We start from the raw sequence: 57,671 nt of genomic DNA, 5'->3' as shown, positions 1-57,671 counted from the left end.
TCGCCGGTAAGGCGGCGGAAGGCGAAAACGCCGGCACGCTGATCGCGGTCGACGCGCCGCCGCCCGAAAAATGCCGCGAGTTCGTGCAGGTCGCGCAGTTGCTCGAAGCGGCCAACGTGCATGTGCCGCGCATCCTCGAAGTGGATTTCGACGCGGGCTTGATGCTCGTCACCGATCTCGGCACCGCGTCGTACCTCGGCGCGCTCACGGCCGCGCAAAACGATAACGATCCGCGCCGCGCACGCACGCTGATGCGCGACGCGCTCGACGCGCTGATCCGCTGGCAACTGACATCGCGCGAAGACGTGCTGCCGCCGTTCGACGAAGCGTTCCTGCGCCGCGAGATGGAGCTGATGCCGGAGTGGTTCATCGGCAGGCACCTGGGGCGCGAGGTCGACGACAATACGCGCGGCCTGCTCGACCGCACGTTCGCGCTGCTGATCGCGAGCGCGCGGGCGCAGCCGCAAGTGTTCATGCTGCGCGATTTCATGCCGCGCAATCTGATGGTGTGCGCAGCGCCAGGCGCGGCCGGCGAAGCAAGCCGCGCGGCCAACCCCGGCGTGCTCGACTTCCAGGACGCGGTACACGGCCCAATCACTTACGACGTCGCGTCGTTGCTGCGCGACGCCTTCCTCAGTTGGGACGAGGAGTTCGAGCTCGATTGCTTCGTCTACTACTGGGAACGCGCGAAGAAAGCCGGCCTGCCCGTCGATCCCGATTTCGGCGAGTTCTATCGGCAGATCGAATGGATGGGTCTGCAACGGCATATCAAGGTGCTGGGTCTCTTCTGCCGCATCAATTACCGCGACAGCAAGGCGCATTACATGAACGACTTGCCGCGCTTCATCGGCTATGCGCGCAAGGTGGCCGAACGTTATGCACCGCTGCGTCAGTTCGGCAAGCTGCTCGACGATCTCGAAGGCCGCGCGAATGAAATCGGCTACACGTTCTGAACAATCACAATGCCTCTGAAGAAAGCGATGATTTTCGCCGCGGGCCGCGGCGAGCGCATGCGTCCGTTGACCGACGCGTGTCCGAAGCCTTTACTCGAAGCGGGCGGCAAGCCGCTGATTGTCTGGCAGATCGAACGGCTCGCGCGGGCGGGCTTTGAAACCATCGTGATCAATCACGCGTGGCTCGGCGAGCAGATCGAAGCCGCGCTCGGCGACGGTTCACGCTGGCACGTCGAACTGCGCTATTCGCCCGAGCGTGAAGCACTCGAGACCGCGGGCGGCATCGTGCAGGCGCTTACGCTGATCGAAGATAACGGGGCAAGCGAAGTGTTCGTCGCGGTGAGCGGCGACGTGTACGCGGACTTCGATTACAGCAGGTTGAGCGCGCGCGCCGACGCATTGAAGGCTTTGCCCGAGCCGGGCATGCATCTCGTCATGGTGCCGAATCCGCCGTTTCATCCGAACGGAGACTTTGCGCTCAAGGACGATGTGTTGTCGCTCGACGGCGCGCCGCGCTTCACGTTCGGCAATATCGGACTCTACGACACGCGCATGTTCCGCGATCTTCCGCGTGGCACGCGACGCGCGCTCACGCCGTATTACCGCGAAACGATCGCACGCGGTCTTGCGACCGGCGAGTTATACGAAGGCTTGTGGGAAAACGTCGGCACGCCGGCGCAGCTTCAGCAACTCGATGAGCGGTTGCGGTCGCGCTGAGATCGCGGTGCGGTCGCGCTGAGTTTGCGTTCAACGCGCCGGCAGTTCCGCGCTGTCAGGCATCGCAGCCGCGCCGGCACTCTCCACCGCTTCCGACGTCTCAGCCGCGCGTTGCTGCTGCAACGCCCACATCTGCGCGAACAGGCCGTTTGCGCGCAACAGTTCGGCATGCGTGCCGCGCTCGACGATGCGCCCCTTGTCCATCACGATGATCTGCTGAGCGTGCACGACCGTCGACAGCCGGTGCGCGATGATCAGCGTCGTGCGTTCGCGCGCGATCTGATCAAGCTCGTGCTGGATCGCGCGTTCCGAACGTGAATCGAGTGCGGAGGTCGCCTCGTCGAACAGTAGAATCGGCGGATTCTTCAGGATGGTCCGCGCAATCGCGACGCGCTGCTTCTCGCCGCCCGAGAGCTTCAGGCCGCGCTCGCCGACCGGCGTGTCATAGCCTTTCGGCAGTCCTTCGATGAACTCGTGGATATGCGCCGCGCGCGCCGCCGCGATCACTTCGTCGCGCGTCGCCGAAGGCCGTCCATAAGCGATGTTGTAGTAGATCGAATCGTTGAACAGCACCGTGTCCTGCGGCACCGTGCCGATCGACGCGCGCAGCGATGCCTGCGCGACGTCGCGAATATCCTGACCGTCGATGGTGATCGCGCCGCCCGTCGCGCGGTCCAGATCGTAGAAGCGGAACATCAGCCGCGCGAGCGTCGACTTGCCCGAGCCGCTATGCCCGACCACGGCCGTCGTGGTGCCCGCCGCAATCGTGAAGCTCACGTCGTGCAGAATCTGCCGCGCCGGCTCGTACGAAAAGTTGACGTGCTCGAAACGCACTTGCCCGCCGCTCACTCGCAGCGCGGGCGCGCCGGGCACATCGGGCACTTCCTGCGCGGCGCCGAGCAGCGTGAACATGCGGTCCATGTCGGTGAGACTTTGCTTCAGCTCGCGATACACGACGCCGAGAAAATTCAGCGGAATATAAAGCTGCAGCATGAACGTGTTGATCAGCACGAGATCGCCGAGCGTGAGGCGCCCGGCCATCACGCCTTCGGTCGCGCGCCACAGAATGAACACGAGCCCCGTGCCGATGATCGCCTGCTGCCCGAAGTTCAGCGCCGACAGCGAGCGCTGCGACTTGATCGCCGCGGTGCGATAGCGCTTCAGGTTCTCGTCGTAACGGCTCGCTTCCCACTCTTCATTGCCGAAGTATTTGACGGTTTCATAGTTGAGCAAGGAGTCGATGGCACGCGAGTTCGCCTTCGAATCGAGCTCGTTCATCGTGCGGCGAAAATGCGTGCGCCACTCGGTCACCTTCACCGTGAAGACGATGTACACGGCCAGCGCCACGAACGTGACCGCGGCGTAATACGCCTCGTATTTGACGACGAAAAAGCCAAGCACGAGGCCGACTTCGACGAGCGTCGGCAGAATGCTGTACAGCGAATACGAAATGAGTTGCGTGATGCCGCGCGTGCCGCGTTCGATGTCGCGCGACATGCCGCCCGTTTGCCGCTCGAGATGAAAGCGCAACGACAGGCCATGCAGATGCCGGAACACCTTGAGCGCGAGTTGCCGCACGGCGCTTTCGGTGACTTTCGAAAAGAGGATTTCGCGCAACTCGGTGAAGAGCGACGTGGAGAGCCGCACCACCGCATAGGCGACCACCAGCAAGCCGACGCCGCCGAGCAGCACGATGCCCGGCGAATCGTGCGCGCGGCCAAGCGCCGTGAGATGCTGCACGGACGCGAGACTGTCGACGATCCGCTTCATCACGATCGGCACGCCGAGGTTGGCGATCTTCGCGCCGATCAGGCAGCTCAGCGCGAACGCGACGCGCCATTTGTAGGTGGCGAGATACGGCAGCAGAGACAGGATCGTCTGCCAGTCGTTGCGCGGCTGGGTGGAAATCGGCGAGGGTTCGGACGGAAGCGAGCGGCGCATGGATTGGGCTGGGGAGATATGGAAATGCCGGAGTTCGCAGCGGCCGCGACCGCCACGCGCGCGCCGCCAACTGCCGGCGCACGGGGCCTCGTCGCGACCTGACTGGGCGCTTTCCCGTACAATTCCTGATCGTTCTATTGTCGCAGAAGCCGGCTGGCGCCGCTTTTCATCGGCGAGGCGGCTCGTTATGGCTGGACGTTGGGCGCGGCTCTGCTGTTTGGCAATGTCCGCGGCTTGCGTCGTGAGCCGCGCCGGCCAGGCGAATCAAACCAACACGCGTTTCCAGGGTACTTGATGACCGATATTCTCCAACTCCCGCAAAAGCCTTGCGCGCTGCGCGTCATGCCGCAGCCGGCCGACGCCAATATCCACGGCGACGTGTTCGGCGGCTGGATCATGGCGCAGGTGGACATTGCCGGCTCGATCCCGGCAAGCCGCCGCGCGAACGGGCGAGTCGCGACCATCGCGGTCAATTCGTTCCTCTTCAAGCAGCCGGTGTTCGTCGGCGATCTGCTGAGCTTTTATGCGGACATCGTGAAGACGGGCAATACGTCCATCACCGTTTCCGTCGAGGTCTACGCGCAACGTATGAGCCTCGCGGAAGACATCGTCAAAGTGACGGAGGCCACGCTGACCTACGTCGCCACCGACAGCGACCGCCGCCCGCGCGCACTGCCCGCGCTCGACTGAAACGCGCCGGACCCGCCCCAACGCGCCGAACCCGCCTGACCGCAGCGCGGCGCTATTTATCCCCAAGCGCCGCATTCGCGCGCAGATACGCGTCGACCTGTCCTTCGATCCACTGCGCGAAATGCGCCTGCTGCGCAGTGAGCGTTTCGCGCTGCTGCCACACAAGCCAGTACGGATAGCGATAAGGCACGCGAACCCGCGTGATCTGCACCAGCTCGCCGCGCGCAAGCGCGTGCGCGACCAGGCTGCGCCGCTCGAGCGCAACGCCCTGGCCGAGCAATACCGCGCCGATCACCACGTTCGAATCGTTCGCGGACAACACCACGCGCGCGGCATCCGGTTGCGCGACCTTCGCGGCTTCGCACCAGTCGGCCCACGGCGCGTCGGGACTCGAAATCAGCGGACACGCGATCACCTCTTCGGCCGTCACCGGCAAGCGGCCACCTGGCGCGAGCGCGAAATGCGGCGCGGCGACCACGATCATTTCATCGTCGAATAGCTTTTGATGCGCGACGTCGGGCCAATGGCCCTGGCCCATGCGAATGCCGACATCGCTCGCACCGTGGCGCAAATCTTCAAGCTGCAAACTCGTCACGAGACGAACGCGGTAATACGGATGCGCGTCGCGAAAGTCGGGCAGACGCGGCACGAGCCAATGTTGCGCGAACGACGGCAACGTTGCTATCACCAGTTCGCTGTCGTGCGGACGCGCGAGCACGCGGCGCGTGGCCTGCGTGATGTCGCGCAGCGCCGCGCGGATCTCGAGCGCGTAGAGACGGCCTTCGTCGGTCGGACGCAGACCGCGCGCCTCGCGTACGAAAAGCGCGACGCCCATCGCCTCTTCGAGTACCTTGATCTGCTGGCTCACCGCCGAATGCGTGACGTGCAACTCGCGGGCCGCCTGCGTGACGCCGCCGAGGCGCGCGACGGCCTCGAAGCAGCGCAGAGCGGTCAAGGGCGGAATGCGTTTCATGTAAGAGATTCTGACGTAAACCGTCGAATAATTTCGCTTTTTCTGCCGCGCCGCGATGCTTAATCTATTGCGGTGAAGCGCGCCGCATGGACGCGGCGGGACGCGGCGACAGGCAACGAGCGCCGCGACCCCACGGCGCATGATGATAGAACGTCTAACGGGACAGACATGAAACTGATCGGAATGCTCGACTCGCCTTACGTGCGCCGGGTCGCTATCTGTATGAAGATGCTCGGGCTCCAGTTCGAGCACGCGCCCATCTCGGTGTTCAGCACCTACGACCAGTTCGCGGCCATCAACCCGGTCGTCAAGGCGCCGACGCTCGTCGCCGACAACGGCAAGACGGTGATGGACTCGACGGTGATCCTGCAATATCTCGCGTCGCTGGCCGGTCCGAAGCAGCGGCTATTTCCGTCGCATCCGGACGACTGCCTGCGCGCCGCGCGCCTGACCGGCCTCTCGCTCGCCGCATGCGACAAGAGCGTGCAGATCGTCTACGAACGCAACCTGCGGCCGGCCGACAAGCAGCATGAGCCGTGGATGGACCGTGTGCGTGCGCAAGTGCTCGCCGCCTACGCCGAGCTCGAACAGGAAGCTGCGGCGGCGCCCTTGCCGACCGAGGCCGAGCGCTTCGGCGCGGCCGAAGTCACGGTCGCCGTCGCGTGGAATTTCACGCAGATGATGCTGCCGCAGATCGTCAGCGCAAGCGCGCACCCGCATTTGCAGGCGTTTTCGGCGGCAGCGGAACAGTTGCCGGTTTTCGTGAGTACGCCAGCGGTGTGAGCGCGGCGCAGGCGTTAGCCAGGCTTCAGGCCATCGCCGGTTCGTGCGCGGTGCCGCCTTTCATCAGCTCGGAGATCGCATCAGTCGACAAAGGCTTCGCGAAGTAGAAGCCTTGCATCTCGTCGCACGCGCGCTCCTTCAGAAAGTCGAGTTGCGCCGAGGTCTCGACGCCTTCGGCGATCACTTGCAGCTTCAACGAATGCGCGAGTGCGATGATCGCCGAAGTAATGGTCTCGTCGTCGCCCGAGATGCCGATGTCGGACACGAACGAGCGGTCGATCTTCAGCCGGTCCACGGGAAAGCGCTTCAGATAGCTGAGGCTCGAATAGCCGGTGCCGAAGTCGTCGATTGCGAGGCCGATGCCCAGCGCGCTCAGTTCGTTGAGCATCGACACGGCTTCTTCGGCATTGCGCATGATCGCGCTTTCGGTCAGTTCCAGTTCCAGATATCGCGGCTCGAGCCCGGTTTCGTCGAGCACCTGCATCACGAGCTTGGCAATGTCGCGCTGCTGGAACACGCGCGCCGACAGGTTCACGGAAACGCGCGCCGGCGGCAAGCCGAGGTCTTGCCACGCCTTGTTTTGACGGCACGCTTCGCGCAGCACCCATTCCGACAGCGGGCCGATCAGCCCGCTTTCTTCGGCAACGGGAATGAACGACGACGGCGGCACGAGCCCGACTTCGGGATCGCGCCAGCGCACCAGCGCCTCGGTGCCGACAATCCGCCCGGTGTGAAATATCGACTTGCGGCTGATAGTGCAGCAAGAACTGGTTGTCGCGCAGCGCGCGCCGCAGACGCCGCTCCAGGTTAAGGCGCGCGCCCGCGCTCGCGTTCATCTCGGGCTGATAGAACTGGAACGTGTTGCGGCCCATGTCCTTCGCGCGATACATCGCGAGATCGGCCTTTTTCATCAGCGTTTCGGCGTCGTCGCCGTCTTGCGGGAACAGGCTCGCGCCCAGGCTGCAGCCCACGTACAGTTCCGTTCCGTCGAGCCACACCGGCTCCGAGATCGACGCGCGCACGCGCTCCATCCACGCAATCAGCGATTGTTCGTCGACGGTATCGGTCATCACGACCACGAACTCGTCGCCGCCGTGACGCGCGACCGTATCGCTCGTGCGTGTGCAGCGCGCGAGCCGCTCCGCGACGACACCGAGCAGCCGGTCGCCGACGCTGTGGCCCAGGCTGTCGTTGACGTTCTTGAAGCCGTCGAGATCCATGAACACGACCGCGACGGCCCTTGTGCTGCCGCTGCGCGACGATCAACGCATGCTGCAAGCGGTCGCGCAGCAGGTTGCGGTTTGGCAGGCGCGTGAGGCTGTCATAGTTGGCCTGATATTCGAGCTGTTCCTGATAGCGCATCAGGTCGGTCACGTCGTTAATCACGCCGATGTGATGCGTAATCACGCCTTCCGCATCCGGCACCGGCGCGATGAAAAGCTGATTCCAGAACAGCGCGCCGTCCTTGCGATAGTTGCGCACCACCGCGCTCACTTCGCGATTCGCGGCGAGCGCCTCGCGGATCAGCGCGACACCTTCCTGCTCGCGATCGTCGCGTTGCAGCACGCGGCAATCGTGGCCGATCACCTCGGCGGGATCGTAGCCCGTGATGCGCATAAAGGCGGGATTCACGTATTCGATGAGATTGCCCGCCGGCGAAGGCGCCGTGATCAGAATCGCGTTGACGCTCGCATCGAGCGCGCGGCTTTGCAGACGCAGCGCGAGGTCGGCGCGCTTGCGCTCGGTGATGTCCGTGTACGAACCCAGCACGCCGATCACGCGGCCGTCGCCGTCGGTGAACGGCAGCTTGCTCGTGACGGTCGTGCGGTGCACGCCGTCTATCACCACGTCGACTTCGAAGTTCATCTTCGGCACGCCCGTGCCGACCACTTCCCTGTCGTGCGCGTTGAGCAATTCGGCGAACGCGCGCCACGGCATGTCGGCGTCGCTCTTGCCGACCACCTGCTCGGGATACGACAGACCCGCGTCGCGCGCGAACGCCATGTTGCAGCCGAGATAGCGCGACTCCAGGTCCTTCCAGAAAATGCGCTGCGGGATGTTGTCGATCACCGCTTCGAGCATCTGGTTCGAGCGCTGCGCCTCGGCTTCGGCGTTGATCTGCTCGGTGACGTCGTCGGCGAGAACGAAGAACGCGGCGCGGCCCATGAAGTTCAGCGCGTGATAGGAGATGTCCGCGCTGATCACCGAGCCGTCCTTGCGCCGGTGATGCCAGATGCCCGCCATCGTGCGCCCGCGCTCGGCGCTGTCGGCGCGCTGCAAGTGCGACTCGAGCCGGCCGATCTCGCTATTCGGCCGGATCGCGCGAATCGTCATGTCGAGAAACTCGCTCTCCGAATAGCCGTACTGCTTGATCGCGGCCGAATTGACGGCGAGAAAGCGCAGCGTCTCGCGCTCGAAGATATACATCGGCACCGGATGATCGTCGAACAGGCTGCGAAAGCGCTCGTCGTTGCGGCCGAGCGCGCGCACGCTGTGCAGCTTCTTGCGCGCGCTGCTTTCGCGTGCGCCGAAGGTGAAGATCAGGAGCGCCGCGCCCGCCAGCATGGTCGCGATCAGAAACAGCGCCGCGTGCCGCCGCTCCTTCGACGACGCCGCGAGCGACGCCTGCAACGCGCGGTTCTCGGCTGCCCGCAGCGCGGCGAGGCCCGCTTCGACACGCTGCAGCCCGAGCCCGGCGTGCATGTACGACGCCGCCGTCCATGCGCGCGAGGCGGCCGGCTCGTCGGCGTCGCGCGTGAGCAGCGCATCGCCGATGTCGCGTTGCAGCGCGCGCCGGTCCGCGCCGACCTGGGCGAGCGTGGCGAGCATCGCGGGTTCGTCGGCCAGTTCGCCCTGCAACTTGCTTTCGAGACTCGCGAGCGTCGCGTTCATCGTCGCGGCCGCGTCGACGGGCGGCGGATCGCCCGCGGCCTCGAGGCGGCCGAGCGCGGCGAGACCGCCGTCGAGCGCCGACTGGTACGCGTCGAGGCTCTGGCGAACGTGCGTCGAATGCAGCATGCGCGCGTCGGCCTCACGCTGGCCGGCGATCTGCAAGCATGCGGCGAACACGTTTGCGCCGAGCGCGACGGCCACGACCGCTATGTTGATCAGCAGCCGCTTCGAGATGAAAGGAGTCATGGGTTCCGAACGTCGATCGTTCTTCGGGCGGGAGCGCGAGGCCGCTTGCGATGCGTCCGGCGGCATCGATGCGAGTCTTTTACGCGCTAACCTTTGGATAACGGCAGCGTTCGGAACAGGTTGAGGGTGGGAGGTGAAAAAAAGTTGGTGGGGTGCGCTCGCGGCTGGCCGGCCGCGCCTAGCCGGCCGCGCCAAATTCCTTCATCGCCGGGATGAAGTCGTGGTTGATCTCCTGCTTGCGCGACAACTTCGCGAGCACGTAGCGCTTGAACGGCTCGAGCTCCGCCCAGCGCGCGGCACTCGGACCCGCGAGGCCCGCCAGCTTCGCCTGACGCTCGACGCTTTCGGGCACGCTCGCCGTGTCGCGCCACGCGGGCGCTTCGTCCGGCGTGAACCACTCCGGTTCGACGTTCGCGTGAGTGCGCAGCATCTCGAACAGCGCGTGATCGAAGTTGGGCTCGATCTCCGCGTCGTCTTCGACGGGAAAACGCGCGAGCAGCTTGCGGTCCTCCAGCGGCAGCATTTGCCATTGCGCGAGCGAAATGCGCAGCCCGAAACGATCGAGATTGAAGCGAACCGACATCGGGATGTAGGTGAAATTCTGCGACGACTCCACCTCGAAGTTGAACAGCAGCGGTGCTTCGTTGAGTCCCATGACAGTTTCCTCTTGGATGACGGGCAACGCACAAGGCCAGCTTGAGGTATTTTAGAACCTTATTCGTGCGTCGGCGGCGCGGCATGGCCGGGCGCACGCACGGCATCGACGGAGTGAATCAGCGTGAACGAACTGCAAGCAGGCCAGCCCGGCGCGGTGGAGCGTCAGGTGCACCGCCATCGCGGCGCGGCGGTCGAAACGGTCACTGACCACGTCGGCCAGGAGTGGCCGGTCGCGCTCGTCTTCAACGGCATCTCGCATGCGGTGATGATGTGCACGCCACGCGATCTCGAAGCATTCGCCGTCGGCTTCGCGATTTCGGAAGGGATTGTCGAGCGCGGCAGCGACATTCAGGACATCGAGGTCGAACTGCATGACGACGGCGAATTGCCGCACGCCGAAGTGCAATTGCAGGTCGTGCAGCAGGCATTCGTCGCGCTGAAGCAAAAGCGCCGCGCGTTGGCCGGCCGCACCGGCTGCGGCGTGTGCGGCATCGAAAGCATCGATCTGCTCGATCTGAAGCCGGAACGCGTGCCCGATACCGGCTTTTTGCAGCGGCTAGCGCCCGACGCGATCGCGCGCGCGGCCCGCGAATTGCCCGCGCATCAGGCGTTGACGCGCCTCACCGGCGGCCTGCACGCCGCCGCGTGGTGCGACGCCGCGGGCGCGATCCGCTACGCGTTCGAAGATGTCGGCCGCCATAACGCGCTCGACAAGCTGATCGGCCAGCTCGTGCTCGATCGCGCGGATACCAAAGAGGGCTTCGTGTTTCTGTCGAGCCGCGCGAGCTATGAACTCGTGCGCAAAGCCGCGCGCGTCGACGTGCCGATGCTCGCGACGATTTCGGCGCCGTCGTCGCTGGCGATTGCGATTGCCCGCAAGGCCGGCGTGCGGCTCGTCAGCTTCTGCCGCGAAACCAGCTACGTCGATTACGACACCGCGCAGCCCTGAGCGGCTTCTGCAAACGGGACAAGTGGGCGCTTTGCAGCCGCCCTGCTTGCTCAGTCGAATTGCCGGAAGTCCGGCTTGCGCTTCTCGAAGAACGCCTTGAACGCCTCACGCGCTTCGGGCGCGATCAGCATCTTGCCGAAGTGCAGCGCTTCCTCCGACATCTGCGTTTGCAGTTCCTGGTGGCTCGCGCGCTTCATCAGGCTCTTGGTCACGCGCAATGACGACGCCGGCAACGCGGCGAGCTTCGCGGCTTGCGATGCCGCGAACGCGTCGACTTCCGCAGCCGGCAACACGCGATTCACGAAGCCCATGCGTTGCGCTTCGGCGGCGTCGAACGCCTCGCCGAGCAGCAGCTTTTCCGCCGCGGCCTGATAGCCCGCGACGCGTTGCAGCAGCAAACTCGACGCCGCTTCGGGACACAGCCCGAGTTGCGCGAACGGCAACGAGAAGCTCGCCGAATCGGCGGCATAGACCAGATCGCAATGCAGCAGCAGCGTCGTGCCGATGCCCACCGCCGGCCCTGCGACCGACGCCACCACCGGCTTTTCCGCCGAACTGATCGCGCGCAGGAACTGGAAGACGGGCGCGTTTTCGCCCATCGGCGGCGCCTTCATGAAGTCTTCGAGATCGTTGCCCGCGCTGAAAATGCCCGCGCTGCCGCGAAACAGAATGGCGCGCACGGACGCATCGGCTTGCGCGTCGACCAAAGTGTCGGCCATCGTCTGATACATCGCGGCCGTGATCGCGTTCTTCTTGTCCGGCCGGTTGAAGGCAATCGTCAGCACACCGTTGGCGCGCTCGACCAGAATGTCCGTCGTCATGTTCGTCTCCTTCATGTGCTACAGAATCTGCTGTAGTAAAAGCAAAAACGGTTCGCAAGCGCGAGGCCTGCGAACCGTTGCGAGCGCCTTAACGGCATGCCGCGTGCACCGAAGCAAGCCGTATCACAGCCGCTCGATGATGCCCGCCGCGCCCATCCCCGTGCCGACGCACATCGTCACCATGCCGTACTTGTAGTTGCGGCGGCGCAAGCCGTGCACGACCGTCGACGCACGAATCGCACCCGTCGCGCCCAGCGGATGGCCGAGCGCGATCGCGCCGCCGAGGGGGTTGATCTTCGACGGATCGAGGCCCAGGTCCTGAATCACCGCGAGCGATTGCGCGGCGAACGCTTCGTTCAACTCGATCCAGTCGAGGTCGTCCTGTGTCAGACCCGCGGCCTTCAGCGCTGCCGGAATCGCTTCCTTCGGCCCGATGCCCATGATTTCCGGCGGCACGCCGCGCACCGCGAAGCTGACGAAGCGCGCGAGCGGCGTCAGGTTGAACTGCTTGAGGATCTTCTCCGACACGACGATCAGTGCGCCCGCGCCGTCCGAGGTCTGCGAGCTGTTGCCGGCCGTCACCGAGCCCTTGTTCGCGAACACCGTGCGCAGTTTCGCGAGACCTTCGAGCGACGTATCGGCGCGCGGGCCTTCGTCGAGCGAGACTTCGCGCGTTTTAACGCGCACTTCGCCCGTGGCGAGATCGGGAAAGCGCTCAGTGACCGTGTACGCGGCGATCTCGTCGTTGAACTCGCCGGACTGCTGCGCGGCGATCGCGCGGCGATGCGATTCGACCGAGAACGCGTCTTGCGCTTCGCGGCTGATCTTCCAGCGCTCGGCGACTTTCTCGGCGGTCAGGCCCATGCCGTACGCAATGCCAACATCTTCATTGCGATCGAAGATATGCGGCGACAGCGACGGCTTGTTGCCCATCATCGGCACCATGCTCATCGACTCGCAGCCGCCCGCGATCAGCGCGTCCGATTCGCCGACGCGGATGCGGTCCGCGGCCATCGCCAACGCGGTCAGGCCCGACGCGCAGAAGCGGTTCACCGTCACGCCGCCGACCGACTGCGGCAGGCCCGCGAGCAGCGCGCCCATGCGGGCCACGTTCAGGCCCTGCTCGGCCTCGGGAATCGCGCAGCCGACAATCGCGTCTTCGATCACCTTCGTGTCGAGGCCGGGCACTTGGGCCACGGCGGATCGGATTGCATGCACCAGCAGTTCGTCAGGGCGCGTGTTTTTGAACACGCCGCGCGGCGCCTTGCCGATCGGCGTACGGCTCGCGGCGACGATGTATGCGTCTTGCAATTGCTTGCTCATTTGTTTCTCCGAAATTTGCGCGCGTCGCTGTTAGTTCCGCACCGGCTTGCCGGTTTGCAGCATGCCCATGATCCGCTCCTGCGTCTTCTGCGTGCCGAGCAGATCGACGAACGCGCGGCGCTCGAGTTGCAGCAGCCATTCTTCGTCGACGAGACTGCCGCCTTCCACGTCGCCGCCGCACACGGCTTCGGCGATGCGGCTCGCGATCAGGAAATCGTGCTCGCTGATGAAGCGGCCGTCGCGCATGTTCACGAGCGATGCCTTGATGGTCGAGATCGCCGAGCGTCCGGCAACCGGCACCTGCGTGACGCGCAGCGGCGGACGGTAACCAGCGCCAGCGAGTGCGCGCGCTTCCTTCTTCGCGACGTCGAGCAACTCGAACACGTTGAACACAATCGTGTCCGACGGCTTCAGATAACCCATCGCGCGGGCGTCGAGCGCGGACGCCGACACCTTCGCCATCGCCGCGTTTTCGAACGACTTCTGCACGAACTTCAGCAGATCGTTGGTCGCGCCGACTTGCGTCGCGGCCTCGGCCGCGCGCAACGCCGCTTCCTTCAGGCCGCCGCCAGCAGGCACGAGACCCACGCCGACTTCCACGAGACCGATATAGCTTTCGATGTGCGCAACGCGCTTCGCGCTATGCAGCAGCAACTCGCAGCCGCCGCCGAGCGCAATGCCCGACACTGCGGCCACAACCGGCACGCTCGCGTACTTCACGCGCAGCATGCCTTGCTGGAACTTCTTCACGAACGGCTCGATGCCTTTCGCGCCGCCCATCATGAACGCGGGCATCGCTTCTTCGAGGTTCGCGCCCGCCGAGAACGGGCCGCCCGGCGCGCCGAGTTTCAGCGACGTCGGCTGCCAGATCACGAGACCCTTGTAGTCCTTCTCGGCCAGTTCGATGGCCTGCGTCAAACCGTCGATCACCGACGGTCCGATCGTGTTCATCTTGCTCTTGAACGACACGATCAGAACATCGTTCTCGCCGGCGCGGTCGTCGACCCATGCGCGCACCGCGTCCGTTTCGAATAGCGTCTTGCCGTAAGTCTTCGGGTCCGCAGCCGTTTCGCCGACGAGTGGTGCGCGGAACACCTGGCGCTCATACACGCCAAGCGACGAGCGCGGCACGAACGTCTTCGAAGCCGGCGACCACGAACCTTCGTTCGTATGCACGCCGCCCTTTTCGGCGACGGGACCGTCGAGCACCCACGAAGGCAATGGCACAGTCGAAAGCGCCTTGCCCGCCGCGATGTCTTCCTGCACCCATTCGGCGACCTGCTTCCAGCCGGCCGTCTGCCAGCCTTCGAACGGACCTTCGTTCCAGCCGAAACCCCAGCGGATGGCGAGGTCGACGTCGCGCGCGTTATCGGCGATGGATTCCAGATGCACGCCGATGTAGTGGAACACGTCGCGGAAAATGGACCACAGGAATTGGGCTTGCGGATGCTCCGATTCGCGCAGCAGTTTCAGCCGCTCAGCCGGCGGACGCTTCAGAATGCGGCCGACCAGTTCGTCGGCCTTCGCGCCGCCGTCCACGTACTCGCCCGTTTTCGGGTCGAGCACCTTGATCGCCTTGCCTTCCTTCTTGTAGAAGCCGCCGCCCGTCTTCTGACCGAGCGCGCCCTTCTTCACGAGTTCGGCGAGCACGGCCGGCGTTTCGTAGACCGGGAAGAACGGATCGTCCTTCAGGTTGTCCTGCATCGTCTTGATGACGTGCGCCATCGTGTCGAGACCCACGACATCAGCAGTACGGAACGTCGCCGACTTCGCACGACCGAGACGCGAGCCGGTCAGGTCGTCCACTTCGTCGAAACGCAGGCCGAATTTTGCGGCCTCGGTAATCACGGCGAGAATCGAGAAAATGCCGACGCGATTCGCGATGAAGTTCGGCGTGTCTTTCGCGCGCACGACGCCCTTGCCGACCACGCTCGTCAGGAACGTTTCGAGTTGATCGAGAATTTCCGGGCGCGTGGTCGCGGTCGGAATCAGTTCGACCAGATGCATGTAGCGCGGCGGATTGAAGAAATGCACGCCGCAAAAGCGCGCCTTGAGTTCGTCCGCGAAACCTTGCGACAACTCGGTGATGGACAGGCCCGATGTATTGGTCGCGAAGATCGCGTTCGGCGCGATGTGCGGCGACACCTTCTTGTACAGGTCGTGCTTCCAGTCCATGCGCTCGGCGATCGCTTCGATCACGAGGTCGCATTCGGCGAGCTTCTCGATGTCGTCGCCGTAATTCGCGGGCTGAATGTACTGCGCGTCGTCCTTCACGCCGAACGGCGCGGGCGACAGCTTCTTCAGATTCTCGATCGCCTTCAACGCGATGGCGTTCTTCGGACCTTCCTTTGCGGGCAGGTCGAACAGCAGCACCGGCACCTTGGCGTTGATCAGGTGCGCGGCGATCTGCGCGCCCATCACGCCGGCGCCGAGCACGGCTACCTTGCGAATGATCAGATTGCTCACGTTGTTCCTCCGGGGAGTTATGCGGTGTCGCGAATGTGTCGCGGATATCTCGACTACTTCGCGATGGATGGGGCCGGCAAAATCGCCGCGTCGTTGGAACCGGCGCGGCGACTTTCCGTGAGTTGATTTAGAACAGCGCTTCTTCGTAGTCCATCAGCGGCTTGGAACCGGCGCGCGCCTGGCGAATCGTCATGGCCGTTTCGGGCAGCAGCTTCGCGAAGTAAAAGCGCGCGGTGGCGAGCTTGGCCTTGTAGAACGGATCGCCCGATGCTTCGTTATCCAGCGCGACGCGCGCCATGCGTGCCCAGAAGTACGAGAACACGAGATGGCCTACAGTGCGCAGATACGGCACGGCCGCGGCACCCACTTCGTCCGGGTTCTGCATGGCCTTCATGCCGATTTCCATCGTCAGCTTCTGCACCTTTTCGCCGATGTCGGCGAGCGGGTTGATGAACTCCTGCATCTCCGGCTTGATGCCTTCGGCTTCGACAAACTCGGTCACGAGCTTGCCGAACTTCTTCATCTTCGCGCCCATGTCGCCGAGAATCTTGCGGCCGAGCAGGTCGAGCGCCTGAATCGCGTTCGTGCCTTCGTAGATCATGTTGATGCGCGCGTCGCGCACGTACTGCTCCATGCCCCACTCGGCGATAAAGCCGTGGCCGCCGTAAATCTGCATCGCGTGATTCGTGCCTTCGAACGCGTTGTCCGACAGGAACGCTTTCAGGATCGGCGTGAGCAGCGCGACGAGATCGGCGGCTTCCTTGCGCACGGATTCGTCGGCGTGCGACAGTTCCTTGTCGATATGCAGCGCGGACCAGTACGAGAATGCGCGCGCGCCTTCCGCATAGGCCTTTTGCGTGAGCAGCATGCGGCGCACGTCGGGATGCACGATGATCGGATCAGCGGCTTTGTCCGGGGCCTTCGGACCGGTCAGCGAGCGCATTTGCAGACGTTCTTTCGCATACGTCAGCGAGTTCTGGTACGCGACTTCGGTCAAGCCGAGGCTCTGCATGCCGACGCCCAGACGCGCAGCGTTCATCATCACGAACATCGCGTTCAAGCCTTTGTTCGGCTCGCCGACGAGCCAGCCCTTCGCGTTGTCGAGATTGATCACGCAGGTCGCGTTGCCGTGAATGCCCATCTTGTGTTCGATGGAACCGCACTTCACGCCGTTGCGTTCACCAGGCTCGCCTGCTTCGTTCGGCACGAACTTCGGCACGATGAAAAGCGAAATGCCCTTGGTGCCTTTGGGCGCATCCGGCAGACGCGCGAGCACGAGGTGAACGATGTTCTCCGCAAGATCATGCTCGCCGCTGGAGATGAAAATCTTCGTGCCGCTGATCGCATACGAGCCGTCGCTATTCGGCTCGGCCTTGGTGCGCAGAATGCCGAGATCGGTGCCGCAATGCGGCTCGGTCAGACACATGGTGCCGGTCCATACGCCCGACACCAGCTTCGGCAGATACACCTTTTGCAGTTCCGGCGTGCCGTGCGCGTGCAGGCATTCGTATGCGCCGTGCGAGAGGCCGGGGTACATCGTCCATGCCTGGTTCGCCGAATTCAGCATTTCGTAGAGCGCGTTGTTGACGAACGCGGGCAGCCCCTGGCCGCCGTACTCGGGATCGCAACCGAGCGCGGGCCAGCCGGCTTCAACGTACTGTTGATAGGCTTCCTTGAAACCCTTCGGCGTGGTCACGACGCCGTCGCCGACGTACGTGCAGCCTTCCTGGTCGCCGCTGTGATTCAGCGGAAACAGCACTTCGGAGCAGAACTTGCCGGCCTCTTCGAGCACGGCGTTGATCGTCCCGGCGTCGAGATCCGCGTGCTTCGGCATCTGCTTGATCTCGGCTTCGACGTTAAGCAGCTCGTGCAACACGAATTGCATGTCGCGCAGCGGCGCGGCGTACTGTCCCATGAGTCTCTCCAAAGTTTAAACATGAAGCCAGGCCGTTAGCTGCACGCGCGACGCGGATCGGCTCTCTGCTAACGGCTTTCGCTTTGATACGAAACAATCAGTTTTTCCAACGCGGCCCACGTCAGACGCACCGCATCCGGCAGATGCAGGAAACGCGCGTCGTGATGCAGACCCAGCGTGAAGCTGTACAGTTCGAACAGCATCAATTGCGGATCGGTGTCCGCGCGCAGATGCCCTTCTTCCATTGCCTGCGAAATCGCGCGGGTGAGCGCCGCGCGCCACATCGTCACGCTCGACACCAGTTGTTCGCGCACCTGGCTGTCCGCGCGGTCGTCGTATTCAACGGCGCCGCTGATGTAGATGCACCCGGTGGTCACTTCCTGAATGCGCTTCTCGATCCAGCGGGAGATCATCGCGCGCAAACGCGGCAATCCGCGAGGCTCGCGCAGGCTCGGGAAAAACACCTCGTCTTCGAAACGACGGTGATATTCGCGCACGACTTCCACCTGCAAGTCCTCGCGCGACCCGAAATGCGCGAACACACCGCTTTTGCTCATCTGCATGCGCTCGGCCAGGAGGCCAATCGTCAGACCTTCGAGTCCGTCGCGGCTTGCAAGATCAAGTGCTGCATCGAGAATTGCGGCTCGCGTTTGTTCGCCTTTTCGCATAGCTTTTACCGTTCTAATGTGACCGAAAGAAAATCGAACGGCCGTACTATTATTGAGTGGCGCCGTCCGCGAAACAAGGACTTTATTAGAAACCGGTTTCTAACCTGGCTTCAATTTTGGGGCATGTAGCAATCAGAGGAATCGGATTTTTTAGAGGGGTTTGTCGTCAGGCAGTTTTGCATTGACCCATCCGCTTCCTCGAACTGCGCAGCCGGCTGACATGATGCAGCAGCGCAAGCGAATCTAGAACACGTTTAAGCTCCGATTGCGTAGCGCTGCTTGAGTGCCTCGCATGTCCGCGCGAGCACGTCGTCCCAGTCGTCGCGCTGAGTTTGCGTGAAAAGACGCAAGCCCGGATACCACGGGCTGTCGTCCCGTCCGCGCAGCCAACGCCAGCAACCCGCGAAACGGTTTAGCAGCCATACCGGCTTGCCCAGGGCCGCGGCGAGATGCGCGACCGAGGTATCGACGGAAATCACCAGATCGAGGTTGGCGATCAGCGCGGCGGTATCCGCGAAGTCCGTGAGATCGGCGGTCCAGTCCGTTAGGCGCGCCTGGCTGGCCGGATCGGCCAGCTTGGCGGGATCGTCGGTCTTTTGCAGACTGATCCAGCGGATCTGATCGAGCGCGAAGAGCGGCGCAAGCTGAGCTGCGCTGAGGCTGCGCCGGCGATCCACGGCGATGCCCGAATGACCGCCCGCCCATACCACGCCGATGCGCGGCAAGTGCGCGTCCGGCAACGTGTCGAGCCGCGCGCGCCAGGCGGCGGCACGCGTCATATCGGCGTGGAGATACGGCGTGTCCGCCGGGATGGTCGCGACTTGCGTGCCGAACGCCATCGGCAACGACATCAGCGGGCAATAGCGATCCCAGCTCGCAAAATCGGACGCCGGCTCGTCGAGCAGCACGAGCCCCGGCCAACGCGAACACAGCGATTCTGCGTACAGGCGACGCAGCGGCGCCGGGCATACATAGCCGACCTGCGCGAACAGTTCGAGCGCCATTGGCAGATAGCGCACGAATTGCAGACTGTCGCCGTAGCCTTGCTCGTCGAGCACGAGCAGACGTTCGCTGCGCATACGTTTCGGCTCCGCTGCGCCGACCACGGCGGGGCTTTCGCCCCACCAGCGCGGCAACGGCGCCTGGATGGGCACTCGCGCGGGACTTCCGTCGGCGTGACGGAAGCTGACCCAGCGGTCTTCGAAATATGGCCAGGCTTCCTGATAACGGCCGGTGGCGAGCAGCAGCATCGACAGGTTATTGCGTGCGACGAGATTGGCCGGCGCGAGTTCGAGCGCGCGCCGGTAGTGATGCTCGGCTTCCTGTAGAGCGCCCAGGTCCGCGAAGATGCGGCCGAGGTTGTTGTGCGCCGCGGAGTGGCCAGGTTCAATCTTGATCGTCCGACGGTAACTGACTGCCGCGTCTTCCGGACGGTCGAGATGTTGCAGCGTCAACGCCAGGTTGTAGTGAAGCGCAGTGAACTCCGGCTGCAGTGCGAGCCCCTTGCGCAAACTGTCGACGGCTCCGTCGTGATCGCCCAGTCTGAGCTGAATCGCGTACAGCGTGTTGTAGAGGTTCGCTTCCGGGCCGAGCTGGATCGCCCGCTCGAGCCAGTGTCGCGCCACTTCAGGCTGGCCGGTGGCAAGCGCGAGCAGGCCCTCGAGATGCATGGCGCCGGTGTGCTCGCCGTCCAGCGTCAGGATTTGCGCGGCGAGCGCGTGGACGGTGTCGTGGCGACCGGCCCGGTACGCTGCCAGAGCCTGGTCATGCAGGCTTGATATGTTGCTGTTATCGGATGCGGCTTCGGAATGCGCTGGCATGGGACGGACGGACCTCGATGACTGGCCGGTGGCTTCGCGCCGCTCACGGTGCGCGGTGCGGTGCCATCGGCGCACGCTGCTTGATGGCAGAGGTCTTTGACGCCGACGCATGGGCTCGCATGGGCTCGCATCTTCTCGCGTCGGGCGCTTGACCGCTGGTGAGCGGCGATTATGGTTTCGGGGTCCGCGAAGGGGCTGCGCGAAAAGTCTGAAAGACATCGGGAAATGGTTGAGCGTGCTTCTGAAGCGTCGGCCTTATCCGCTAATCGTAGCCGCCCACCGTCAGCACCTTCATCGCCAGCCGATACGTCGTGTAGGCGAGCCAGTTAAGCAGCCGTTCGCCGGCCGGACGCGCGTCGTAGTGCGCTTCGTCGATGCGCCGCGAGTCCTTGAACGCGACGAGGATCGCTTCGCGAAGCGCGTCGATCGACGGATCGTTCACCAGCACGACGTTGGCCTCGTTATTCAGCATGAGGCTGAGCGCGTCGAGATTGGACGAACCCACGGTCGCCCAGTTCGAGTCGACCACCGCGACCTTGCCGTGCAGCATGGTCTTCTCGTACTCCGCGATCTGCACGCCCGCCCGCAGCAACGCGCGATAGAGAAAAGGCACCGCGTAGTCGAGCGCCTTGAACTCCTTGCGGCCGATAATCAGCTTCACCACGACGCCGCGCCGCGCCGCATACACGAGCGCGCGACGCAGCTTGCGGCCAGGCATGAAGTACGGATTCGCGAGCAGCACCTCGTTGCGCGCCTGGCCGATCGCCGTCAGATACGCCTTTTCGATGGCGCGCCGATTGATCAGGTTGTCGCGCGCGACGAACGCCACGCACGGTTCGCCGCCCGCCCACAGTTCTTCGTTGCGGCGCCGGCGTCGACGGCGCAGGCTGCCGAGCGACGCGGACGTCTTCGGACTGAGATCGGGCTCGAGCGACTCCACTGGCCGATGCCCGACGCGAATCCGCCGCCATTGCACTTCGAACGCCTGGCGCACGTCGCTCACCACCGGCCCATGCAATTCGACCGCGAAATCCCAGCGCCGATACGGCAGCGTCTCGCCGTTGTTTTCATAATCGTCGACGATGTTGATGCCGCCGCAATACGCAAACGCGTCGTCGATCACGGCCAGCTTGCGGTGCGTGCGCGAGAAACCGAAGCGCCCGAAAATGTGCGGGTTGTAGATGCGATGCTCGATGCCCGCGCCGGTCCACTCGTCGAACATCGGCAGGCGGGCGGTGCCGACACCGTCGGTGATCACGCGCACACGCACGCCGCGCGCCGCAGCGCGCAGCAGCGCCGCGTTGACCATCTGCCCGGCCTCGTCGTAGCAAAAGATATAGGTTTCGAGAACCACGTCGCGCTCGGCGGCATCCACACGCTGCACGAGCGCGCTGAAGAACTCGTCGCCGGAGCGCAGCAGCTTGACGTCGTTGCCGCTCGTGAAGCGGTAGCGCTGCCAATAGCGGCGGCCGAGCAGCGATTGCCGCAGACGGGCGAAACGGCGTGCGCCGCCGACGCTCATCGGCGAGACTCCGAACGCTTGCGCAGCCTGCTCGGCAACTGCAGGATCGCATCCGCATTCGACGACGAAAAGCAGCGCGACGCCGCCTCTTCATACGGCAGCCAAAGAAACGCGGTGTGCTCGCGCGGCGCGAGCGTGACTTCGAGGCGCTCGGGCACTTCTACGCTGAACCAGTGCTCGGTGTTGTGGATCACGCCTTCGGCATAGCGATGCAGAAACTGCGGATAGATCTCGTATTCGATCGAGTATTGCCAGTCGAACAGCGCGCTTTGCGGCACAGCAGCGCTGCCGATCACGATGCCGGTTTCCTCGGCCACTTCGCGCATGGCCGTTTCGGCGAGCGGTTCGTCGAGCCGGTCTTTCGAACCCGTCACCGACTGCCAGAACCCCGGCATATCGGCGCGCTCGATCAGCAGCACATCGAGCGAGGGCGTATGAATGACGACGAGTACGGACTGCGGGATCTTCGGCGGTTTCGGCATGATGTGAAAACTGGGCGCAATGCTTGCGCGATACATGTCGGCGGGTGGTCCAATGAACAGTCGAAAGCTGTTGCATCGACTGTAACGCAAAAAACGAAAAAGGCGCCGGAGTTTCCTCCCGCGCCTTTTCGTTTTGCTTCTGCTGTCGTTTTCAGACAGCACCCGGCATCAAATCGTCATGCCTTCGGTTCCGGCGTGCGCAGACGGATGTGCAACTCGCGCAACTGGCGCTCGTCCACTTCGCTCGGCGCCTGCGTGAGCAGATCTTGCGCGCGCTGCGTCTTCGGGAACGCGATCACGTCGCGGATCGAATCGGCGCCGGCCATCATCGTGACGATGCGGTCCAGACCGAACGCGATGCCGCCATGCGGAGGCGCGCCGTACTGCAACGCGTCGAGCAGGAAGCCGAATTTGGCTTGCGCTTCTTCGGCGTTGATCTTGAGCGCGCGGAACACCTTGCTCTGCACTTCCTCGCGATGGATACGCACCGAGCCGCCGCCGATTTCCCAGCCGTTCAGCACCATGTCGTAGGCCTTCGCGAGGCAGCGCGCCGGGTCCGATTCCAGGTACTCGAGGTGCTCGTCTTTCGGGCTCGTGAACGGATGATGCGCGGCGACGTAGCGGTTGTCTTCCTCGTCGTATTCGAACATCGGGAAGTCGACCACCCACAGCGGCTTCCAGCCGGACTCGACGAGGCCATTGGCCTTGCCGAATTCCGAATGGCCGATCTTCAGACGCAGCGCGCCCAGGCTGTCGTTCACCACCTTCGCGCGATCCGCCGCGAAGAAGATGATGTCGCCGTCTTGCGCGCCGGTGCGCTCGATAATCGCCTTGACCGCTTCGTCATGCAGGTTCTTGACGATCGGGCTTTGCAGACCGTCGCGGCCCTTCGCCACTTCGTTGACCTTGATCCACGCGAGACCCTTCGCGCCGTAGATGCGCACGAATTCCGTGTAGCTGTCGATGTCGCCGCGCGAAAGCTCGCCGCCCTTCGGCACGCGGATGGCGGCAACGCGGCCGTCTTTCGAGTTGGCCGGCGTGCTGAACACCTTGAACTCGACGTCTTTGACCGCGTCGGTCAGGTCGGTGAATTCGAGCTTCACGCGCAGGTCCGGCTTGTCCGAACCGAAGCGGCGCATGGCTTCCGAATACTCCATGACCGGGAACTTCTCGTCGAGCGAAACGCCGATCGTTTCCTTGAACACATGACGGATCATCGCCTCGAACAGATCGCGAATTTCCTGTTCCGACAGGAACGAGGTTTCGCAGTCGATCTGCGTGAATTCCGGCTGACGGTCGGCGCGCAGGTCTTCGTCGCGGAAGCACTTGGTGATCTGGTAGTAGCGGTCGAAGTTCGCCACCATCAAGAGCTGCTTGAAGAGCTGCGGCGACTGCGGCAGCGCGAAGAACTGACCGGGGTTCGTACGCGACGGCACCAGGTAGTCGCGCGCGCCTTCCGGCGTGCTCTTGGTCAGCATCGGCGTTTCGATGTCGATGAAGCCGAGCGTGTCGAGGTACTTGCGCACTTCGATCGCGACGCGGTAGCGCAGACGCAGGTTGTGCTGCATCTGCGGACGGCGCAGATCGAGCACGCGATGCGTGAGGCGCGTGGTCTCCGACAGGTTGTCGTCGTCGAGCTGGAACGGCGGCGTAACCGACGCGTTCAGCACGATCAGTTCGTGGCACAGCACTTCGATCTTGCCGCTCTTGAGCGCGGCGTTCGTCGTGCCTTCGGGACGCGCGCGCACCACGCCCTTGATCTGCAGACAGAACTCGTTGCGCACGTCTTCGGCCGCCTTGAACATCTCCGCGCGATCCGGGTCGCAGACGACCTGAACGAGGCCTTCGCGGTCACGCAGGTCGATGAAGATAACGCCGCCGTGGTCGCGGCGGCGGCTGACCCAGCCGCACAGCGAGACGGTTTGGCCCAGTAGTTCTTCGGTCACCAGACCGCAGTATTCAGATCTCATCGACATGATGTTTGACTTTCGTTTTGCATTGGTTGATCGGCGCGCCGCAGTTCGACACTGCGTGAAACGTTGCGCGCCGGCATTACAGCGGAGGCTCGACTGTCGTGCGGCGCACCGGCGCCGGAGGCGCGGACGGCGCCACGACGCCCATCGAGACGATGTACTTGAGCGCGGCGTCGACCGTCATGTCGAGTTCGATCACTTCGCTCTTGGGCACCATCAGGAAGAAGCCGGACGTTGGATTCGGCGTGGTCGGCACATAAACGCTGACGTGATCTTCTTTCAGGTGATTGATCACGTCGCCGCCCGGAATGCCGGTCAGAAACGCAATCGTATAGCAGCCGCGGCGCGGGTATTCGATGAGCAGCGCCTTGCGAAACGCGTTGCCGCTGCTCGACAGCAGCGTGTCGGACACCTGCTTGACGCTCGTGTAGATCGGCCCGACCACGGGAATGTGCGCGACCACGACTTCCCACCACTTCACGAGCTTCTGCCCGACGAAGTTCTGAGTCAACAGCCCGACGACAAAGATGAATGCCAGTGTCAGCACCGCGCCGAGGCCGGGCAGGCGGAAACCGAACACGCGCTCGGGCTGCCATGCGCGCGGCAGCAGCAACAGCGTCTGATCCATCGTGCCGATGATCAGACCGAGCACCCACAGCGTGATGGCCAAAGGCACCAGCACCAGGAGGCCAGTCAGAAACACCGATTTGAGCGTCGTTTTTTTCGTCGTCATGTGTACCGCCAGAAAGCCGCGCCGCCGAAGCAATGCGCGGCGTGTGCGCCGCCCGCGAGGGCGGCAGTGCTACTAGACGCTGCTGGAGCCGCTTGCGGGCGTGCTGGCCGCCGGCGTTGCAGCCGGTGCTGCCGGCGCCGCGGCTGAACTGCTGGCTGCGGCTGTGTCGGATTTGGCGGCGCCGTTGCTGGCAGCCGCGGCGTTCTCGCCCGAGGCGCCGTTGGCAGCGCCATTCGACGCGCCGTTGGCGTCGGCCTTCGCGGGCGCGCCGCTGTTGCCGCCGCGGAAGTCGGTCACGTACCAGCCGGAGCCCTTCAACTGGAAGCCCGCGGCCGTGACCTGTTTGCGAAAAGTGTCTTTCCCGCACTCGGGACATTGCGTCAACTGGGGGTCGCTCATCTTCTGAAGGACGTCCTTCCCAAAGCCGCATGACTCGCAACGATAAGCGTAGATCGGCATGACCTGTTCCCTACTGAAATCTTGTAAACGCTTGCAAAGCCTTGAATTATAGCCGCAAACCGTAACGCTCCCCGGCATTTTGGGGATGAGCGTCCGGCGCAGCCGCCGTCGCGCCAGATGGGGGCGCTTGCATGAAAAATCAAGGGCCGCGCGAGCAATGCGTAGGCGCGGCGGCGCTCGGACCGGCAGCGGCGGCGGCCTCGGTGGGCGATGCTCGACGTTCAGCCTCGGCGGCGCCACGTCAGCCAGCGCTCGCGTCCCGCAAACACCGCGATCGAATCGCTGACCGCCTCATCTTCGATCAGTTCGAAATGCGGCGTGAGCAGTGTCTCGAGTTCAGCGCGCTCGATGCCGAACGGCGGCCCTTTCGGCGTCGCTCCGATAAAAAAGAAGCCGGCGAGCAGCGCGCCTGGCGGCAACAGTTCGGCCATGCGGCGCGCATAGTCGTCGCGGCGCGCAGGCGGCAACGCGCACAGAAACGCGCGCTCGTAGATCCATGCGGGCGCAAACGGCGGCTCGTAGCTGAAAAAATCCGCCTGTTCGACGAGCTGTGCATGCTGTTCGCCCAACTGCGCGCGCGCCGCCGCGACGGCTGCGTGCGAAAAGTCGATGGCGCGCACCGGACTGCCGTGCGCGGCCAGCCAGGCCGCTTCGTAGGCGCTGCCACAACCGGGAATCAGCGCCGCCTCGCCGGCATGACGCCCAGCAAACGACTGAAACGCCGATGGCACGCCCGCCTGGTCCCACGGCGTGAAATGACGCTCGAAACGCTCGTCCCAGAACGCCGGCGAATTCGGATCGCGGCTCTCGAAATCGGGCATCGGGGATTGGGTCGGATCTTGGCTCGGATCGCTCATCGTTCGCCTCGCATTCGGGCCGCTTAGGCTTCGCTTGGATCAGGCGCCGTACGCCAGCGCGAGGAACACTCGCGCAAGCGCCGCGCCGACACCGACGGCCACGCCGAACAGCAGCAATCCTTGCAGCAGCCGGTTCGTGCGTTTCTGCTCGAGCAGGATCTGCCGGATCATGTCGTCGTTGCCGACGCGCCCATGATCGTGGCGCTCGGCCAATACATGATGGATCAGCCGCGGCAATTGCGGCAGCGTCTTGCTCCACTGCGGCGCCTCGATCTTCAACCGCTCGTACCAGCCGCGCAGCCCGATCTGCTCGTTCATCCAGCGTTCGAGATAGGGCTTCGCCGTCTTCCACAAATCGAGTTCGGGATCGAGCGAGCGGCCGAGCCCCTCGACGTTGAGCATGGTTTTTTGCAGGAGCACAAGCTGCGGCTGAATTTCGACGTTGAAGCGGCGCGACGTCGAGAACAGGCGCATCAGCACCTGACCGAGCGAAATGTCCTTCAGCGCGCGGTCGAAATACGGCTCGCATACCGCGCGAATCGCGCTTTCCAGTTCCTCGACGCGCGTGGTCGGCGGCACCCAGCCCGACTCGAGATGCAGCGTCGCGACGCGATGGTAGTCGCGCTTGAAAAAGGCGAGGAAGTTCTGCGCGAGGTAATTTTTGTCGAAGTCCGACAGCGCCCCGATGATGCCGAAATCAAGCGCGATATAGCGGCCGAAGTGCGCCGGATCGAGGCTCACCTGGATGTTGCCGGGGTGCATGTCCGCGTGGAAAAAGCCGTCGCGGAACACCTGCGTGAAGAAAATCTCCACACCTTCGCGCGCGAGCTTCGGAATATCCACGCCCGCCGCGCGCAGCGTATCGACCTGGCTGATCGGCACGCCGACCATGCGCTCCATCACCAGCACGGTGGGCGTGCAAAATTCCCAATACATTTCGGGCACGAGCAGCAGATCGAGCCCGGCGAAATTGCGGCGCAACTGGCTGCCGTTGGCGGCCTCGCGCATCAGATCGAGTTCGTCGTGCAGATACTTGTCGAACTCGGCCACCACCTCGCGCGGCTTCAGGCGCTTGCCGTCGGCCCACAAGCGCTCGGCCCATACGGCGATGTCGCGCAGCAACGCGAGGTCCGAATCAATCACCGGCAGCATGTTCGGACGCAGCACTTTCACCGCGACGGCCTTGCCCGCGTGCTGCCCGGCCTTCACGGTCGCGAAGTGCACCTGCGCGATGGAAGCGCTGGCCACCGGCACGCGCTCGAAATCGTCGAACAGCACATCGACCGGCGCGCCGAGCGACTTCTCGACGAGCCCGATGGCCACCGCCGAATCGAACGGCGGCACCTGGTCCTGGAGCTTCGCGAGTTCGTTGGCGATGTCGACGGGCAACAGATCGCGCCGCGTCGACAGCACCTGCCCGAACTTGACGAAGATCGGCCCGAGGCTTTCTAGCGCGAGGCGCAAGCGCACGCCAGGCGGCGCGTCGAAATTCCGTCCGAGCGTGGTGATACGCAGCAGCATGCGCACGCGCCGGTCGTTGATGCGGCCGAGCATCATCTCGTCGAGACCGAAGCGGATAACCGTGAAAAAGATCTTGAGGAAACGCAGAAAACGCATAGTGGTGCCCGGTGACTAGCGCGTGCCGCGCAACGTGGCGGCGCTGCCCGGCGCGGCGGCGCCGCGGGCTTCGACCTTCTGTTCAAGACGCTGGATGCGTTTTTCGACTCGCGCGAGCGCATCGCGCGCTTGCGCCAGCTCGACGTTGAAGTCGTCGAGCGCGGTGCGGCGCACGAGTTGCGGATTTTCGTCCAGCAGATATTCGGCGGCCGTGTCGAGCAGATTGCGACCGGTGCGCTGCACATGTTCGCCGACCGTGCGCGCAATCGACGCGACCCGCCACGCGGGGCCGTCGCCAATCAGCTTCGCCAGATCTTCTTCCGGCTCCCAGCGCAGATGCTCCGCCAGTTTGGCGATGACGGTCGCGAACTCGGCGTCGCCGTCGATCTTCACGTGCTTCATGACCGCGGCCTGGCCACCCTGGACGAACGCCGGCAACGCATCCGACGGCACCGAAAGCGTCACGTCGAACTGTTGCGCGTCGGTTTCGCCGAGCGCGCCCAGATAGCCGTCCGGCTGCACGACGAGCGCCAGCACGACCGGCGGCGACGACAGTCGCGCGGTCTTGCCCGCGTAAGGGGCGAGGCGCTCGCGAGCCCACGATTCGCGGGCGAGCAGATGATTGACGGCAGCGACAAAGGGCTTGGCGGCGAGGGTCATTGAAGGTGGCAAGAAAAAACCCGCGGGAGCGACTGCTCGCGCGGGTTCCTATTGTAACGTCCGTTCGCTTCGCGGCCTGCCTGGCTGAACGGCTAATCGTGGGCCTTGATGATCAACCGCGGATCAGCGTCGGGCGACATGTGCGCACGTTGCAAGCGAACCACCGGACGGACGGCCGCGACGCTCTCGCGTCTCAGTGCTGCGCGACCTGCTGGATGCCGGCGAGCAGCCAGCCTTCGCCCGGACGGTTCGCCTTGGACAGATTCCACACTTCGACGAACGGCTCGGCCGCCGCGCCCGGCGCCTCGCGGATCAGCCCGGAGAAGCGCACGCTCGCGAAGTATTCGTTCGCGCGTTCTTCGACGCCGAGCAAATCGGCGTTCAACTGCACGACATCCGTCTGATTCGTTCCGGCGCCGCGCGAAGACAGGTCGACGCGAACCTCGGCGAACATTTCCGGCGTGGTGAACTCGCGAATGTCGTCGATATTGCCGACGTCCCATGCGGCTTGCAGTCGCACGAAATACACCTTCGCGTTGCGCAGGAACGCTTCGGAATCGAAGCCGGCCGGCACGCTCGGCGTTGCGTTCACCGACGGCGTGGTCAGCGGATTGCCTTGCGGCTCAAGATACGAACCGGCAGGCGGCGCCGTATAGCGCGGCTCTTGCGGCTCCTGCGTATAGCCCGTGGCGCCGGAATTCAGCGACGGCGAATGCCCGGCGTAAGCCGGTTGCGACGTATCGCGCTTGCGGCCCAGGAAGCGGCGGATCAGCCAGATGCCGATCATCGCGAGCAATGCGATCACGATGATGTTGGCCATCGCGCCCGCGAACGCGCCGCCCAAACCGAAGTGCGACAGCAACGCGGCGATGCCGAGACCGGCTGCGAGACCGGCGATAGGCCCAAGCCAGCGCGAGCGGTTAGGCTGCGCGGCCGGCGCCGGTGTAGGCGCCGGCGCGGGTTGCGCGCGCTGCTGCATGGCCGGGTTGGTCGGCGAAGGTTGCGGAGCAGCCTGCTGCTGAACGGTGTTCGACTGACGGCCGATGCTGCGGCCGCCGCCCATGCGGCGCGCTTCGGCGTCGAGCGAGGCGACGGAGCCGGCGACGATCAGACCGACCATTGCGATCAGTCCGATTCTTCTCGCCAGAGACCGCTTGACCTTACGGGGAGATAACAGCATTGAATCGGACATTTCGGTGCATTCCTTTAAAAATCGACGGGTTAGGAACCCTAGTATTTGGTCCCCACATGCAAAGCTACCACGCCGGCTGACAAATTGTAATATTTGACGCTGTCGAGGCCCGCTTGTTCCATCATTGTTTTCAAAGTTTCCTGGTCCGGGTGCATGCGGATCGATTCGGCGAGGTAGCGGTAGCTCTCCGCGTCTTTCGCAAAACGCTCGCCGAGCCACGGCAAGACCTTGAACGAATAGACGTCGTAGGCCTTTTTCAGCGGGTCCCAGACCTTCGAGAATTCCAGCACGAGCAGACGCCCGCCCGGCTTCAGCACGCGGCGCATTTCCGCCAGCGCGATGTCCTTATGCGTCATGTTGCGCAAGCCGAATGCCACGGTGACCACATCGAAGTAGTTGTCCGGGAAGGGAATCTTCTCGGCGTCGCAGAGCAGCGCCGGCGTAATCACGCCCTTGTCGAGCAGACGATCGCGGCCGACACGCAGCATCGACTCGTTGATGTCCGTGTGCCAGACCTCACCGGTTTCGCCCGCCTGCTTCGCAAACGCCTTCGACAGATCGCCCGTGCCGCCCGCGATGTCGAGCACCTTGTAGCCCGGCCGCACGTGGGCCTGCGCGATCGTGAACATCTTCCACGCACGGTGCAACCCGCCCGACATCAGGTCGTTCATCAAGTCGTAGTTGGCGGCCACCGAGTGGAACACGCCCGCCACCTTCTGCGCCTTTTCCTGTTCGTCGACCGATTGAAAGCCGAAGTGGGTTTTGCTCATCGCGCTTGTCCTTTCCGCGTATTCTGAAAATATTGCGCCGCAGGTGCGGCAGTTCTGGCGAATCGTATCAGTGACGGTGGCCGTGCGCAGCGCCCGGCGCGGCCATCGGCGTATCGCGGTCGACGCCGGCCGCAGCCAGTTTGTCGAGATACGCGCGCCACAGTTCATCCTGGCGCCGTGCCAGATCGTAGAGCAGGTCCCACGAATAGATGCCGGTGGAGTGCCCGTCGGAGAACGTCGGCTGAATGGCGTAGTTGCCGACGCCTTCGATCATCGTGATCGTGACGTCGCGCTTGCCGGTTTGCAGCGTTTCCTGGCCGGGACCGTGGCCCTGTACTTCCGCCGACGGCGAATACACGCGCAGCAGCTCGAACGGCAGCCGGTACGATTCGCCGCTCGCGTACTGCAATTCCAGCACGCGCGACTTCGAATGCACGACGACGCCGGTCGGCACCGGAGTATCGGGAGTCAGTCCGCTCATGATGGCCTCGATATGTCGATATGAAAGCGCCGCCGCGCCCGATGCGCCCCATGAGCGCGGCGCGAAGCGGCGAGTGAATGGCGCTCAGGCGAGAGCGTGTTCGATTTCCTGCCGCACCGCTTCGCGCAGCAGCGTGGCCTGCGCGCGGCGCGACGACAGCATCGCTTCGGACACCGTGCGCTGGCGCGGCGCCCAGATGGGCAGCGGGAAATGAGCGTCGTTCGAGAAACGCGGAATGACGTGCCAATGCACATGCGGCACCTGGTTGCCGAGGCTCGCGAGGTTCACCTTCGCCGGCTGAAGAATGCGCCGCATCGCGCGCTCGACCGCATACACCGCCTTCATCACGCGATCGCGGCCCGCCGCGTCGAGATCCGAAAACTCCGCTACGTGCTCGTTCCAGATCACGCGGCAAAACCCCGGGTAATCGTGTTCGTCGGCGAGGACGACGCGCAACGTGTCGTCCTGCCACAGCACATCGCCGCCATCTTCACGGCAAAAAACGCAATCCATCGTCGTCCTCAGGCAAAAATCGTCAGTCGTGCCATTAAACCAGCACGCGCTCGATTCCGCCATTGTTCGCACGCTGCACGTAGTCGACCATCCAGTCTTCACCGAGCACGTGACGCGCCATTTCGACGACGATGTAATCCGCCTCGATGCCCGCGTCTTCGTTGTAGCGCGACAGGCCTTGCAGGCACGACGGGCAGCTCGTGAGAATCTTGACGTCGGTGGCGCCCTTCGGCTGCGGACCGTCGCCGGCCTTCAGCACGGAGCCATTCGCCGCACCCGCGGTGCCGGCCGATGCATTGGCCGGATTGATCGCGTTCGCGCCGGCTTCGGCGACGAGCGGAATGCCGCGCAGCTTGGCCGCGCCCTTGCGGATTTCTTCTTCCTTGCGAAAGCGCACCTGCGTCGAAATGTCGGGACGCGTGACCGCGAGCGTGCCCGATTCGCCGCAGCAACGATCGTTCTTCTCGATCTTGTAGCCGTCCTTCTCGGAACCCATCAGCGCGTTCACCAGCTTGACCGGGTCCATCGTCTTGATCGGCGTGTGGCACGGGTCGTGGTACATGTAGCGCGTGCCTGTGACGCCGTCGAGCTTCATGCCTTTTTCAAGCAGAAACTCGTGAATGTCGATGATCCGGCAGCCCGGGAAAATCTTGTCGAATTCATAACCGGCGAGCTGGTCGTAGCAGGTGCCGCACGACACCACCACCGTTTTGATGTCGAGATAGTTCAGCGTATTCGCGACGCGATGGAACAGCACGCGATTGTCGGTGACGATCTGCTCGGCCTTGTCGAACTGACCCGAGCCGCGCTGCGGATAGCCGCAGCACAGATAGCCCGGCGGCAGCACGGTTTGCACGCCCGCTTCCCACAGCATCGCCTGAGTCGCTAGGCCGACCTGCGAGAAAAGCCGCTCCGAACCGCAACCGGGGAAGTAGAACACCGCTTCCGTATCGGCCGTGGTCGTCTTCGGATTGCGGATGATCGGGACGATCTTGTTGTCCTCGATATCGAGCAATGCGCGCGCGGTTTTCTTCGGCAGATTGCCCGGCATCTTCTTGTTCATGAAGTGGATCACCTGCTGCGTGACCGGCGGCTTGCCGACCGTTGCCGGCGGGTGCGCCGTCTGCTTCTTCGCGAACTTCTTCAGCACTTCGTTGCCGAGGCGCTGCGCCTTGTAGCCGATGCCCATCATCGCCGTGCGCGCGAGGTTGATGGTCTGCGGATTCGTCGCGTTGAGGAAGAACATGCCGGCTGCGTTGCCCGGATTGAACTTCTTCTTGCCCATTTTGCGCAGCAGGTTGCGCATGTTCATGGTGACGTCGCCGAAGTCGATCTTCACCGGGCACGGCGTCACGCATTTGTGGCACACGGTGCAGTGATCGGCGACATCGCCGAACTCGTCCCAATGCTTGATCGACACGCCGCGGCGCGTCTGCTCTTCGTACAGGAACGCCTCGACCAGCAGCGAGGTCGCGAGAATCTTGTTGCGCGGGCTGTACAGCAGGTTCGCGCGCGGCACGTGGGTCGCGCAGACCGGCTTGCACTTGCCGCAACGCAAACAGTCTTTGATCGACTCCGAAATCGCGCCGATATCCGACTGCTGCATGATCAGCGATTCATAGCCCATCAGGCCGAAGCTCGGCGTGTAGGCGTTGCGCAAGTCCGCGCCTTCGAGCAGTTTGCCCGCGTTGAAGCGGCCATGCGGATCGACGCGCTGCTTATACGCTCGGAATTCGCCGATCTCGTCGTCGGTGAGAAATTCGAGCTTCGTGATGCCGATGCCGTGCTCGCCGGAAATCACGCCGTCGAGCGAACGCGCGAGCTTCATGATGCGCGCGACCGCCGTGTGGGCGTCTTGCAGCATCTCGTAGTTGTCGGAGTTCACCGGCAGGTTCGTGTGCACGTTGCCGTCGCCCGCGTGCATGTGCAGCGCGACGAACACGCGGCCGCGCAGCACCTGCTTGTGGATCGCCTGCGCTTCGTCGAGGATCGGCTTGAACTCGCCGCCGTTGAAAATCTGCCGCAATTCAGCGCGGATTTCCTGCTTCCACGACACGCGGATCGTTCGGTCCTGCGTGACATGGAACACGGTCGCATCAGCTTGTGCGTCGACGCGATCGGCGAATTTTTCGGCGAGCGCTTCGTAGCCGAGTCCGACGAGATAATGCTGCGCCTCGCGCAACGACAGGTCGAGCTTGTCGCGCAAGAACTCCCAACGCGTGCGCACGCGCTTGAGCAGATCCAGCGCCTGCTGCACGCGGTCTTCGAGCAGTTCGGCGCTCGGAATTTCATTGGCGTCGTCGCTCTTGCCGAGCGGCAGCTTGCCTGCCTTGAAGAACGCTTCGAGCGCGTCGACCAGTTGCAGCTTGTTCTTGATCGACAGCTCGATGTTGATCCGTTCGATGCCGTCCGTGTACTCGCCCATGCGGTCGAGCGGAATCACCACGTCTTCGTTGATCTTGAACGCGTTGGTGTGCTTCGCGATCGCGGCGGTGCGGCTGCGGTCGAGCCAGAAGCGCTTGCGCGCCTCGGCGCTGACCGCGACGAAACCTTCGCCGCTCTTGCCGTTGGCCATGCGCACGACTTCAGACGTCGCCTGTGCAACCGCATCCGCATCGTTACCGACGATGTCGCCGATCAGCACCATCTTCGGAAAGCCGTTGCGCTTGCTCTTGGTCGCGTAGCCGACCGCGCGGAGATAGCGCTCGTCGAGATGTTCGAGACCAGCCAGAATCGCGCCGCCCTGCTTCGACGTTTCGAACAGATAGTCCTTGATTTCGACGATGCTCGGAATCGCTTCGCGCGCCTGGCCGAAGAATTCGAGGCACACAGTGCGCGTATGCGCCGGCATCTTGTGCAGCACCCAGCGCGCGGACGTGATGAGTCCGTCGCAGCCTTCCTTCTGCACGCCAGGCAAACCGGCGAGGAATTTGTCGGTGACGTCTTTACCCAGACCTTCCTTGCGGAACACGCGGCCCTTGATGTCGAGCGCTTCCGTGCGCAGCAGCTTCTCGCCCGGCGCATAGTTGCCGTCGAACCATTTCAGCTCGAAACGCGCGACTTCGATATCGTGAATCTTGCCGAGGTTGTGATCCAGACGCGTGACTTCGAGCCAGTTGCCTTCCGGATCGACCATGCGCCACCAGGCGAGGTTGTCGAGCGCCGTGCCCCACAGCACCGCTTTCTTGCCGCCCGCGTTCATCGCGACATTGCCGCCGACGCACGACGCGTCGAGCGAAGTCGGATCGACGGCGAACACGAAGCCCGCCTGCTCGGCCGCCTCGGTCACGCGGCGCGTGACGACGCCCGCGCCGGAGAAAATGGTCGGCACTTTGCGATCGACGCCCGGCAGTTCGGTCATTTCGACTGCGCCGAGCTGTTCGAGCTTTTCGGTATTGATGACGGCCGAGAACGGCGTGAGCGGCACCGCGCCGCCCGTGTAGCCGGTGCCGCCGCCGCGCGGAATCACCGTCAGGCCGAGCTCGAAGCACGCCTTGATCATGCCGGCGATCTCGGCTTCGGTATCCGGCGTCAGCACGACGAACGGATATTCGACGCGCCAGTCGGTCGCGTCGGTCACGTGCGACACGCGCGACAAACCGTCGAACTTGATGTTGTCCTTTTCCGTGACGCGGCCGAGCACCTTCGTCGCGCGGCGGCGCAGATCGTAGGTCTTCTGAAACTCGCTTTCGAATTCGTCGACGGCGCGGCGCGCGGCCTGCACCAGCGTTTCCACGCGCGCGGCGCGGTCGACGCCCGCTTCGTCGCCATGCTCGGTGAGATCGGCGCGGCGGCGCTTCTCGATCTCCGACAGCCGGTGATGCAGCGCCTCGATCAGCATCGCGCGGCGCTTGGGGTTGTCGAGCAGGTCGTCCTGCAGATACGGGTTACGGCGCACCACCCAGATGTCGCCGAGCACTTCATAGAGCATGCGCGCCGAGCGGCCGGTGCGGCGCTCCGCGCGCAGTTCGGCCAGCGCGGCCCAGGCGTCGTCGCCTAGCAGACGAATGACGATTTCCCGGTCGGAAAACGACGTGTAGTTGTAGGGAATTTCGCGCAGGCGCGCTTCGGGATCGGCGGCGACCGCAGTGGCGGCTCCGTGCGGATCGAATACTTGAGGTGCGTTCATGTGTGGACGACTCGGTGGATCAGCCCGACGCTCTCGTGGCGAGGCGCCGGCTGACTGTGCGCGTGGGGCGCAATGCTTGGAAATCTTCTTGGGAGCGAAGCGCCACCGACGGTCTACTCACGTCGGACGCTTCGCGGCGCTCAGATACTGCTACACGATCGTGCCTGGCGGACGTGACGCTCCGCCGCGGGGCGAGACTCACGCGGGACGGGCATCAAATGGGCGATCCGAGGCTGCCAGTGCATCTTCCGATCCTTATTCCAAAATGGAATTCTACCGCATCGGCCAACGCCGCGTTGAGGGCGGAAAAGGAGGCGGCGGCGGGGCTGAGGGCCAGGCAGTGCACCGCAGTCCGCGCTATGGGCCGCCCCATTCCGCGCTCAGGCGCCCTTCGTCACCATCAGCCAGAAGATGCCGACAAAGGCAAAGAATGCGATTGCGCCGAGCGCGACCCAGATCCACAGCATTCGCCAGTAGGCGGCGCTCAACGGACGCCCGGTTTCAGCGCTCACCCGGGCCGACGCGGCGAGGCGCATTTGCAGGAACACCACGGGCAGCCAGCAGCCGATGGCCAGCACATACAGCCCGATCGACCACGCGAGCCAGCCGCTTGCCAACTGCATGTTCGCCAGATGCGCGAGGTAAAGCCCGGTGGCCGGCTGCAGGATCGCGGTGGGCGTGGTGAACAGCCAGTCGGCGATCACCACGAGCCGGGTGACGCGCGCGACGGTCCTCGCATCGCGGCCGAGGCTGGTCAGCAGCATGTAAAAGGCGGAGCCGATGCCGGTGCCGAACAGAATCGTCGATGAAAGCACGTGCAGCCATTTGATGACGAGGTAAGTCATGGGTAATTCAGGGGTTAGCGACGGTTTTACCGGCGCGGGCGGATCGCTCACCGCCGCCGCCGTCGAACTGGATCAGCAGAATCAGCAGCGCGATCATCGGCAGATTCTTCGAGAGCGGCCCATACGGATGCAGCCAGAATTCGGGCAAGCGCCAACTGATCAGCGCCGTATAAAGCACGATCAGTACGATCTGCAATGTCCAAAGCCGAGCGCGCGGACCCAGGCGCCGCGGCCAAACCAGCGACAGCACACCGAACGCAAGGTCGAGTAACGCTGCGCCGTAGAGCAGCAACGGCGCGAGCGCCGCCGGCGCCCCGACCCGAGCCAGCAGTTCCAGGCTCGACGCACGCGGGTACAGCCACGCCGACACGATCGCCGTCCAGATCCACACCGCCGCGATCGATACGCGCAGCAACGGCAACAGCCACATCAGACGCGCGGGCGTCCCAAAGCTCTCGCGCTCGACGGGCATCTCCGACAGCGCGCGCGGCGCCCTTCCGAGCAGCCGCTCGAAACGGTCGGTCGGCGCGACGTTGCCGCGCTCGAGCATCGCGAGCGCGTCGGCGCTCATCAGCGAGCCAGGCAGCAGCGCGCCCAGCCTGGTTGCCAGCCTGACGAGCGGCATCGGCACCGGCAGGAACCAGCCACGCGGGCTGCCGGCTACCCGTCGCAAGACGGCCAGGTATTCCCTCAGCGTCATCGGCTCCCGGCCGACGGCCGCGACGCGTCGCGTCGTCGGCGTCGTCGGCGTCGTCGGCGTCGTCGGCGTCGTCGGCGTCGTCGGTGCGGCTGCGTTGGGCGTGTCGCCGGCCGGCGGGGCCAGCGCGCCTGCCACGACCAGCTCGACGACATCGTCGATATGAACCGGCTGAATGCGCTGCGCGCCCGCTCCGGGCAGCGGCACGACCGGCAGCGTCGCCCACGCGGCGAAAAAGCGCGTGCTGCGGCCCTCGGGTGCGAACACCAGCGACGGCTGCACGATCAACGACGAAACCGGCAGCGCGAGCAGCGCTTCGTCGGCGGCGAGCTTGCTGCGGTGATACGGGCTTTGCGCGAGCGCATCGGCGCCGAGCGCGGAAATCTGCACGATGCGCCGCACGCCCGCGGCGACCGCGGCCTTGAACAGCGCGATCGGCGCTTCGGTGTGCAAGCGCCGGAAGTCGTTGCCGGTCGCGTCGCTAAAAATGCCGACCGCGTTGATCACGACGTCGACGCCCGCGAGCAGCGGCATCAACTTTGCTGCATCGCCGAGGCCCGCGAAGTCCAGATGGACCAGCCGGCAGCCGCGCAAGCGCTGCGCGGCACGGACGGGATCGCGCACGCCGCACACGACGGAGTGGCCCGCCGCCACCAGCGCGTTCCCGACTCGCGCGCCAATCATGCCGGTAGCACCTGCAAGGAAAATCACCATGACTCTGGACGTTCGACCGTTAGAAGACATCGTGCTGCCCGGCCTCGTTGCCGGCGCGCTTTCGACGCTGGCGCTCGGCGCGTGCGCGCGCCTCATCGGCAAGCGCGCGACCGCGCCTGTCAGCGCCGTAAGCCACTGGGTCTGGCCGCAAGAAGTGAACCAGACCGCCCGCCCGCGCCCGCGCCATTTGGTGACGGGGCTGGCGATTCATCATCTGATGTCGGTGGGATGGGCGGCCGTCAATGCGTACACGCTCGCAGCCGTTCAGGAGACCGCCGGTTTATGCGGCGACTCGCGCCCACAACACGGTCGACGCGTCGCGCTCGCGAGCGCGTTGACGGTCGTCGCCGCCTTCAGCGACTACGTGATCGCGCCCAAGCGCTTTACGCCGGGCTTCGAGTTTCATTTGCGGGTACCGCATATTGCGGCGGTGTACGTCGCATTCGGCGCGGGGCTGGTTGCGCCGTTTGTCGTCGAGGATTTTTGCCGGAGAAGGCGGGTCGCGGCCTTGCCCGCTAATGAGGCGATAACCAGGCGATAACGGCGCGATCGCGCGGCACCGCCCGCGCCATCAAGAAGCGAAAACCGCGCGGCACGCGGCATGCTGACCCAAACGACGAACCACCAACTCACGGAGGCTCAGCATGGCAGATCCCGAATCGAAAACCGGGCACATCGAGCAGCAACCGGTGCCCGGCCACACCGAGAACATTCCAACCGACGGCTCGGACAACCGACGCGATGACCACCGTCAGGAAACCGCCGCACCGACGGCCAGCCCCGACACGAAACCCGGCAACCCGCCTGGCTCACAAAGCGACGCCGACCGCACGCGCTCGCCGGACTGAGCCGATACCGCAACCGACGCACCAATCGACACCGCAATCCACACGACAAGGACTTCCCATGACAAGCGAATCCGCCAGCCCGACGCCGCCGCGCCAGTCGCCGAACGATCCGACGGCCGGCGACCGCCGCCTGTCCGACGAACAGAAGCAGTCGGCGAGGAACGAACCCGCGCCGCCCGAACCGGGCCGCGGCGCCGACCTGCCCGATCCAAACGAAGTCGGCGAGGACGGCTAGGCCGCATCGACAACGCCAGACTACAAGGTACAAGGAGAATCGCGATGGCAAGCAAGCAACCCGCCGCGTCCGCGGCGCTAAAGGCCACTTTCAGGCTGTTCGCGGACGGCGATCGCGTCCTTGCGCAGAACGTCGACGGCAAAGTCATCGACATCGGCGCGCTGGAAACGAAAGGCGATCGCTACATCGTGCGGCTCGACGTCGACCCGCCCGCGCTGGAACCGTCGCATTCGGTCGAAGCAGCGCTGCGTGCGGTCTCTTCGCAATTGAACTTCGACTATCTGGACGGGCTTTTCACGAGCGAAGGACCGGTCGACTTTCACGGCGACCTGTTTGCGTTGCCGCACGTCGAATGGCAGCTCGACGAACCGTTGCCGCGCGAACTCACCGACGGCAAGCCGCCGCATATCTTCTAGTCCGCTTGCAGTACGCGCGGGGTTGGGCCTTCGCGGCGCCAACCCCGGCCGGCCAGTGCTCGCACCGTTGGCGCTATCATTGATGCTTTTCCGCCTTCCAGAGCGCATCGCGCCACTCGCATGGCCTCCCACGACTACCTGAAAAAAACCCTCACCGCGCGCGTCTACGACGTGGCCCGCGAGACCGAGCTCGAACGCGCGCCGCATCTGTCGGCGCGTCTGCGTAATCCCGTGTATCTGAAGCGCGAGGATAACCAGCCGGTGTTCTCGTTCAAGGTGCGCGGCGCGTACAACAAGATGGCGCACATGTCCGCCGACGCGCTCGCGCGCGGCGTAATCACCGCGTCGGCGGGCAATCATGCGCAGGGCGTGGCGTTGTCCGCGGCACGCATGGGCGTGAAGGCGATCATCGTGGTGCCGGTCACGACGCCGCAGGTCAAGGTCGATGCCGTGCGCGCGCATGGCGGGCCGACGGTCGAAGTCGTGCAGTTCGGCGAGTCGTTCAGCGATGCGTACGGTCATGCAGTTCAGCTACAGAAAGAGCGCGACCTGACCTTCGTGCATCCGTTCGACGATCCATATGTGATCGCCGGCCAGGGTACGGTCGCGATGGAAATTCTCAGTCAGCATCAAGGCCCGATTCACGCGATCTTCGTGCCGATCGGCGGCGGCGGGCTCGCGGCGGGTGTCGCGGCCTATGTGAAATCGGTGCGCCCGGAGATCAAGGTGATCGGCGTGCAGACCGACGATTCGTGTGCGATGGCGACATCACTGAAAGCGGGCGAACGTGTGACGTTGAACGAGGTTGGTCTGTTCTCCGATGGCACCGCCGTCAAGCTCGTCGGTGAAGAAACCTTCCGCCTGTGCAGCGAATATCTCGACGATGTGCTGCTGGTCAACACCGACGCACTCTGCGCCGCGATCAAGGATGTCTTCCAGGACACGCGCAGCGTGCTCGAACCGGCGGGCTCGCTCGCAGTCGCGGGCGCAAAGCAGTATGCCGAGCGCGAGGGCATCGAGAACCAGACGCTGATCGCGATCACGTCGGGCGCGAACATGAACTTCGACCGGATGCGTTTCGTCGCCGAGCGCGCCGAAGTCGGCGAGGCGCGCGAAGCCGTGTTCGCCGTGACGATTCCGGAAGAGCGCGGCAGCTTCAAACGATTCTGCGAACTGGTCGGCACACGCAGCGTCACGGAGTTCAATTACCGGATCGCGCAGGCCGAATCCGCGCATATCTTCGTGGGCGTCCAGATCAGGAATCGCAGCGAATCGGCGCAGATCGCAAGCGCCTTCGAGGCGCACAACTTCGCCACCGTCGATCTGACTTTCGACGAACTCTCGAAGCAGCATATCCGCTACATGGTCGGCGGACGCTCGCCGCTCGCACACGACGAACGTCTGTTCCGCTTCGAGTTTCCCGAACGGCCGGGCGCGCTGATGAAATTCCTTTCGTCGATGGCGCCCGACTGGAACATCAGCCTCTTCCACTACCGGAACCAGGGCGCGGACTATAGCTCGATTCTCGTCGGCATTCAGGTGCCTGAAACGGATAACGCGGAGTTCGATCGTTTTCTCGCGACGCTCGGCTATCCGTATTGGGAAGAGACGCAGAATCCGGTTTACCGGCTGTTCCTCGGCTGAACTACTGAAACGAAACCCGCAGATGGCTCTTTCGCTTGTCGACAAACTGGTGGTGGCGATCTCGTCGCGCGCGCTCTTCGACTTCGAGGAAGAGAACCGCGTGTACGAGGAAGGCGACCTTCGCGCCTATGAAGCGTTGCAGCGCGAGCGGCTCAATGTCCCCGCGAAACCCGGCGTCGCGTTCCCGCTGATCCGCAAGCTGCTGGCATTGAACACGAGCGGGCATCGCGTGGAAGTGGTGATCCTGTCGCGCAGCGATCCGATCAGCGGCCTGCGCGCGTTTCATTCCTGCCGCGAACATGGACTCGCGATCGAGCGCGGCGTGTTCACGCGCGGACGCGCGCCGTTCGCTTATCTGAAGCCATTGAACGCGTCGCTCTTTTTGTCCGCGAATCAGGACGACGTGCGCGACGCGCTCGCCGCCGGTTTCCCGGCCGCACGCGTGCTGCCGGAATCGGCGAAAATGGCGAGCAAGTATCCGGACGAAATCCGCATTGCTTTCGACGGCGACGCCGTGCTGTTTTCCGACGAAGCCGAGCGCGTGTTTCAGAAGGACGGTTTGCGCGCGTTCGTCGGCCACGAGACGCACAACAAGGATTTGCCGCTTGCCGATGGGCCGCTCAAGCCCTTGCTCGAAGCGCTTCATCGGCTGCAAAAACTCGCGGATCAAGCCGCGCCGATGCATATTCGTACGGCATTGGTGACGGCGCGTTCGGCGCCCGCGCACGAGCGCGCGATCCGAACCCTGATGGCCTGGAACATCGAAATCGACGAAGCGATGTTCCTCGGCGGCCTCGACAAGAGCGCATTTCTGCGCGAGTTCGAGCCGGACTTTTTCTTCGACGACCAAATTGGCCATTGCGAATCGGCCCGCGTCGTGACGGCGACCGGGCACGTGCTGAGTGGCATCGTGAATGCATCATGACACCCGAACAATCACCGCTGGGCAAGGCCTCCACTTACACCGAACAGTACGACGCCTCGCTGCTCTTTCCGATTGCGCGCAAGAACGCGCGCGAGGCGATCGGCATCCACGCGCAATTGCCGTTCTTCGGCACGGACATCTGGAATGCGTATGAGTTGTCGTGGCTGAATCAGCGCGGCAAACCGCAAATCGCAGTGGCCACGTTTTTCGTGCCGGCGGACTCGCCGAACATCGTCGAATCGAAGTCGTTCAAGCTTTATCTCGGCTCGTTTGCGCAGACCGCGTTCGACTCAATTGAAGCGGTGCGCGACACGATCAAACGCGACGTGTCCGCGTCGTGCGGCGCGACGGTCTCTGTCTATCTGACCGGGCCGCATGACTTCGGCAAACTGAAGATGGAAGAGTTCGAAGGCACGTCGCTTGATCGCCTGGATCTCGACACGGACGTGTACACGCCGGACGCTTCCCTGCTGACGGCCGCGCTTCACGAAGCGCCCGTCGAGGAAACGGTGTTCTCGAATCTGCTGAAATCGAATTGCCCGGTGACGGGGCAACCGGATTGGGGCAGCGTGCAGATTCACTACGTCGGCCCGCAAATCGATCATGCAGGCTTACTGCGCTACATCATCTCGTATCGCAATCACACGGGTTTCCACGAGCAGTGCGTCGAGAAGATTTTTATCGACGTGCTGAAGGCGTGCAAGCCGGTGAAGCTCGCGGTTTATGCACGCTATACGCGGCGCGGCGGGCTCGATATCAACCCGTTCCGCACCAACTACAACTTGCCGATGCCGGACAACCTGCGTTTGGCGCGGCAATAAAAAAGTACGTGCGCTTATCGCCGCGGACGTTCATTCGACGCTCCGCGACGAAGCGCTAATAACGTTAAGCCGCCGGCTTCTTATAAGCGACGCAATCCACTTCGACCTTGCAGTCGATCACCATCGACGAAACGACACAGGCGCGCGCCGGCGGATTGTCGCCGAAGTATTCGCGGAACACCTTGTTGAACGACGCGAAGTCGCGCGGGTCGTCGAGCCACACGCCGCAGCGCACGACATGCTCCGCGCCGTAGCCGGCTTCCTTCAGAATCGCGAACACGTTTTGAATCGCCTTATGCGATTGCTCGACGATGCCGCCGTTGATCACCTCGCCGTTTTCCATCGGCGTCTGTCCCGACACGAAGAGCCAACCGTCGGCTTCCACCGCACGCGAAAACGGCATGTGCTGACCGCCCGTTCCCTTACCGCCTTCAACACCATATCGCTTCATCTTTACGCTCCTTGAAAGTTCGGCGCGCGTGGCCGTAGTGCCGCGCGCCGCGATAGATCGTTCAACCAGTTACTCGATAAAATCAGAATGCGCCTTCAGCGTCGCCCTTCGACGCCGCGCCGCGCGCAACGAAATGGCCGGCGCGTTCGCCCGTCACTTCGCCGTTCAGGTACGACAGCACGCCGTTGACCCACACTGCGTCGATGCCGTCAGCCGCTTGCTGCGGCTTTTCAAAAGTAGCCGCGTCGCGCACTTTCGCGGGATCGAACAGCACGAGGTCGGCGTGATAGCCGATATGCACCTCGCCGCGTTGCGCCAGGCCGAAGCGTCGCGCGGAGAGGCTCGTCATCTTGCGCACCGCTTCCTCGAGCGGCAGCAAACCGGCGTCGCGCGCATAGTGGCCGAGCACGCGCGGAAACGCGCCCCACAAACGCGGATGCGGCAGCGGATCGTTCGGCAAGCCGTCGGAGCCGACCATCGTCGCGGGATGCGAGAGGATGCGCCGCACGTCGTCCTCGGACATGTTGTGATAGACCGCGCCCGCCGGTTGCAGGCGCTTGCCCGCTTCCTGCTGCGTGACGCCCCACTCGGCGGCAATCTCCTTCACGAGCTTGCCGGCCATCTCGGGATGCGGCTCCGACCACGTAATCGTAATGTCGATGTCGCCGGTGACCTGCTTCAGATCGAGCGTCGACGAACTGCGGTTGTACGGATAGCAATCGCAGCCGATCGGCTGCATGCGCCGCGCGCCTTCGAGCGAGTTCAGCACTTCGACGCTGCGTCCCCAGTTCGACGGACCCGCGCATTTCAGATGCGAAATGATGACCGGCACGCGTGCATGACGGCCGACGCGATAGGCTTCGTCCATTGCGTCGAGAATCGCGTCGAACTCGGTGCGCATGTGCGTGGTGTAAAGCGCGCCCGCGGCGGCGAGCGGTTCGGCGAGCGCCATCACTTCCTCGGTCGGCGCGGCAAATGCGGAACCGTAAGCGAGTCCGGAACTGAGCCCGAGCGCGCCGTTCGCGAGCGCCTCTTCGAGCTGCGCACGCATGCCTTCGATCTCCTGCGGCGTGGCCGCGCGATCCAGCCGGTCCATCTGGTTGTTGCGCAGCGCCGTGTGCCCGATCAAAGCGCCGACATTCACCGCCGGACGCGCCGCGTTCACCGCCTTCACGTAGTCCGCGAACGTCGGGTACTGGAACGCGTCGCGCTCGCCGAGCAGATTCATCGGATCGGGCGGATCGCCCTTCAGCGCAACCGGCGACGCGCTAATGCCGCAATTGCCGACGATCACCGTCGTCACGCCTTGCGTGATCTTCGGCAGCATTTGCGGCGAGCGGATCACGTGCGTGTCGTCGTGCGTGTGAACGTCGATGAAGCCCGGCGCCAGCGCGCGGCCTTCGGCCTCGATCACGTCTTCGGCGAGCCAGTTCGACAGATTGCCGATCGCGACGATGCGCCCGTCGCGCACGGCCACGTCGCGCTCCACAGGCGGCGCGCCCGTGCCGTCATACAGTTGCGCGCCGACAATCAGCGTATCGGCGGCTTCGGGATGCGAGTGCATGGATCAGTCTCCTAATGGTTGTCGATCGCCGCCGCCACGATGCGTGTCGAGCGCGTGCTTCATGCGGCGCAGCAATTCGCGGCTCTCGTCGCCCTGACTGACGGCCAGTTCGGTGACGAGCACGTCGAGCGCCATCATCATCGCGTAACGCGACGAAGACGGCTTGTAAATGAAGTCGGTCTCGAACGCGACAATCGGGATCAGCCAGTCGGCGAGCTTCGCGAGCGGCGACGCCGGCGCGGTGAGCGCGATCACCGTCGCGCCGTAGCTGCGCGCGATCTTGCAGTTCTCCACCATCTCCGGCACGCGGCCGGTCGTGGAGAGCGCGATCAGCACCGTGTCGCGCGAGACCGTGCTCGCGACCATGCGCTGCAACAGGCCGTCCTGATACGTGGCCACAGGGCGGCCAAGGCGCACGAGCCGGAAACGCATTTCGTCGGCGAGTGCGGTCGAGCCGCCGCCCATGCCGAACACGTAGATCATGCGCGCGGCGCGCAGCGCGGCAGCCGCGTCGGCCAACGGCGCCTGCCGCAGCAATCGATGGTTGTGCGCAAGCGCCGTCTGCAATTCGTCGAACACGCGCGTCGCGATGTGCTCGGGCGCGCCAGCAGGCGTGCCCGCCTGCAAGAACCGCTGGCCGACCGCCGCTGCCTGCGCGAGCCTCAGCTTCAACTCGCGGACGTCGCGGCAGCCCACCGCTTTCGCAAACCGCGTGACCGTCGCGACGCTCACTTCTGCCTGCTCGGCAAGCGCGCCGATGCTGGCGCGCGAGGCGCCCGTCAGATCGTCGAGAATCAGCGCGGCCACCTTGCGCTCGGCCGAACGCAACTCGGGCGCGCATTCGGCAATGCGCGCGACGATGTCGAAGGTCAGCGGTTCGGCGGCGGAGTTCATCGCGGCTCGTGAAAGGGCGTGGTACTAAATAACATTTCTCCGTCCATCGTACTTTCGGTAACATGATAAAGTCAACTTGGATGCAATTTAACCGGACGATGGAGCAGGAGACATGAAAGTTACAAACTATCAGGGCGCAACGATTGATCCTTATAGCAAGGGCTTGGGCATGGTTCCGGGCGCGAGCATCCAGCTCACGGACACCGGGCGTCTCGAGTGGAATCTGCTGAACGAAGACGTGAGCCTGCCGGCCGCCGTGCTGTACGCGGACCGCGTCGAGCACAACCTGAAATGGATGCAGGCATTCGTCGCCGAATACGGCGTCAAGCTCGCGCCGCACGGCAAGACGACGATGGCGCCGCAACTGTTCCGCCGTCAATTGGAAACCGGCGCGTGGGGCATCACGCTCGCCACCGCGCATCAGGTGCGCGCGGCTTATCACGGCGGCGTGTCGCGCGTGTTGATGGCCAACCAGCTCGTCGGGCGCCGCAACATGATGATGGTCGCCGAGTTGCTGAGCGACCCGGACTTTGAGTTCTTTTGCCTCGTCGATTCAGTGGAAGGCGTCGAGCAATTGGGACGCTTTTTCACGTCGGTGAAGAAGCCGTTGCAAGTGCTGCTCGAACTTGGCGTGCCTGGCGGGCGCACCGGCGTGCGCGACGAAGCGCAGCGCAATGCGGTGCTCGAAGCGATCGGCCGCTATCCGGGCGTGCTGAAGCTCGCGGGCGTCGAGTTGTATGAAGGCGTGCTGAAGGAAGAACACGAGGTGCGCGAGTTTCTGCAAAGCGCCGTTGCGGTTACGCGCGCGCTCGTCGACGGCGGGCGTTTCGAGCGTACGCCGGCGATTCTGTCCGGCGCGGGCTCGGCATGGTACGACGTGGTCGCGGAGGAATTCTCGAAGGCGTCGCAGACGGGCAAGGTCGAGGTCGTGCTGCGCCCCGGCTGTTATCTGACGCACGACGTCGGCATTTATCGCAAGGCGCAGACGGACATCTTCGCGCGCAATCCGGTCGCTAAAAAGATGGGCGAAGGCTTGCTGCCTGCGTTGCAATTATGGGCCTACGTGCAGTCGATTCCCGAGCCCGACCGCGCGATCATCGGTCTTGGCAAGCGCGACTCGGCATTCGACGCAGGCTTGCCGGAGCCGGCGCGCCATTACAGGCCGGGCAGCGAGGCGCCGCGCGACATCGCCGCGAGCGAAGGCTGGGAGATTTTCGGCTTGATGGATCAGCACGCGTATATGCGGATTCCCGCAGGCGCCGATCTGAAGGTGGGCGACATGATCGCGTTCGACATCTCGCACCCGTGTCTGACGTTCGACAAATGGCGCCAGGTGCTGGTCGTCGATCCGGCTTATCGCGTGACGGAAGTGATCGAAACGTTCTTCTGATTTTTTGCGTTTGAGGGCGCGCGCGGCGTGGAGTGGATGCACTGAGGCGCCGCGCCGCTTCAGCGCTCCGCTCGCGACGCTTCGGCGGCAAGCTCGACAGGCGTTTGTGCAACATTCGCCGCCGACACGACTTCGCCGATTCTCGCCTCCAGCATCTTCAACGCGCCGGACAACGCGCTCAGCGCGTCGTCCGGCAGCGCGGCCATCGTGTCGTGCAAAAACGCGTTGCGGCGCGGCAGGCTGGCTTCGGTTGCAGACAGGCCCGCTTCGGTCAGACGCACATTGGTCACGCGGTTGTCGCGCGAGTCCATGCTGCGCGCGATCCAGCCCAATCCTTCGAGCGCTTTCAACTGGCGCGTCAATGCGCCGGGATCGACGCGCAATTGCTCGACAAGCCGCTTCTGCGACGACTCGCCCCCCTGCTGATGCAGCGCGAGCATGATGCGCCAGCGCGGCAACGGGTGGCCGACTTGCGCCTCGAACGCCGACATGAACGCCCGGTATGTGCGGCCGAATTGCTGCATGACGGCTACGCGGTCCTGTTCTTCCATGATGGTTCTATCAAGCTGCAATCGAAAATCAGTCCGCGTGGACCACCGGCTCGAGCTTGCGCTGGAGCTTGATCGGCGGAACGCGGCGGCTTTGCCATACCGACACGACGGCGACGACAGCCGCCATCGCGAGACCAAAGTGAATCGCCGAGACGAGCGTTTCGCGCGCGGTCTCGAGAAGCATCGCGCCATTATGGCCGGCTTGCGCCAACTCGCCGAGCAGCGTTGTTTGCGCTTCGTGATTGATGAGGATCTGCGGATCGCCCAGGTCGCTGAACCATTGCGACGCGCGATCGCTTTCGAGCGCGCTGCGCACGCCGCTCGCGTACATATGGCTGATGAGCGTTCCGGTCAGCGCGGTGCCGATCATGCCGCCGATCATCCGCAGCGATTGCAGCAGCGCGGTTGCAATGCCGAGATGCTCGCGGCCGGCCGTCTGCTGCGCGAAGATGGTGAGGTTCGGCATGACGAAGCCGAGGCCAAGGCCGCCGAGCACCATGAACGACATGAGGAGCCAATGCGGCATCGACCGCGTGGCGACCACCACGCCGAAGCACGCGAGCGCGATCAGCGCGAAGCCGACGTACAGCATCAGATTCGGATTGCGCACGCGCGAAACCACGCGTCCGTTCGCGATGCTGCCGATCGTGATGAAAACGACGAGCGGCGTGATAACGACGCCCGCTTCCTTCGGCGACATGCCGAAGCCGCCCTGGAACAACAGCGGCGCGTAGAAAAGCAGCGAGAACATCGTGAAGCCGCCGAGCACCGCGAGCGTGAACAGCGCGGCGAGACTCGGGTTGCGGAACATATCGACGGGAAGGATCGCCGTCGGGCAGCGCTTCTCCCATTGCCACAGCGCATACGCCGAAGCGGCGCTCAGCACGAGCAGCGCACACGCGCTGAGCGTGAGCCCATGCTTCGGCAGCAATTCGACGAACAATTGCAGCGAGCCGAGCGCCACCGCGATCAGCGCGGCGCCGGGCCAATCGAGCCGCATCTTGCCTTCATGTTCGACGTGCCGCAGATGCGGCAGAAAGCGCCAGACGAAAAAGAGCGATAGCAGGCCAACCGGCAGATTCACGTAGAAAACCGAGCGCCAGCCGTAGTACTGAGTGAGGAAGCCGCCCAGCGACGGCCCGACCGCATTGGCGATGCCGAACGCCGAGCTCATCAGCACCTGCCAGCGCAAACGCACGACCGAATCGGGAAACAGGTCGGGAATGCAGGCGAACGCGGTGCCGACCAGCATGCCGCCGCCGATGCCTTGCAGGCCGCGCGCGAGCACGAGAAACAGCATGTTGTTCGCCATGCCGCACAGCACCGACGCGGCCGTGAACACGACGATCGACGCGATCACGAACGGCTTGCGTCCGTAATAGTCGCCGAGGCGCCCGAAGATCGGCACGGTGATCACCGAGGTCAGCAGATACGACGTGGCCACCCACGCGTACAGCTCGAAGCCCTTGAGCTCAGCGACGATGGTGGGCAGCGCGGTGCCGACGACCGTCTGGTCCAGCGCGACCAGCATGGTGACGAAGGAAATGCCGAGCATCGCCAAAAGCGATTCCCGGAACGGCAAGACTTGCCCACTCGAATGGTGGGCGGCGGTGTGGACAGCCATTTTTGATAGAGCAACAGTTGACGCGTCAAACGATTAGGGAATCATACCACGCATGTTGGCTCTAAGCAGGACGTCGACGGTGGGCATAAGCGCGTTCGTCGACGGAAAAAAAGCACATCACATCACGCCAGGGAGGCGCATGGAGCCAGGTTCGCTCGCAGGACAATCGTTGTCGGAAGAAGATCTGAGCGCGCTGCGGCGCGCGAAACACGAACTGGAAAGCCCCGCGCTGGCGATGAAGCTGGCGAGCATCGTCGGCGCGCCGTTGGAGAAGCTGCTGTCGCGCATGCCCGCGTTCGCCAACGAGAAGGTCACGGACGCCACCGAACTGGCTTTGCGCAAGTGTCTGTCCATCGCGCTGCGCACGCTTGGCCGGCGCGACGGCGCGTCGCCGCTGCTCGCGCCCGAGAAGCCGAGCAATCTGCTGCACAAGTTCGCGGTGGCCACGACCGGCGCGGCCGGCGGCGCATTCGGCCTCTTTGCACTGCCCGTCGAATTGCCGGTCACGACCACGCTGATGTTCCGCTCGATTTGCGACATCGCGCGCAGCGAGGGCGAGGATCTGACCTCGATCGACACGCAGCTCCAATGTCTGACGGTGTTGGGCATGGGCGGCACGTCCACGGCTGACGACGACGCCGACTTCGGCTACTTCATCATGCGCGGCGCGCTGGCGCAGGCGGTGTCGAAGGCGTCGTCAGAAATCGCGACCAAGGGATTCACCACGCACGGCTCGGCCGCCTTGCTGCGGCTCGTCAATACGATCGCCGCGCGCTTCTCGGTGCAGGTGAGCGAACAGATCGCCGCGAAGTCCATTCCGGCGATCGGCGCGGTGCTCGGCGCAATGGTCAACACGGTTTTCATCGACCACTTCCAGCAGGTCGCGCACGGCCACTTCACGGTGCGTCGACTGGAACGGCAATACGGCGAGCCGACGGTGAAAGCCGCGTATCAGACTATCAACGTCACGCTCGGCGCCTGAGCAGGATTGGCGGCGCGGCGTGTCGCGCGCGTCACGAAGGCGGCTGCGCGATCGAGCGCGCGGTTCGCCTCGGGCACGAACGGCGCGAAAAGCGGCCACACGTGCGGCATCTTTTTCCACACCTCGAGTTCGCAATCGACACCCGCCGCGCGCGCATTCGCCGCGACGCGCCGCGAGTCGTCGAGCAGGACTTCGGTGCTGCCCGCCATCATGAAAAGCGGCGGCAAGCCGCGCAGGTCCGCGTAGAGCGGTGACGCATACGGATGCGTGGCGGGCATCTCGCCGAGATAGACCTTGGCCGCCCGCGAGATTGCCGGGCCGCTGAACATCGGGTCCGCGCCGTCGTTATCGACGATGCTCGCGCCGGTTGCCGCGAGATCCGTCCACGGCGAGAACAGCAGTGCGCCGGCGGGCAACGGATCGCCCGCGTCGCGCAGCGCGACCAGCGCCGCGAGCGCAAGGCCGCCGCCAGCCGAATCGCCTGCAATCACGATCGACTCCGGCGCTGTGCCGTCGGCGATCAATTGACGGTAGGCGGCGGTCGCATCGTCGAGCGCGGCCGGGAAGCGGTGTTCGGGCGCGAGGCGGTAATCGAGCGAAAAGACCCGTGCATTCGCACGCGTGGCGAGACCGAACACGATCGAGCGATGTGTCCGCGGCGAGCAGAAGTAATAGCCGCCGCCGTGGCAGTAGAGCACTGTGGCTTGCGCGCCGGCTGCGGGTTGGTCCGCTGCAGGTTCGATCCATTCGCCTCGCAGTGGGTTGCCGTCCGCGCCATCGAGTTCACGCAGACGCCAGCCGCGCGGCACATCCGGCGACCACACGCGCTTCGCCGTCAACGCGCGCGCCTTGTGGACGTCGATATGCGGTTTCAGGGTTTGAGGGCGAAATTGCCTGCGCAAAAACCAGCACGCGAGTGCGCTTTGCCAACTCATCGGGACACGCTCCTTCGGAAATGTCCCGTCATGGTACGTGCGTTGTCCGCTGCGTCGGTGGATGGGGGCTTCTAATCGTGAAGGCGCATCCGCCGATCCGACCGTGCTACGCAGTACCGCCCGCTAGTTGGCAGGCAGCACTTGCCCGCGAATTTCACCCATCGGGTTCTGCGCGGTGTGAATGTTGAAGTACCACTGGCCGGCCATCAGGTCGGTCACCTGCTGTTCGCTGAGGGCCGCCGAGCCTTTCATCGGACTCGCTACCGCGCTTTTGTCGATGGGAACCTGCACTTTCGCGTTCTGCCCAACCGGCGCCGGACCGTGGAAATGCGCGGCCGTGACGGGGCCGCTGAGCCCTTCATAGGTGACGGTCCATTGGAGAGATTTCGTCGACGTGTCGAAGGTTGCGTTCAGCGCGCCGTGACCGTGACTCACACGCGGTGGCACTTCGCTGGAAGGTTCGAGGTCTGCCTTCAGCGCAACGGTGTCCGCAAACGCGGCGCCCGCCATTGCCGCCCACAAAGCCATCGCGATATTGAGTTTTTTTAGCGTATTCATGGTCTTCTCCGACGAAATGCACCGCGCCGGCACCACGGCCGCGCGAAGCCATCACATACTAGTGCAAATCGTCGGAGGGCGTCGATGGTGGGAGTGGACGCAGCAAATGCACCGCTCGACGCTTGTTGCGATTTTCCCGAACAGTTATTTGCAGATTATGGAATGAATCATCCGGGCGATCCCTGGTATGCTTTGACCTCGCGAGAAGTGACTCCTTCATCGAGGGATGTCTCCAAATCTTTAACGCGGCTTCGGCCGCGTTTTTTTTCGTCTAAGCGTTCAGGCGAGCAGCGCGGCTTGCTGCTCGATGCCGTCCAGCATTGCATTGCACTTGTCGATGAGCGCAAGTCCTTCGCGGCGCGCCCGCTTCGGCTCGCTGATGACGCTGTGGCGATATTCGTCGAGCGCGCTGATGAGCGGCGGGTATTGCAGCACGCTAGCCGCGCCCATCACCCGATGAAGCCACTCGCGCACGAGAACCATATCGACGTTCTGGAGCAACGGCGTGAGCGACCGAACGTCTTCGCGCACGGAAGAAACGAACGAATCGAGCAAAGCCTTGACCGTCGATTCGCTGCCCCACAATTGCGTCATGTGACCGAGATCGACCGGGACGAACGGCTCGGCGGCCGTTGCTGACGCTCGGGCAAGCTCCGTGGTGTCGGCGGTTTCGGCCGGAGCGGCCTGCCAGGCGCTGTCAATGCCGAACCAGCGGCTCAGATATTCACGGAGCGTGGCGAGGCGCGTCGGCTTGATGAGGCTCTCGTCCATGCCCGCCTCGCGGCACAGGTTGAGGTCTTCGGGCGCCGTGTTCGCGGTGACGCCCAGAATCGGCAGACGATGCGAAACGCCATGCTCCTGCTCTCTTTCCCGAATGCGCTGCGTCAATTCATAACCGGACACGTTCGGCATATGACAATCGGTGATCAGGCATCCGTAACTGGTGTGTTCGAGCGCGGTTAGCGCTTCTGCGCCGTCGTTCGCGACGTCGCACGCAAAACCGAGCAGCGCCAGTTGATGGCGAATCAACTCCTGATTCACCGGATGATCTTCAGCGACGAGAATCAGGCGGCCGCTCGCCATAGCCCGCTCGCGGTCCGGCGGCGCGGTGATGCCTTCGCGCACAGCCGACGCACCAGCCGACGGCGTCGGCGCGGACTGAAGTCCCGTCATGACCGCCGCGCACGCCGCACCGAGCCCGCGCCATGATATGGGGTTGATGCTCAGGCGCACGTTGGCGTCTTCGAGAATGCGGTAGCCCGTGGGCTTGGCCTTCTCCGTCAGCGAGATCACGCGCAGCTTGTGCGTGACGTTGGCGGGCAGCGTCAGGTCCTCGCTCACGAACAATAAGTCGACGTCGCGTAGCGTGGCGCTGCAACGCAAATCCTCGGCGTCTGCCGGAATGTGGTACAGGTCGAGCCCCAGCGCTTGCCCGAAGTGGACGAGCGCCTGGCCGACTCGCGCGTCGTTGGTCGCGACGAGACAGCGCTTGCCGCGCAAGCCGCTCACCGAATAGCGCTGCGTCTCGACCGGCATGCTGAGCCGCACGGTCATGCGGGTGCCGCGGCCGGGTTCGCTGTCTAGCGCCAGCGAGCCGTCCATCAATTGGATCAGCTTGCGGCAAATCGTCAAACCGAGGCCGGTTCCACCGAAGCGGCGCGTAGTGGACGACTCGGCCTGCACGAACGGCTCGAACAGCTTTGCCTGCAGTTCCGCCGGAATGCCGATACCGGTATCTTCGACGATGACTTCGATTGTCTGAAGCTCGCCAGTCTGCGCAACCGCCGCCACGCGCACGTCCACGTGACCTTCGGGCGTGAACTTGATTGCGTTGCCGAGCAGATTGAAAAGCACTTGGCGCAGTCTCACGCTGTCGCCTCGCAGCGTGGCCGCGACGTCAGATGCAATGTCCACCCGGACTTTCAGGCCCTTCTCGTGCGCGCGGCCGGCGAGCAGCCCCACGGCGTTGTCGACCATTTCACGCAGATCGATGGGCTCCGCTTCGATCGTCAGGCGGCCGGCCTCGATCTTCGAGTAATCGAGCAGATCGTCGAGGATTTGCAGCAGCGCGCCCGCCGACTCGTGAATCATGCCGAGCATTTCCCCCTGGTCGGAGTTGAGCGGCGTGCGCTCCAGCACCTCGACGAGCCCGAGCACGCCATTCATCGGCGTGCGGATTTCGTGGCTCATCATCGCGAAGAAGTCGTCCTTGGCGCGCGAAGCGGCCTCCGCCAGGTCGCGCGCCCGGGCGAGTTCCTCGGCACGCGCGTGCTCAATGCTCGCGTCCACCCAGTAGCCGCTCCATACGACGCCCCCGTCCGCTTCGCGGCGCGGCACCAGTTCCGCGCGCGTCCATTTGAACTCGTGTTCGCGGCCGAGACGAAACTCGACGAGCACCGGCGTTTCAAGACGCGCCGAACGTTCGAGTTCCGCAAGCACCACTGGCCGGTCTTCGTCGCAAATGCGCGCGAAGTCGGCATGTTCGAGGCATGTCTGCCTTATTCCGCTTTCGCCAAGCAGAAGTTTTGGCGCACCGCCGATGTAGGGAAACGAATAGGCGCCGTCCGCCGCGCGGCGCAATTGGAACACCACCGCTGGCAACGAACGGGTGACATCGAATAGCCGCCGCTCGGTGTCGCGCGCGCGCATTTCGGCACGCCGGATGTCGGTGATGTCGACCATGGTGCCGAGCGAACAGACCGGCTGACCGTCATTGCCGCGGCAGATGCTGGTCCAGAACAGGCCGTGCCGCAAATCGCCGGGGCCGCGCTCGAACTGAAGCTCGACCTGGGCCATGTCGCCGCCTTGCAGCAGGTCGAGCCTCATTTTCTCCAGCACGTCGCTGTTGGCTTCGCCCCACGTCTGAACGTCCATCGTGGTGCGTCCGAGAACTGCCTCGCGGCCTCGCCCGCATGCCGCTTCATACGCACCGTTGACGGCGATGTAGCGACCTTGCAGATCCTGCGCGACGAGCGGATAGGGAACCATCTTCATCATGGTTTCCTGGAAGTTCAGTTGCAACGCGAGCTCCTGCTCGGTTTGCTTGCGGCGCCTGACTTCGCGCTGGAGGAGCAGATAAGCGCGCAGCGTGACCAGCAACGCGACACCGATGCCGATCAGCACAGGCAAGAGGCGCACGGCCGTCACGCTCCACGTACCCGTTGCCGGTGCGTTGCCGGTCACCCATTTCTGCCGGATGCGCTGCCTCTCGGCAGGCGGCATGGCGAGCAACGCACGGTCGATCAGCCCGGCGAGCGGACTCAGGTCCGGGCGCACGGCGAAATCAAGGGCGTCCGACTCGCCGACCGTGCCCAGAATCTTTAGCACGCCCGAGTATTGCCGCTTGAGCACCGTGTCCACGGCAGCCACATTTTCCACGACGACGTCCGCTTCGCCGGACGCGACCATGCGCAACGCTTCGTCGAGGCTTGGCGCGATGGCCAGGTGGTCCTTCGGGATGCGTTGGAACGCGAGCAGACCCGCCCCCGCGACATGCGACGACACCACGACGCGCCGCGCGGCAAAATCGCCGAGCGAACGTGCGGCGGGCTCGTCGTCGCGACCGACCATCACGAGCGGATAGCTTTCGTATGCACGGGTATGCCGCGCCTTCTGAAGGCGCGGATCGTTGCTTGAGCCCGTGGTGAGAATGGCCAGTTCGCCGCGCTGGAATGCGTCGATCGTGCTCGGCCAGTCGGGCTGCCGCGCGCGGTTGAATACCACGCCGAGCGTGCGGCTCAGGTAGGCGAGATAGTCGGCGGTAATGCCGGCCGGATGCCCGGATGCGTCGATATAGCTGAACGGCGGCCAACTGCTGTCGAAGCCGACTTGCAACGGCGGCAGCGACCGCAGCCAGGCCTGCTCCTGCTGCGTCAGTTCCAGGCGAGACGTGGCGGATTCGGGTTTCGCGTCGAAATTGCCCGAGAGCCAGTGAACGCGAATCGCCGTATCGTCGGCCTGACTCATGGATGCCAACGCACGATTGAGCCGGTCGCGCAATGCAACCTGGTTGCGCGGCACACCGAACCGCAGTTCCGCGCTCCGGCTGGTTTCCCCGAACGCGACACGCAGATTGCGGAACTCGTCGGTGGCGAGTGCATATTGGATGGCCGGCGTGAAGCCCATGTAGACGTCTGCATCGCCGCTAGCAACCGCGGCGAGCGCCGCGTGCGTCGATGTAAAAGCGCTGATCTGGGCGCGCGGAAAGCGTTCGCGCAAAGAGCGCTCGAGCGCAAAGCCTTTCTCGATCGCGATGGACGCTGCCGCGACGCGCGCGGGGCCTTCGTACAGTTCACCGTCCCTGCGGACCACCGCCGATGTCGACGCGCGAAAATACGGCGCCGTGAAACTGAGGCACCGCTCGCGCTCGGGAGTGCGGGCGACGCTCATCAATAGATCAACTTCCCCCGCGCAGGCTGCGGCGAGCAGTTGCGGCATGTCGGGAAACGCCTTGGCCTCGATCACGACGTTCGGCCCGACCAGCGCACGCAGATAGTCGACGCTCAATCCGGTCAGCCGGCCGTCCTGCAGCGCGTCGAACGGCAACCAGTTGTCCGCGAGCACGCCGACGGTAATTTTCTGCGGAAAAGCTTCAACCGTCCGCACCGAAGCGGAATCGCCGAACGGCTCCGCGACCGCTGCCGATTGCGCAGCGGCAAACAGAGCCAGTCCCACGAGACATAGGCAGACGCGCCGGAATACGCGCGCTATCGCGGCCCTTTCGAAGCCCATCGCGGTGAATTTCAAAGACACGGCGCGACTCAAGCCGCTTCGCTCTGCCGATCGGCAAGCGCAGCGGCAGACTGCTCGGATCTGCCGGACAGGACCGAGAACACAAAGCCCGCCACGACCCCGCCCGACATGGGCGCCGCCCAGAAGAGCCACAACTGGTCGAGCGCCCAGTCGCCGACGAAAAGCGCCTGCGCCGTGGAGCGCGCCGGGTTCACCGAGCCGTTAGTAACAGGAATCGACACGAGATAAATGAGCGCCAGACATCCGCCGAGGACCACGGGCCCGGCCACCTCCGCCTTGTATCGCGTGGCCACGAAGAGGCTCACCATGACGAACGCGAACGACAGCACGAACTCGATCGCGAGCGCGGAGTGCAGTTTGTAGTCCGAAGGAGAATGGTCGCCAAAACCATTGGCCGCGAATTCGCTCGCGCCCATTTCAAAGCCGGGGCGGCCGTTCGCCACATAGACGAGGAGCGCAGCGGCCGCGACAGCGCCGAGAATCTGCGCTGCGATGTAGGGCAGCAAGTCTTTGACGGGGAACCGTTGCGCGGCCGTGAAACCGACCGTGACAGCGGGATTGAAATGCGCGCCCGACGTCCCGCCGAACCAGTAGCTGGCCGTGGCGAGCGCGAGGCCGAACGCGAGTGAGACCTCGAGTACGCCGTACCCCTGCTGAACGGCGCCGGTGTTCAACACAATACTGCCGCAGCCGACGAAAACAAGCCATGCAGTACCTACGCCCTCGACCAACAACCGCTTACCTAGCACGGCCATGCCGCCCTCCTGTCGCGATGCAAGGCGGAAGGCGCCGCGAAATTTCTGCAGCACACCCGCCTCAAGTTCCCGGCTTTGAGCGGTCTAGCCTCGAGAAATAACTGCTTCTATGAGGCTAACGTCAGCAAAGGCCGAAGCTAATTCGCAACTATGTAGCGGCGAGGCGCGTCTACCAATCAGAAGAGTCCTAATTTCAGGACCGCGAGATGTCGGTATAGGGGCGTGGCGCCAGCAGGTCGCCTAGACCAGTCCGATTTGCCGCGCGTACTCGATGAGGTCGGATTCCGTCTCGAGACCCAGCTTGCGCATGGCGGTGCGCTTCTGAGTGCTAATGGTTTTTCCGCTGCGCTCGAGACGCTTCGCGATTTCGTGCACAGCGAGACCTTGCGTATAGAACTGAAATACTTCCCATTCGCGCGCGCTGAGAACGCTGGCACGTAGTTGCGGCGGCGTCTCGCTGATCTCCAATACATTGCGCACCCGATCCGACAGATAGACGCCGCCCGACATTGCTGCACGGATCGCGTCGATCAACGCTGCTGTCGTGTCGCGCTTGTCCACTATCGCGCTGACGCCGAGGTGTAACAGCCCTGACAGCATATGCGCGTGGCAAATCATGGTGAGGACGACGACAGGCGGATGCGCGCGTCCTCGCAACACGCGGCGCAGGAACGACACGGCGTTGCTCCCGCCGTCCAGTCCGGGCATTCCGATGTCGGATATGACGACGTCGCACTCGCAGATGTCAAGCAATTCGGCGAGTCCCTGCGTGTCGGCCGCCTGCCCGACGATCTCGATTTTCGATGTGGCCTGCAGCAACCGCGTCACGCCGACGCGAACACAGTCGTGGTCGTCCGCCACGATAACG

Annotated in this window: 48 protein-coding genes and 1 pseudogene (2 of these 49 cut by a window edge); 14 read left to right on the top strand and 35 right to left on the bottom strand. The window is 64.1% G+C overall.

Features of this window, described 5'->3' with window-relative positions; genetic code table 11:
• Positions 1-953, top strand: the 3' portion of a protein-coding gene (locus tag ABIE53_RS03855; protein WP_192700020.1) for an aminoglycoside phosphotransferase family protein. Its footprint begins 160 nt before the window's first position; 953 of the gene's 1,113 nt are visible here — the last part of the coding sequence; the start codon falls outside the window, past its left edge; it ends in the stop codon at positions 951-953.
• 9 nt (positions 954-962) lie between these two features.
• Positions 963-1,670, top strand: coding sequence for an N-acetylmuramate alpha-1-phosphate uridylyltransferase MurU (gene murU / locus ABIE53_RS03850; protein WP_114155793.1), 708 nt, complete (start codon positions 963-965; stop codon positions 1,668-1,670).
• A 30-nt stretch (positions 1,671-1,700) separates the two neighbouring features.
• On the opposite strand, the gene ABIE53_RS03845 is transcribed toward murU, so the two are convergent.
• Positions 1,701-3,611 carry an ABCB family ABC transporter ATP-binding protein/permease gene (locus tag ABIE53_RS03845; RefSeq protein WP_006047950.1) on the bottom strand — a complete coding sequence of 637 codons (1,911 nt, stop codon included), beginning with the start codon at positions 3,609-3,611 and terminating at the stop codon, positions 1,701-1,703.
• Positions 3,612-3,905: 294 nt separating this feature from the next.
• Here ABIE53_RS03845 and ABIE53_RS03840 point away from each other — a divergent pair, with 294 nt between their 5' ends.
• The gene (locus ABIE53_RS03840) at positions 3,906-4,301 is read left to right on the top strand and encodes an acyl-CoA thioesterase (protein ID WP_006047951.1); all 396 of its coding nucleotides are present in this window, start codon (positions 3,906-3,908) and stop codon (positions 4,299-4,301) included.
• A 52-nt stretch (positions 4,302-4,353) separates the two neighbouring features.
• Here ABIE53_RS03840 and ABIE53_RS03835 read toward each other — a convergent pair whose 3' ends face one another.
• Positions 4,354-5,274 carry a LysR substrate-binding domain-containing protein gene (locus tag ABIE53_RS03835; RefSeq protein ID WP_192700019.1) on the bottom strand — a complete coding sequence of 307 codons (921 nt, stop codon included), beginning with the start codon at positions 5,272-5,274 and terminating at the stop codon, positions 4,354-4,356.
• Positions 5,275-5,442: 168 nt separating this feature from the next.
• Here ABIE53_RS03835 and ABIE53_RS03830 point away from each other — a divergent pair, with 168 nt between their 5' ends.
• Complete coding sequence (locus tag ABIE53_RS03830; RefSeq protein ID WP_192700018.1) at positions 5,443-6,057, top strand: glutathione S-transferase; 615 nt, start codon at positions 5,443-5,445, stop codon at positions 6,055-6,057.
• Positions 6,058-6,082: 25 nt separating this feature from the next.
• Here ABIE53_RS03830 and ABIE53_RS03825 read toward each other — a convergent pair.
• Together ABIE53_RS03825 and ABIE53_RS03820 are read right to left on the bottom strand one after the other, a co-directional pair.
• Positions 6,083-9,195, bottom strand: a pseudogene (locus tag ABIE53_RS03825) (sensor domain-containing protein).
• A 178-nt stretch (positions 9,196-9,373) separates the two neighbouring features.
• Positions 9,374-9,850 (bottom strand): nitrate reductase associated protein, encoded by a 477-nt coding sequence (locus ABIE53_RS03820; protein ID WP_114155791.1) that lies wholly within the window; start codon positions 9,848-9,850, stop codon positions 9,374-9,376.
• A gap of 123 nt (positions 9,851-9,973) precedes the next feature.
• Here ABIE53_RS03820 and fdhD point away from each other — a divergent pair, with 123 nt between their 5' ends.
• Complete coding sequence (fdhD, locus tag ABIE53_RS03815; protein ID WP_192700016.1) at positions 9,974-10,801, top strand: formate dehydrogenase accessory sulfurtransferase FdhD; 828 nt, start codon at positions 9,974-9,976, stop codon at positions 10,799-10,801.
• Between the two features lie 50 nt (positions 10,802-10,851).
• Here the strand turns inward: fdhD and ABIE53_RS03810 are convergent, their stop codons facing one another.
• The 21 genes from ABIE53_RS03810 to ABIE53_RS03710 form a co-directional block, all read right to left on the bottom strand.
• A complete protein-coding gene (locus ABIE53_RS03810) occupies positions 10,852-11,622 on the bottom strand; it encodes an enoyl-CoA hydratase (RefSeq protein WP_006047957.1) in 771 nt (256 codons plus the stop codon).
• 123 nt (positions 11,623-11,745) lie between these two features.
• On the bottom strand, positions 11,746-12,945 hold the full coding sequence (locus tag ABIE53_RS03805) for an acetyl-CoA C-acyltransferase (RefSeq protein WP_029970476.1): 1,200 nt from the start codon (positions 12,943-12,945) through the stop codon (positions 11,746-11,748).
• Between the two features lie 30 nt (positions 12,946-12,975).
• Positions 12,976-15,411 (bottom strand): 3-hydroxyacyl-CoA dehydrogenase/enoyl-CoA hydratase family protein, encoded by a 2,436-nt coding sequence (locus ABIE53_RS03800; RefSeq protein ID WP_192700015.1) that lies wholly within the window; start codon positions 15,409-15,411, stop codon positions 12,976-12,978.
• Positions 15,412-15,538: 127 nt separating this feature from the next.
• Positions 15,539-17,326: an acyl-CoA dehydrogenase C-terminal domain-containing protein gene (locus tag ABIE53_RS03795; protein WP_107707347.1), complete on the bottom strand. Its 1,788-nt coding sequence runs from the start codon at positions 17,324-17,326 to the stop codon at positions 15,539-15,541.
• Between the two features lie 68 nt (positions 17,327-17,394).
• Positions 17,395-17,994 (bottom strand): TetR/AcrR family transcriptional regulator, encoded by a 600-nt coding sequence (locus tag ABIE53_RS03790; RefSeq protein WP_006047961.1) that lies wholly within the window; start codon positions 17,992-17,994, stop codon positions 17,395-17,397.
• Positions 17,995-18,248: 254 nt separating this feature from the next.
• The gene (locus tag ABIE53_RS03785; RefSeq protein WP_192700014.1) at positions 18,249-19,814 is read right to left on the bottom strand and encodes a tetratricopeptide repeat protein; all 1,566 of its coding nucleotides are present in this window, start codon (positions 19,812-19,814) and stop codon (positions 18,249-18,251) included.
• Between the two features lie 262 nt (positions 19,815-20,076).
• Complete coding sequence (clsB, locus tag ABIE53_RS03780) at positions 20,077-21,336, bottom strand: cardiolipin synthase ClsB (protein ID WP_029970479.1); 1,260 nt, start codon at positions 21,334-21,336, stop codon at positions 20,077-20,079.
• Positions 21,333-21,818, bottom strand: coding sequence for a dihydroneopterin triphosphate diphosphatase (gene nudB, locus ABIE53_RS03775; protein ID WP_192700013.1), 486 nt, complete (start codon positions 21,816-21,818; stop codon positions 21,333-21,335). The genes clsB and nudB overlap by 4 nt, the downstream gene beginning before the upstream one ends.
• 176 nt (positions 21,819-21,994) lie before the next feature.
• The gene (gene aspS, locus ABIE53_RS03770) at positions 21,995-23,794 is read right to left on the bottom strand and encodes an aspartate--tRNA ligase (protein WP_006047965.1); all 1,800 of its coding nucleotides are present in this window, start codon (positions 23,792-23,794) and stop codon (positions 21,995-21,997) included.
• Positions 23,795-23,870: 76 nt separating this feature from the next.
• The gene (locus ABIE53_RS03765) at positions 23,871-24,524 is read right to left on the bottom strand and encodes a DUF502 domain-containing protein (RefSeq protein WP_006047966.1); all 654 of its coding nucleotides are present in this window, start codon (positions 24,522-24,524) and stop codon (positions 23,871-23,873) included.
• Positions 24,525-24,596: 72 nt separating this feature from the next.
• Complete coding sequence (locus tag ABIE53_RS03760) at positions 24,597-24,983, bottom strand: FmdB family zinc ribbon protein (protein ID WP_114155785.1); 387 nt, start codon at positions 24,981-24,983, stop codon at positions 24,597-24,599.
• Between the two features lie 221 nt (positions 24,984-25,204).
• Entirely contained in the window at positions 25,205-25,840 is a 636-nt protein-coding gene (locus tag ABIE53_RS03755) for a methyltransferase domain-containing protein (protein ID WP_192700012.1), read from the bottom strand.
• 39 nt (positions 25,841-25,879) lie between these two features.
• Complete coding sequence (gene ubiB, locus ABIE53_RS03750; protein ID WP_029970485.1) at positions 25,880-27,457, bottom strand: ubiquinone biosynthesis regulatory protein kinase UbiB; 1,578 nt, start codon at positions 27,455-27,457, stop codon at positions 25,880-25,882.
• Positions 27,458-27,472: 15 nt separating this feature from the next.
• Positions 27,473-28,117: a ubiquinone biosynthesis accessory factor UbiJ gene (locus tag ABIE53_RS03745; RefSeq protein ID WP_029970486.1), complete on the bottom strand. Its 645-nt coding sequence runs from the start codon at positions 28,115-28,117 to the stop codon at positions 27,473-27,475.
• 193 nt (positions 28,118-28,310) lie between these two features.
• Positions 28,311-29,309, bottom strand: a complete 999-nt coding sequence (locus ABIE53_RS03740; protein WP_114155783.1) for a Tim44 domain-containing protein — start codon at positions 29,307-29,309, stop codon at positions 28,311-28,313.
• A 38-nt stretch (positions 29,310-29,347) separates the two neighbouring features.
• On the bottom strand, positions 29,348-30,079 hold the full coding sequence (gene ubiE / locus ABIE53_RS03735) for a bifunctional demethylmenaquinone methyltransferase/2-methoxy-6-polyprenyl-1,4-benzoquinol methylase UbiE (RefSeq protein ID WP_006047972.1): 732 nt from the start codon (positions 30,077-30,079) through the stop codon (positions 29,348-29,350).
• Positions 30,080-30,146: 67 nt separating this feature from the next.
• Positions 30,147-30,560: a gamma-butyrobetaine hydroxylase family protein gene (locus ABIE53_RS03730; RefSeq protein WP_029970488.1), complete on the bottom strand. Its 414-nt coding sequence runs from the start codon at positions 30,558-30,560 to the stop codon at positions 30,147-30,149.
• A gap of 84 nt (positions 30,561-30,644) precedes the next feature.
• The gene (locus ABIE53_RS03725) at positions 30,645-31,073 is read right to left on the bottom strand and encodes an HIT family protein (RefSeq protein ID WP_006047974.1); all 429 of its coding nucleotides are present in this window, start codon (positions 31,071-31,073) and stop codon (positions 30,645-30,647) included.
• A gap of 34 nt (positions 31,074-31,107) precedes the next feature.
• Positions 31,108-35,202: a DUF3683 domain-containing protein gene (locus ABIE53_RS03720; protein ID WP_006047975.1), complete on the bottom strand. Its 4,095-nt coding sequence runs from the start codon at positions 35,200-35,202 to the stop codon at positions 31,108-31,110.
• Between the two features lie 380 nt (positions 35,203-35,582).
• Complete coding sequence (locus tag ABIE53_RS03715; RefSeq protein WP_006047976.1) at positions 35,583-36,047, bottom strand: DUF2269 family protein; 465 nt, start codon at positions 36,045-36,047, stop codon at positions 35,583-35,585.
• A 7-nt stretch (positions 36,048-36,054) separates the two neighbouring features.
• Positions 36,055-37,458 carry an SDR family oxidoreductase gene (locus tag ABIE53_RS03710; RefSeq protein ID WP_192700011.1) on the bottom strand — a complete coding sequence of 468 codons (1,404 nt, stop codon included), beginning with the start codon at positions 37,456-37,458 and terminating at the stop codon, positions 36,055-36,057.
• On the opposite strand from ABIE53_RS03710, the gene ABIE53_RS03705 reads away from it, so the two are divergent.
• From ABIE53_RS03705 to queF, 7 genes are all read left to right on the top strand, one after another.
• Complete coding sequence (locus ABIE53_RS03705) at positions 37,457-37,999, top strand: hypothetical protein (RefSeq protein ID WP_192700010.1); 543 nt, start codon at positions 37,457-37,459, stop codon at positions 37,997-37,999. The genes ABIE53_RS03710 and ABIE53_RS03705 overlap by 2 nt on opposite strands.
• 103 nt (positions 38,000-38,102) lie before the next feature.
• Positions 38,103-38,306 carry a hypothetical protein gene (locus ABIE53_RS03700; RefSeq protein WP_006047979.1) on the top strand — a complete coding sequence of 68 codons (204 nt, stop codon included), beginning with the start codon at positions 38,103-38,105 and terminating at the stop codon, positions 38,304-38,306.
• 58 nt (positions 38,307-38,364) lie between these two features.
• On the top strand, positions 38,365-38,541 hold the full coding sequence (locus tag ABIE53_RS03695) for a hypothetical protein (RefSeq protein WP_006047980.1): 177 nt from the start codon (positions 38,365-38,367) through the stop codon (positions 38,539-38,541).
• 44 nt (positions 38,542-38,585) lie between these two features.
• On the top strand, positions 38,586-38,957 hold the full coding sequence (locus tag ABIE53_RS03690; protein WP_006047981.1) for a hypothetical protein: 372 nt from the start codon (positions 38,586-38,588) through the stop codon (positions 38,955-38,957).
• Positions 38,958-39,035: 78 nt separating this feature from the next.
• Positions 39,036-40,601, top strand: a complete 1,566-nt coding sequence (gene ilvA, locus ABIE53_RS03685; protein WP_376915747.1) for a threonine ammonia-lyase, biosynthetic — start codon at positions 39,036-39,038, stop codon at positions 40,599-40,601.
• Between the two features lie 22 nt (positions 40,602-40,623).
• Positions 40,624-41,526, top strand: a complete 903-nt coding sequence (locus ABIE53_RS03680; protein WP_006047983.1) for a 5'-nucleotidase — start codon at positions 40,624-40,626, stop codon at positions 41,524-41,526.
• Positions 41,523-42,347, top strand: a complete 825-nt coding sequence (queF, locus tag ABIE53_RS03675) for an NADPH-dependent 7-cyano-7-deazaguanine reductase QueF (RefSeq protein WP_114155780.1) — start codon at positions 41,523-41,525, stop codon at positions 42,345-42,347. The genes ABIE53_RS03680 and queF overlap by 4 nt, the downstream gene beginning before the upstream one ends.
• Before the next feature lie 64 nt (positions 42,348-42,411).
• Here the strand turns inward: queF and ABIE53_RS03670 are convergent, their stop codons facing one another.
• The 3 genes from ABIE53_RS03670 to ABIE53_RS03660 all read right to left on the bottom strand — a co-directional run bounded on the left by ABIE53_RS03670 (position 42,412) and on the right by ABIE53_RS03660 (position 45,256).
• The gene (locus ABIE53_RS03670; RefSeq protein WP_006047985.1) at positions 42,412-42,798 is read right to left on the bottom strand and encodes a RidA family protein; all 387 of its coding nucleotides are present in this window, start codon (positions 42,796-42,798) and stop codon (positions 42,412-42,414) included.
• An 82-nt stretch (positions 42,799-42,880) separates the two neighbouring features.
• A complete protein-coding gene (locus ABIE53_RS03665; protein WP_006047986.1) occupies positions 42,881-44,362 on the bottom strand; it encodes an N-acyl-D-amino-acid deacylase family protein in 1,482 nt (493 codons plus the stop codon).
• Between the two features lie 3 nt (positions 44,363-44,365).
• Positions 44,366-45,256 carry a MurR/RpiR family transcriptional regulator gene (locus ABIE53_RS03660; protein WP_114155779.1) on the bottom strand — a complete coding sequence of 297 codons (891 nt, stop codon included), beginning with the start codon at positions 45,254-45,256 and terminating at the stop codon, positions 44,366-44,368.
• Between the two features lie 112 nt (positions 45,257-45,368).
• Here ABIE53_RS03660 and ABIE53_RS03655 point away from each other — a divergent pair, with 112 nt between their 5' ends.
• Positions 45,369-46,646, top strand: coding sequence for an amino acid deaminase (locus ABIE53_RS03655; RefSeq protein WP_006047988.1), 1,278 nt, complete (start codon positions 45,369-45,371; stop codon positions 46,644-46,646).
• A 59-nt stretch (positions 46,647-46,705) separates the two neighbouring features.
• Here the strand turns inward: ABIE53_RS03655 and ABIE53_RS03650 are convergent, their stop codons facing one another.
• Positions 46,706-47,197, bottom strand: coding sequence for a MarR family winged helix-turn-helix transcriptional regulator (locus tag ABIE53_RS03650; protein WP_006047989.1), 492 nt, complete (start codon positions 47,195-47,197; stop codon positions 46,706-46,708).
• A gap of 28 nt (positions 47,198-47,225) precedes the next feature.
• Positions 47,226-48,821 (bottom strand): MDR family MFS transporter, encoded by a 1,596-nt coding sequence (locus ABIE53_RS03645; protein WP_114155778.1) that lies wholly within the window; start codon positions 48,819-48,821, stop codon positions 47,226-47,228.
• A gap of 139 nt (positions 48,822-48,960) precedes the next feature.
• Here ABIE53_RS03645 and ABIE53_RS03640 point away from each other — a divergent pair, with 139 nt between their 5' ends.
• Positions 48,961-49,803, top strand: coding sequence for an EcsC family protein (locus ABIE53_RS03640; protein ID WP_114155777.1), 843 nt, complete (start codon positions 48,961-48,963; stop codon positions 49,801-49,803).
• Here ABIE53_RS03640 and ABIE53_RS03635 read toward each other — a convergent pair.
• The 5 genes from ABIE53_RS03635 to ABIE53_RS03615 all read right to left on the bottom strand — a co-directional run.
• Complete coding sequence (locus ABIE53_RS03635; RefSeq protein WP_114155776.1) at positions 49,773-50,738, bottom strand: alpha/beta hydrolase; 966 nt, start codon at positions 50,736-50,738, stop codon at positions 49,773-49,775. The two genes, ABIE53_RS03640 and ABIE53_RS03635, sit on opposite strands and share 31 nt — an antisense overlap.
• Positions 50,739-50,861: 123 nt before the next feature.
• Positions 50,862-51,296 (bottom strand): CHRD domain-containing protein, encoded by a 435-nt coding sequence (locus ABIE53_RS03630; protein WP_006047993.1) that lies wholly within the window; start codon positions 51,294-51,296, stop codon positions 50,862-50,864.
• A gap of 279 nt (positions 51,297-51,575) precedes the next feature.
• A complete protein-coding gene (locus ABIE53_RS03625) occupies positions 51,576-56,027 on the bottom strand; it encodes an ATP-binding protein (protein ID WP_374710197.1) in 4,452 nt (1,483 codons plus the stop codon).
• 29 nt (positions 56,028-56,056) lie between these two features.
• Entirely contained in the window at positions 56,057-56,803 is a 747-nt protein-coding gene (gene aqpZ, locus ABIE53_RS03620) for an aquaporin Z (protein ID WP_107710486.1), read from the bottom strand.
• Between the two features lie 240 nt (positions 56,804-57,043).
• Positions 57,044-57,671, bottom strand: the 3' portion of a protein-coding gene (locus ABIE53_RS03615; protein ID WP_114155775.1) for a response regulator. Its footprint extends 17 nt past the window's final position; the window shows 628 of its 645 coding nt (coding positions 18-645); its start codon lies off the right edge, out of view — the gene reads right to left on this strand; it ends in the stop codon at positions 57,044-57,046.

Source organism: Paraburkholderia sp. OAS925 (assembly GCF_040543975.1).
Classification (GTDB): domain Bacteria; phylum Pseudomonadota; class Gammaproteobacteria; order Burkholderiales; family Burkholderiaceae; genus Paraburkholderia; species Paraburkholderia graminis.
Note: the sequence above shows the minus strand (reverse complement) of the source record. Positions and strands in the feature narration are given on the sequence as shown.

Excerpts from the sequence above, each read along its gene's own strand:
- ABIE53_RS03785 (WP_192700014.1), bottom strand. The coding sequence starts at position 19,814 with ATGCCAGCGCATTCCGAAGCCGCATCCGATAACAGCAACATATCAAGC.
- clsB (WP_029970479.1), bottom strand. The coding sequence starts at position 21,336 with ATGAGCGTCGGCGGCGCACGCCGTTTCGCCCGTCTGCGGCAATCGCTG.
- ABIE53_RS03640 (WP_114155777.1), top strand. The coding sequence starts at position 48,961 with ATGGAGCCAGGTTCGCTCGCAGGACAATCGTTGTCGGAAGAAGATCTG.
- ABIE53_RS03670 (WP_006047985.1), bottom strand. The coding sequence starts at position 42,798 with ATGAAGCGATATGGTGTTGAAGGCGGTAAGGGAACGGGCGGTCAGCAC.
- ABIE53_RS03810 (WP_006047957.1), bottom strand. The coding sequence starts at position 11,622 with ATGACGACGGACATTCTGGTCGAGCGCGCCAACGGTGTGCTGACGATT.
- ABIE53_RS03795 (WP_107707347.1), bottom strand. The coding sequence starts at position 17,326 with ATGGGACAGTACGCCGCGCCGCTGCGCGACATGCAATTCGTGTTGCAC.
- ABIE53_RS03745 (WP_029970486.1), bottom strand. The coding sequence starts at position 28,117 with ATGACCCTCGCCGCCAAGCCCTTTGTCGCTGCCGTCAATCATCTGCTC.
- ABIE53_RS03700 (WP_006047979.1), top strand. The coding sequence starts at position 38,103 with ATGGCAGATCCCGAATCGAAAACCGGGCACATCGAGCAGCAACCGGTG.
- ubiB (WP_029970485.1), bottom strand. The coding sequence starts at position 27,457 with ATGCGTTTTCTGCGTTTCCTCAAGATCTTTTTCACGGTTATCCGCTTC.
- ABIE53_RS03730 (WP_029970488.1), bottom strand. The coding sequence starts at position 30,560 with ATGAGCGGACTGACTCCCGATACTCCGGTGCCGACCGGCGTCGTCGTG.
- ABIE53_RS03835 (WP_192700019.1), bottom strand. The coding sequence starts at position 5,274 with ATGAAACGCATTCCGCCCTTGACCGCTCTGCGCTGCTTCGAGGCCGTC.
- ubiE (WP_006047972.1), bottom strand. The coding sequence starts at position 30,079 with ATGAGCAAAACCCACTTCGGCTTTCAATCGGTCGACGAACAGGAAAAG.
- ABIE53_RS03645 (WP_114155778.1), bottom strand. The coding sequence starts at position 48,821 with ATGGCTGTCCACACCGCCGCCCACCATTCGAGTGGGCAAGTCTTGCCG.
- ABIE53_RS03820 (WP_114155791.1), bottom strand. The coding sequence starts at position 9,850 with ATGGGACTCAACGAAGCACCGCTGCTGTTCAACTTCGAGGTGGAGTCG.
- ABIE53_RS03805 (WP_029970476.1), bottom strand. The coding sequence starts at position 12,945 with ATGAGCAAGCAATTGCAAGACGCATACATCGTCGCCGCGAGCCGTACG.
- ABIE53_RS03765 (WP_006047966.1), bottom strand. The coding sequence starts at position 24,524 with ATGACGACGAAAAAAACGACGCTCAAATCGGTGTTTCTGACTGGCCTC.
- ABIE53_RS03625 (WP_374710197.1), bottom strand. The coding sequence starts at position 56,027 with ATGGGCTTCGAAAGGGCCGCGATAGCGCGCGTATTCCGGCGCGTCTGC.
- ABIE53_RS03680 (WP_006047983.1), top strand. The coding sequence starts at position 40,624 with ATGGCTCTTTCGCTTGTCGACAAACTGGTGGTGGCGATCTCGTCGCGC.
- ABIE53_RS03715 (WP_006047976.1), bottom strand. The coding sequence starts at position 36,047 with ATGACTTACCTCGTCATCAAATGGCTGCACGTGCTTTCATCGACGATT.
- ABIE53_RS03725 (WP_006047974.1), bottom strand. The coding sequence starts at position 31,073 with ATGGATTGCGTTTTTTGCCGTGAAGATGGCGGCGATGTGCTGTGGCAG.
- ABIE53_RS03705 (WP_192700010.1), top strand. The coding sequence starts at position 37,457 with ATGACTCTGGACGTTCGACCGTTAGAAGACATCGTGCTGCCCGGCCTC.
- ABIE53_RS03830 (WP_192700018.1), top strand. The coding sequence starts at position 5,443 with ATGAAACTGATCGGAATGCTCGACTCGCCTTACGTGCGCCGGGTCGCT.
- aspS (WP_006047965.1), bottom strand. The coding sequence starts at position 23,794 with ATGTCGATGAGATCTGAATACTGCGGTCTGGTGACCGAAGAACTACTG.
- ABIE53_RS03650 (WP_006047989.1), bottom strand. The coding sequence starts at position 47,197 with ATGGAAGAACAGGACCGCGTAGCCGTCATGCAGCAATTCGGCCGCACA.
- aqpZ (WP_107710486.1), bottom strand. The coding sequence starts at position 56,803 with ATGGCCGTGCTAGGTAAGCGGTTGTTGGTCGAGGGCGTAGGTACTGCA.
- ABIE53_RS03740 (WP_114155783.1), bottom strand. The coding sequence starts at position 29,309 with ATGTCCGATTCAATGCTGTTATCTCCCCGTAAGGTCAAGCGGTCTCTG.
- ABIE53_RS03760 (WP_114155785.1), bottom strand. The coding sequence starts at position 24,983 with ATGCCGATCTACGCTTATCGTTGCGAGTCATGCGGCTTTGGGAAGGAC.
- ABIE53_RS03840 (WP_006047951.1), top strand. The coding sequence starts at position 3,906 with ATGACCGATATTCTCCAACTCCCGCAAAAGCCTTGCGCGCTGCGCGTC.
- ABIE53_RS03655 (WP_006047988.1), top strand. The coding sequence starts at position 45,369 with ATGAAAGTTACAAACTATCAGGGCGCAACGATTGATCCTTATAGCAAG.
- ABIE53_RS03665 (WP_006047986.1), bottom strand. The coding sequence starts at position 44,362 with ATGCACTCGCATCCCGAAGCCGCCGATACGCTGATTGTCGGCGCGCAA.
- ABIE53_RS03695 (WP_006047980.1), top strand. The coding sequence starts at position 38,365 with ATGACAAGCGAATCCGCCAGCCCGACGCCGCCGCGCCAGTCGCCGAAC.
- ABIE53_RS03630 (WP_006047993.1), bottom strand. The coding sequence starts at position 51,296 with ATGAATACGCTAAAAAAACTCAATATCGCGATGGCTTTGTGGGCGGCA.
- queF (WP_114155780.1), top strand. The coding sequence starts at position 41,523 with ATGACACCCGAACAATCACCGCTGGGCAAGGCCTCCACTTACACCGAA.
- ABIE53_RS03660 (WP_114155779.1), bottom strand. The coding sequence starts at position 45,256 with ATGAACTCCGCCGCCGAACCGCTGACCTTCGACATCGTCGCGCGCATT.
- ABIE53_RS03790 (WP_006047961.1), bottom strand. The coding sequence starts at position 17,994 with ATGCGAAAAGGCGAACAAACGCGAGCCGCAATTCTCGATGCAGCACTT.
- ABIE53_RS03845 (WP_006047950.1), bottom strand. The coding sequence starts at position 3,611 with ATGCGCCGCTCGCTTCCGTCCGAACCCTCGCCGATTTCCACCCAGCCG.
- ABIE53_RS03710 (WP_192700011.1), bottom strand. The coding sequence starts at position 37,458 with ATGGTGATTTTCCTTGCAGGTGCTACCGGCATGATTGGCGCGCGAGTC.
- murU (WP_114155793.1), top strand. The coding sequence starts at position 963 with ATGCCTCTGAAGAAAGCGATGATTTTCGCCGCGGGCCGCGGCGAGCGC.
- ABIE53_RS03635 (WP_114155776.1), bottom strand. The coding sequence starts at position 50,738 with ATGAGTTGGCAAAGCGCACTCGCGTGCTGGTTTTTGCGCAGGCAATTT.
- ABIE53_RS03690 (WP_006047981.1), top strand. The coding sequence starts at position 38,586 with ATGGCAAGCAAGCAACCCGCCGCGTCCGCGGCGCTAAAGGCCACTTTC.
- ABIE53_RS03755 (WP_192700012.1), bottom strand. The coding sequence starts at position 25,840 with ATGAGCGATCCGAGCCAAGATCCGACCCAATCCCCGATGCCCGATTTC.
- nudB (WP_192700013.1), bottom strand. The coding sequence starts at position 21,818 with ATGCCGAAACCGCCGAAGATCCCGCAGTCCGTACTCGTCGTCATTCAT.
- ABIE53_RS03720 (WP_006047975.1), bottom strand. The coding sequence starts at position 35,202 with ATGAACGCACCTCAAGTATTCGATCCGCACGGAGCCGCCACTGCGGTC.